This is a genomic window from Sinosporangium siamense (genome assembly GCF_016863435.1).
GTDB classification, from domain to species: Bacteria; Actinomycetota; Actinomycetes; order Streptosporangiales; family Streptosporangiaceae; genus Sinosporangium; species Sinosporangium siamense.
Window position 1 is genome coordinate 1 of sequence record NZ_BOOW01000043.1, and the last position, 57,004, is coordinate 57,004.

At 68.0% G+C, this 57,004-nt stretch carries 49 protein-coding genes and 1 riboswitch (1 of these 50 cut by a window edge); of the genes, 28 read left to right on the forward strand and 21 right to left on the reverse strand.

The features are described from left to right. Positions 1-713: 713 nt before the first annotated feature. Positions 714-1,667, reverse strand: a complete 954-nt coding sequence (locus Ssi02_RS31610) for a cytochrome d ubiquinol oxidase subunit II (protein WP_204031241.1) — start codon at positions 1,665-1,667, stop codon at positions 714-716. 16 nt (positions 1,668-1,683) lie between these two features. Next, a complete protein-coding gene (locus Ssi02_RS31615) occupies positions 1,684-2,937 on the reverse strand; it encodes a cytochrome ubiquinol oxidase subunit I (RefSeq protein ID WP_204031242.1) in 1,254 nt (417 codons plus the stop codon). Between the two features lie 334 nt (positions 2,938-3,271). On the opposite strand from Ssi02_RS31615, the gene Ssi02_RS31620 reads away from it, so the two are divergent. Beyond that, positions 3,272-5,311 carry a S9 family peptidase gene (locus Ssi02_RS31620; RefSeq protein WP_239130182.1) on the forward strand — a complete coding sequence of 680 codons (2,040 nt, stop codon included), beginning with the start codon at positions 3,272-3,274 and terminating at the stop codon, positions 5,309-5,311. 108 nt (positions 5,312-5,419) lie between these two features. On the opposite strand, the gene Ssi02_RS31625 is transcribed toward Ssi02_RS31620, so the two are convergent. Then, positions 5,420-7,828 (reverse strand): lysylphosphatidylglycerol synthase transmembrane domain-containing protein, encoded by a 2,409-nt coding sequence (locus Ssi02_RS31625; RefSeq protein WP_239130152.1) that lies wholly within the window; start codon positions 7,826-7,828, stop codon positions 5,420-5,422. A 1,019-nt stretch (positions 7,829-8,847) separates the two neighbouring features. Here Ssi02_RS31625 and Ssi02_RS31630 point away from each other — a divergent pair. Together Ssi02_RS31630 and Ssi02_RS31635 are read left to right on the forward strand one after the other, a co-directional pair. Beyond that, positions 8,848-10,008 (forward strand): M28 family metallopeptidase, encoded by a 1,161-nt coding sequence (locus tag Ssi02_RS31630; RefSeq protein ID WP_204031244.1) that lies wholly within the window; start codon positions 8,848-8,850, stop codon positions 10,006-10,008. Positions 10,009-10,068: 60 nt separating this feature from the next. Beyond that, positions 10,069-12,114: a molybdopterin-containing oxidoreductase family protein gene (locus Ssi02_RS31635; protein WP_204031245.1), complete on the forward strand. Its 2,046-nt coding sequence runs from the start codon at positions 10,069-10,071 to the stop codon at positions 12,112-12,114. 111 nt (positions 12,115-12,225) lie between these two features. Here the strand turns inward: Ssi02_RS31635 and Ssi02_RS31640 are convergent, their stop codons facing one another. Further along, a complete protein-coding gene (locus Ssi02_RS31640; protein WP_204031246.1) occupies positions 12,226-12,741 on the reverse strand; it encodes a lytic polysaccharide monooxygenase auxiliary activity family 9 protein in 516 nt (171 codons plus the stop codon). 262 nt (positions 12,742-13,003) lie between these two features. On the opposite strand from Ssi02_RS31640, the gene Ssi02_RS31645 reads away from it, so the two are divergent. Next, positions 13,004-13,450 (forward strand): hypothetical protein, encoded by a 447-nt coding sequence (locus tag Ssi02_RS31645; RefSeq protein ID WP_204031247.1) that lies wholly within the window; start codon positions 13,004-13,006, stop codon positions 13,448-13,450. Between the two features lie 39 nt (positions 13,451-13,489). On the opposite strand, the gene Ssi02_RS31650 is transcribed toward Ssi02_RS31645, so the two are convergent. The 3 genes from Ssi02_RS31650 to Ssi02_RS31660 all read right to left on the reverse strand — a co-directional run bounded on the left by Ssi02_RS31650 (position 13,490) and on the right by Ssi02_RS31660 (position 15,215). After that, on the reverse strand, positions 13,490-13,885 hold the full coding sequence (locus Ssi02_RS31650; RefSeq protein WP_204031248.1) for a VOC family protein: 396 nt from the start codon (positions 13,883-13,885) through the stop codon (positions 13,490-13,492). Positions 13,886-13,950: 65 nt separating this feature from the next. Further along, positions 13,951-14,286, reverse strand: coding sequence for a DMT family transporter (locus Ssi02_RS31655; RefSeq protein WP_373870224.1), 336 nt, complete (start codon positions 14,284-14,286; stop codon positions 13,951-13,953). 22 nt (positions 14,287-14,308) lie between these two features. After that, positions 14,309-14,372: riboswitch (guanidine-III (ykkC-III) riboswitch) on the reverse strand. A 36-nt stretch (positions 14,373-14,408) separates the two neighbouring features. After that, a complete protein-coding gene (locus Ssi02_RS31660; protein ID WP_239130154.1) occupies positions 14,409-15,215 on the reverse strand; it encodes a class I SAM-dependent methyltransferase in 807 nt (268 codons plus the stop codon). A 158-nt stretch (positions 15,216-15,373) separates the two neighbouring features. On the opposite strand from Ssi02_RS31660, the gene Ssi02_RS31665 reads away from it, so the two are divergent. After that, positions 15,374-17,197: an acyl-CoA dehydrogenase gene (locus Ssi02_RS31665; protein WP_204031249.1), complete on the forward strand. Its 1,824-nt coding sequence runs from the start codon at positions 15,374-15,376 to the stop codon at positions 17,195-17,197. A gap of 55 nt (positions 17,198-17,252) precedes the next feature. Here Ssi02_RS31665 and Ssi02_RS31670 read toward each other — a convergent pair whose 3' ends face one another. The 4 genes from Ssi02_RS31670 to pdhA form a co-directional block, all read right to left on the reverse strand. Continuing rightward, complete coding sequence (locus tag Ssi02_RS31670) at positions 17,253-17,552, reverse strand: Dabb family protein (protein ID WP_204031250.1); 300 nt, start codon at positions 17,550-17,552, stop codon at positions 17,253-17,255. Between the two features lie 109 nt (positions 17,553-17,661). Continuing rightward, a complete protein-coding gene (locus tag Ssi02_RS31675) occupies positions 17,662-19,053 on the reverse strand; it encodes a dihydrolipoamide acetyltransferase family protein (RefSeq protein WP_204031251.1) in 1,392 nt (463 codons plus the stop codon). Positions 19,054-19,067: 14 nt separating this feature from the next. Then, entirely contained in the window at positions 19,068-20,048 is a 981-nt protein-coding gene (locus Ssi02_RS31680) for an alpha-ketoacid dehydrogenase subunit beta (RefSeq protein ID WP_204031252.1), read from the reverse strand. Further along, positions 20,045-21,145, reverse strand: coding sequence for a pyruvate dehydrogenase (acetyl-transferring) E1 component subunit alpha (gene pdhA / locus Ssi02_RS31685; RefSeq protein ID WP_204031253.1), 1,101 nt, complete (start codon positions 21,143-21,145; stop codon positions 20,045-20,047). The genes Ssi02_RS31680 and pdhA overlap by 4 nt, the downstream gene beginning before the upstream one ends. 479 nt (positions 21,146-21,624) lie before the next feature. Between pdhA and purS the strand changes: the two genes are divergently transcribed. The 6 genes from purS (at position 21,625) to purL (ending at position 26,242) form a co-directional block, all read left to right on the forward strand. Beyond that, positions 21,625-21,870, forward strand: coding sequence for a phosphoribosylformylglycinamidine synthase subunit PurS (purS, locus tag Ssi02_RS31690; RefSeq protein ID WP_204031254.1), 246 nt, complete (start codon positions 21,625-21,627; stop codon positions 21,868-21,870). Between the two features lie 225 nt (positions 21,871-22,095). Beyond that, positions 22,096-22,491 carry an ATP-binding protein gene (locus Ssi02_RS31695; RefSeq protein ID WP_204031333.1) on the forward strand — a complete coding sequence of 132 codons (396 nt, stop codon included), beginning with the start codon at positions 22,096-22,098 and terminating at the stop codon, positions 22,489-22,491. Between the two features lie 59 nt (positions 22,492-22,550). Beyond that, on the forward strand, positions 22,551-22,787 hold the full coding sequence (locus Ssi02_RS31700) for a hypothetical protein (protein ID WP_204031255.1): 237 nt from the start codon (positions 22,551-22,553) through the stop codon (positions 22,785-22,787). After that, positions 22,784-23,191, forward strand: a complete 408-nt coding sequence (locus Ssi02_RS31705; protein ID WP_204031256.1) for a type II toxin-antitoxin system VapC family toxin — start codon at positions 22,784-22,786, stop codon at positions 23,189-23,191. The genes Ssi02_RS31700 and Ssi02_RS31705 overlap by 4 nt, the downstream gene beginning before the upstream one ends. A 118-nt stretch (positions 23,192-23,309) precedes the next feature. After that, entirely contained in the window at positions 23,310-23,990 is a 681-nt protein-coding gene (gene purQ, locus Ssi02_RS31710; protein WP_204031257.1) for a phosphoribosylformylglycinamidine synthase subunit PurQ, read from the forward strand. Beyond that, on the forward strand, positions 23,987-26,242 hold the full coding sequence (purL, locus tag Ssi02_RS31715) for a phosphoribosylformylglycinamidine synthase subunit PurL (protein ID WP_204031258.1): 2,256 nt from the start codon (positions 23,987-23,989) through the stop codon (positions 26,240-26,242). The genes purQ and purL overlap by 4 nt, the downstream gene beginning before the upstream one ends. Before the next feature lie 426 nt (positions 26,243-26,668). Here the strand turns inward: purL and Ssi02_RS31720 are convergent, their stop codons facing one another. Further along, the gene (locus Ssi02_RS31720) at positions 26,669-27,844 is read right to left on the reverse strand and encodes a collagen-like domain-containing protein (RefSeq protein ID WP_204031259.1); all 1,176 of its coding nucleotides are present in this window, start codon (positions 27,842-27,844) and stop codon (positions 26,669-26,671) included. A 346-nt stretch (positions 27,845-28,190) separates the two neighbouring features. Here Ssi02_RS31720 and Ssi02_RS31725 point away from each other — a divergent pair, with 346 nt between their 5' ends. From Ssi02_RS31725 to Ssi02_RS31745, 5 genes are all read left to right on the forward strand, one after another. Then, entirely contained in the window at positions 28,191-30,269 is a 2,079-nt protein-coding gene (locus Ssi02_RS31725; RefSeq protein ID WP_239130158.1) for an adenylate/guanylate cyclase domain-containing protein, read from the forward strand. After that, complete coding sequence (locus Ssi02_RS31730; protein WP_204031260.1) at positions 30,266-30,964, forward strand: Crp/Fnr family transcriptional regulator; 699 nt, start codon at positions 30,266-30,268, stop codon at positions 30,962-30,964. The genes Ssi02_RS31725 and Ssi02_RS31730 overlap by 4 nt, the downstream gene beginning before the upstream one ends. A gap of 645 nt (positions 30,965-31,609) precedes the next feature. Continuing rightward, positions 31,610-32,056 carry a sterol carrier family protein gene (locus tag Ssi02_RS31735; protein ID WP_204031261.1) on the forward strand — a complete coding sequence of 149 codons (447 nt, stop codon included), beginning with the start codon at positions 31,610-31,612 and terminating at the stop codon, positions 32,054-32,056. 237 nt (positions 32,057-32,293) lie between these two features. After that, the gene (locus Ssi02_RS31740; protein ID WP_204031262.1) at positions 32,294-32,938 is read left to right on the forward strand and encodes an RNA polymerase sigma factor; all 645 of its coding nucleotides are present in this window, start codon (positions 32,294-32,296) and stop codon (positions 32,936-32,938) included. Beyond that, on the forward strand, positions 32,931-34,223 hold the full coding sequence (locus Ssi02_RS31745; RefSeq protein ID WP_204031263.1) for a CU044_5270 family protein: 1,293 nt from the start codon (positions 32,931-32,933) through the stop codon (positions 34,221-34,223). Before Ssi02_RS31740 ends, Ssi02_RS31745 begins: the two co-directional genes overlap by 8 nt. Before the next feature lie 66 nt (positions 34,224-34,289). On the opposite strand, the gene Ssi02_RS31750 is transcribed toward Ssi02_RS31745, so the two are convergent. After that, on the reverse strand, positions 34,290-35,507 hold the full coding sequence (locus tag Ssi02_RS31750; protein WP_204031264.1) for a DUF4190 domain-containing protein: 1,218 nt from the start codon (positions 35,505-35,507) through the stop codon (positions 34,290-34,292). A gap of 309 nt (positions 35,508-35,816) precedes the next feature. Between Ssi02_RS31750 and purF the strand changes: the two genes are divergently transcribed. Continuing rightward, positions 35,817-37,253 (forward strand): amidophosphoribosyltransferase, encoded by a 1,437-nt coding sequence (gene purF, locus Ssi02_RS31755; protein WP_204031265.1) that lies wholly within the window; start codon positions 35,817-35,819, stop codon positions 37,251-37,253. Beyond that, positions 37,250-38,275, forward strand: coding sequence for a phosphoribosylformylglycinamidine cyclo-ligase (gene purM, locus Ssi02_RS31760; protein WP_204031266.1), 1,026 nt, complete (start codon positions 37,250-37,252; stop codon positions 38,273-38,275). Before purF ends, purM begins: the two co-directional genes overlap by 4 nt. 643 nt (positions 38,276-38,918) lie before the next feature. Here the strand turns inward: purM and Ssi02_RS31765 are convergent. Both Ssi02_RS31765 and Ssi02_RS31770 read right to left on the reverse strand, forming a co-directional pair. After that, positions 38,919-39,143 (reverse strand): DUF3073 domain-containing protein, encoded by a 225-nt coding sequence (locus Ssi02_RS31765; RefSeq protein ID WP_204031267.1) that lies wholly within the window; start codon positions 39,141-39,143, stop codon positions 38,919-38,921. A gap of 152 nt (positions 39,144-39,295) precedes the next feature. Then, on the reverse strand, positions 39,296-40,399 hold the full coding sequence (locus Ssi02_RS31770; protein ID WP_239130160.1) for a Leu/Phe/Val dehydrogenase: 1,104 nt from the start codon (positions 40,397-40,399) through the stop codon (positions 39,296-39,298). Between the two features lie 117 nt (positions 40,400-40,516). On the opposite strand from Ssi02_RS31770, the gene Ssi02_RS31775 reads away from it, so the two are divergent. The 3 genes from Ssi02_RS31775 to Ssi02_RS31785 all read left to right on the forward strand — a co-directional run bounded on the left by Ssi02_RS31775 (position 40,517) and on the right by Ssi02_RS31785 (position 43,845). Continuing rightward, positions 40,517-41,389, forward strand: a complete 873-nt coding sequence (locus Ssi02_RS31775) for a DUF8083 family protein (RefSeq protein ID WP_204031269.1) — start codon at positions 40,517-40,519, stop codon at positions 41,387-41,389. Between the two features lie 323 nt (positions 41,390-41,712). After that, positions 41,713-41,916, forward strand: coding sequence for a developmental transcriptional regulator BldC (gene bldC, locus Ssi02_RS31780; protein WP_013133571.1), 204 nt, complete (start codon positions 41,713-41,715; stop codon positions 41,914-41,916). 819 nt (positions 41,917-42,735) lie between these two features. Then, positions 42,736-43,845 carry a LacI family DNA-binding transcriptional regulator gene (locus tag Ssi02_RS31785; protein WP_204031270.1) on the forward strand — a complete coding sequence of 370 codons (1,110 nt, stop codon included), beginning with the start codon at positions 42,736-42,738 and terminating at the stop codon, positions 43,843-43,845. Between the two features lie 104 nt (positions 43,846-43,949). On the opposite strand, the gene Ssi02_RS31790 is transcribed toward Ssi02_RS31785, so the two are convergent. Beyond that, positions 43,950-44,426, reverse strand: coding sequence for a hypothetical protein (locus Ssi02_RS31790; protein ID WP_204031271.1), 477 nt, complete (start codon positions 44,424-44,426; stop codon positions 43,950-43,952). 136 nt (positions 44,427-44,562) lie between these two features. Between Ssi02_RS31790 and Ssi02_RS31795 the strand changes: the two genes are divergently transcribed. The 3 genes from Ssi02_RS31795 to Ssi02_RS31805 all read left to right on the forward strand — a co-directional run bounded on the left by Ssi02_RS31795 (position 44,563) and on the right by Ssi02_RS31805 (position 49,558). Next, positions 44,563-45,408, forward strand: coding sequence for an N-acetylmuramoyl-L-alanine amidase (locus Ssi02_RS31795; protein ID WP_204031272.1), 846 nt, complete (start codon positions 44,563-44,565; stop codon positions 45,406-45,408). A 183-nt stretch (positions 45,409-45,591) separates the two neighbouring features. Next, a complete protein-coding gene (locus Ssi02_RS31800; RefSeq protein WP_204031273.1) occupies positions 45,592-47,214 on the forward strand; it encodes a beta-N-acetylhexosaminidase in 1,623 nt (540 codons plus the stop codon). 367 nt (positions 47,215-47,581) lie between these two features. Then, entirely contained in the window at positions 47,582-49,558 is a 1,977-nt protein-coding gene (locus tag Ssi02_RS31805) for a glycosyl hydrolase family 18 protein (RefSeq protein ID WP_204031274.1), read from the forward strand. 153 nt (positions 49,559-49,711) lie between these two features. Here Ssi02_RS31805 and Ssi02_RS31810 read toward each other — a convergent pair whose 3' ends face one another. The 3 genes from Ssi02_RS31810 to Ssi02_RS31820 all read right to left on the reverse strand — a co-directional run bounded on the left by Ssi02_RS31810 (position 49,712) and on the right by Ssi02_RS31820 (position 51,940). Then, positions 49,712-49,915, reverse strand: coding sequence for a heavy-metal-associated domain-containing protein (locus Ssi02_RS31810; protein WP_204031275.1), 204 nt, complete (start codon positions 49,913-49,915; stop codon positions 49,712-49,714). A 23-nt stretch (positions 49,916-49,938) separates the two neighbouring features. Continuing rightward, a complete protein-coding gene (locus Ssi02_RS31815; protein WP_204031276.1) occupies positions 49,939-51,027 on the reverse strand; it encodes a quinone-dependent dihydroorotate dehydrogenase in 1,089 nt (362 codons plus the stop codon). Between the two features lie 205 nt (positions 51,028-51,232). Continuing rightward, the gene (locus tag Ssi02_RS31820) at positions 51,233-51,940 is read right to left on the reverse strand and encodes a choice-of-anchor protein CoaP (protein ID WP_204031277.1); all 708 of its coding nucleotides are present in this window, start codon (positions 51,938-51,940) and stop codon (positions 51,233-51,235) included. Positions 51,941-52,280: 340 nt separating this feature from the next. Here Ssi02_RS31820 and Ssi02_RS31825 point away from each other — a divergent pair, with 340 nt between their 5' ends. From Ssi02_RS31825 to Ssi02_RS31835, 3 genes are all read left to right on the forward strand, one after another. Further along, positions 52,281-52,982 carry a LuxR C-terminal-related transcriptional regulator gene (locus Ssi02_RS31825; protein ID WP_204031278.1) on the forward strand — a complete coding sequence of 234 codons (702 nt, stop codon included), beginning with the start codon at positions 52,281-52,283 and terminating at the stop codon, positions 52,980-52,982. Positions 52,983-53,067: 85 nt separating this feature from the next. Beyond that, positions 53,068-54,201: a non-hydrolyzing UDP-N-acetylglucosamine 2-epimerase gene (gene wecB, locus Ssi02_RS31830; RefSeq protein ID WP_204031279.1), complete on the forward strand. Its 1,134-nt coding sequence runs from the start codon at positions 53,068-53,070 to the stop codon at positions 54,199-54,201. 79 nt (positions 54,202-54,280) lie between these two features. Then, positions 54,281-54,523, forward strand: coding sequence for a hypothetical protein (locus tag Ssi02_RS31835; protein ID WP_204031280.1), 243 nt, complete (start codon positions 54,281-54,283; stop codon positions 54,521-54,523). A gap of 76 nt (positions 54,524-54,599) precedes the next feature. Here the strand turns inward: Ssi02_RS31835 and Ssi02_RS31840 are convergent, their stop codons facing one another. Next, on the reverse strand, positions 54,600-55,979 hold the full coding sequence (locus tag Ssi02_RS31840; RefSeq protein WP_239130162.1) for an XrtP-associated glycosyltransferase: 1,380 nt from the start codon (positions 55,977-55,979) through the stop codon (positions 54,600-54,602). Further along, positions 55,976-56,608, reverse strand: a complete 633-nt coding sequence (locus Ssi02_RS31845; RefSeq protein WP_204031281.1) for a hypothetical protein — start codon at positions 56,606-56,608, stop codon at positions 55,976-55,978. Before Ssi02_RS31845 ends, Ssi02_RS31840 begins: the two co-directional genes overlap by 4 nt. Before the next feature lie 187 nt (positions 56,609-56,795). On the opposite strand from Ssi02_RS31845, the gene Ssi02_RS31850 reads away from it, so the two are divergent. After that, a protein-coding gene (locus Ssi02_RS31850) for a septum formation family protein (RefSeq protein WP_204031282.1) crosses the window boundary here: on the forward strand, positions 56,796-57,004 show its start. Its footprint extends 610 nt past the window's final position; 209 of the gene's 819 nt are visible here — the first part of the coding sequence; its start codon is at positions 56,796-56,798; its stop codon lies off the right edge, out of view.

Genomic DNA, 57,004 nt, shown 5'->3' on the forward strand with positions numbered 1-57,004 from the left:
TTCACCGTTTCCCCGATCCTAGAGGATCCGTTCTCCGGGGCGTTCCCTTCGTTCTGCTGTTGTGTCTCTATTCTTTCCGCTTTCCGCTCCGGCGTCAAATCCGCTCGTTTCCGGCGGTTTTCCACTCTCGGAGGAGAATTTGGAAGGAATTTCGACTGCCCTGTCTCCAGAGCAACCCCTTCAACCTATCAGCCCCCCGCACCGCTTGCGAACCGATGCTGAAGAGCGAGAAGCCAAAAGGATTACCAACTATGGGGCAGCACAAACCGCACTTAAGTCACCTTAGTGATGGGAGTGGGGTTTGCCGCACCTCGTCGGCTCGACAAGGTTAGCAGCCCCCCCGACCGACTGTGACACGTTCAATGTACGCACACGCTGCCCCTTCCCTACCCACGCGTCGGCGGGAACCGGCATGTCACCACAAGAGCGGATGGCCTCTCCTCTCGTCGCCACGAGCGCACACTGGGCGGACGAGGCACGCAACCCCCGGAAGGCAGGCCGAGGTCCCGTCTCGTGCCGAAAGACCTCTCCCCCGCAGTAGGCGAAATCAGCCCCACGCTTTGATCGTCTGCCGGAATGCCCACCGCCCCCGCAGCCGCGGCGGTGCGACAGGCCATGCCGGCCAACGACGCGAGCCGATAGGCGGGCCGGTCCACTGTGGCGGGCACTCCCGACCTTTGGAGAAGGCCCGGCCGTACACCCATGTGCACCGTTCAGAAGAAGACCACCGAGCGGTCGTTCATGCGGCGCATGAAGAACCACCACAGCGCCCCCTGAGCGAGCAGGACTGCGGGCAGGGCGAAGGTGAGCATGTCCTGCACGAGCGTCAACGAGTTCTCCCCCGCGAGGCTCGCCTGCGCCAACGGTGAGAGCCTGAGGCCGGTCAGCAGCACGAGGCCGGTCAGCGGCACCCCTGTCAGCAGCAGCGCCGCCCGGGGCCGCCGCCCGACCACCGCTTGCGCCATGAGCAGGGCCGACATACCCGCGAACTGGAGGGCGATCGACCATATGGCCATGCCGTCCGTGCGCATCGGAGCCTGGGTGGCCACGCCGAGCAGAACGACCGACACATATGCCGCCGCCGCCGGCCCGGCCCACCGCCGTACCAGCTCCATCGGCCTTCCGGCGAGGTCGAGCGGCAGGCGGGCGGCCTGGAAGGCCGCTCCGTGCAGAGCGGTCAGCAGCACCACCGCGAACGCCCACGGCACCGCATACCAGGCGAGGTACGGCTGAGCCACGCTGTGGTCCGCCTGGCCGGTCAGCAGGTTGCCGAACAGGAGTCCGGTCGCGGCGGCGAGTCCCGCCCCGGAGAGCATCAGCGTCCTGTCCCACCAGCGTCGCCACCATGCCGCCTCGATTCGGCTGCGCAGCCAGATCGCGCCGTCTCTGGCCAGCCACGCCGCGACGAGCACGACCAGAATGGGGAACTGGCTTTTGAAGATCGAGCTCTCCATCGGCGGGAAGACGGCGAGCAGCGCCGCCGCCGTGACCACGAGCCAGACCTCGCCGGCGAGGAAGAACGGCCCGAACGAGGTCATGGTCGCGCGCCTGGCGCGTTCTCCCGGGCCGAGGCGCCCATGGAGGAGAGCGGAGCCGGTGACGAACCCGTCCAGCGCCATATAGGCGGCCGGGAAGAGCGCGGTGATCATGTACCACTGGGCGGCCATCGTTCACCCCTTCCTGTCACAGGCTCGTGGGGGCCGGGGCCGGGGTGGGCAGCGGCGTCCCGAAGGTGTTGTCCTCGGGACCGCGCCGGGCATATCTGGCCAGGAGCCACCAGTCCAGCAGCGCCAGCGTGACCAGCAGGGTGGTGAACGCCGTGAAGGAGGTCGCCACCGTCAAGGGCGGCATATCGGAGACCGCCTTGGAAGTGAGGAGTTGCCCGTACACCGTCCATGGCTGGCGGCCGACCTCCCTGATAAGCCAGCCCACCACAACCATGGCGAACGGCACGGGGATCGCGGCTACCAGGAGATACAGCGGCAGACGCAACCGGATCACCCAGCCTTTGATAAGCAGGACCAGCCCGGCCGTGGACACCAGTACAAGGGCGAAACCCACGCCCTGCATCGCCTGGAAGAGCGACGCCAGCCAGTCGGGGGCCATGTAGTCCGCAGGGCCGAGCTGTGCGGAGAGTCGTTCGCGGATCGCCGCCGCCCGGGGGAGATCGCCGGCGAGCAGAGCCAGTTTGAGGGGCTGGGTCTCCTCGATCACGACGATCTGCATCATGCCGAAGTGAACCGTCGAGAACGCGCCCACGGGGAGCACGGCGAGTGCGAGCCGCAACGATTTGCCGAACAGTTCGGTCTCGGTGGTGCGTTTGATGAAGTGGTAGGCGCTGATGCCGGCCACGAAGACGGCGCCGAGGGTTATCGCGGCCGAGACGACGTGAGCGACGGGGTCCCACAGGTGGGGGTTGCTCAGCAGCAGGCCGAAGTCCGTGAGATGTGCTCTGCCGCCGCGCATTTCGAACCCGACGGGGTTCTGCAGGAAGGCGTTGGCCACGAGGACCCACAGCACCGAGGCGTACGCCGTCAGCGCGACCAGCCAGATCAAGGTCAGATGCGTCTTCTTACCGAGCGTGCCCCAGCCGAAGATCCACATACCGAGCAGCGTGACCTCCAGCACGAAGGCGACAAGTGTTTCCAGCGCGAGTGCCGGTCCGAACAGGTCGCCGAATCGGGTGGTGAGTCCGCTCCAGTTCAGTCCGAACTGGAACTCCATGACGATGCCCGTGATCAGTCCCAGGCCGTAGTTCACGACATAAAGGCGGCCCCAGAATTTCACCGCGCGTTCGTAGACGCTCTTTCCTGTGACCGTCCACGCCGTCTGCGCGACGGCCAGGAAGAGGACAAGGCCCAGCGTCAGCGACACGAAGAGAAAATGAACGGACGCCGTCACCGAAAACTGAAGCCGAGCGAAAAAGACTGCGTCCACGATTTCCTCGATGCGATTTGCGGAACGGATATGGTGCTCCGAATCCTGATGCCTCGCCGAGCCGGTGTCGTCAAACGAGGAGTGTGGTCGCGCCTACCGCAGTTGCCGTACCGGCATACGCCGTCCGGGCCATCGGGTCGCACCGGCACACCCCCGGCAACCCGTCGTCCCCCACACCCCCGGGCCGCGCTCCCGCACGTGGGTTCCGCCCAAAGCCCGGGAATTGCAGGTATGCGGTATCGCCTGCCGGCTGCCCTCTCCCGGTGCACGCGGGTTTCACACACCAAAGGGGCCAGGTCAAGTCAGGTCATAGACTCGGCTGGTGAGCAGCGATATGCCACCCGTGGCCAAGAAGGTTGTCAGCGAGCGGACCCACCACGGCGACACCGTGGTCGACGACTACGCCTGGCTGACGAACAAAGACGATCCCGAGACGATCGTCTATCTGGAGGCGGAGAACGCCTACACCGAGAAAGCGACGGCCCATCTCGCCGAGCTCCGCGAAGCGGTGTTTCAGGAGATCAAAGGACGGACCCTGGAGACGGATCTGTCGGTGCCGACCCGTAAGGGCGCGTGGTGGTACTACTCGCGCACCGAGGAGGGCAAGCAGTACGGGATCCAGTGCCGTGTCCCCGCGGCAGGCGAGGACCCGCCCCTGATCAAAGAAGGTACGCCCCCGGCGGACGAGCGGGTGATTCTGGACGGGAACGAGCTGGCCGGGGACAGCGAGTTCTTCTCGATGGGCACGAGCGCGATCAGCCCCGACGGGCGCCGCCTGGCCTACTCCACGGACTTAAAGGGCGACGAGCGTTTCACGCTGCGTTTCAAGGATCTGGAGTCCGGCGAGACGCTCGCGGACGAGATCCCCGGGGTGTTCTACGGCGGGACGTGGTCGGCCGACGGGTCGGTGTTCTTCTATACGGTCGTCGACGAGACGTGGCGGCCGTACCGCCTTTTCCGGCATGAGATCGGCACGTCCGCCGAGCAGGATGTGCTGGTCTTCGAGGAGAACGACGAGCGGTTCTGGGTCGGGATCGGCCTGACGCGCAGTGAGCGTTTCCTGGTGTTGTCGGCGGGCAGCAAGATCACGAGTGAGGTGCGGCTGCTCGACGCGGCCGACCCCCGGGGCGAGTTCAAGATCGTGCGGCCTCGCCGTACGGGCGTGGAATACGACGTGGACCACACCGGCGACCGGTTGCTCGTGCTCCACAACGACGGGGCGGAGAACTTCGAGCTGGCGAGCGCGCCGATCGACGATCCCGGCACGTGGACGCCGCTGATCGCGCACCGGGAGGACACCCGGCTGGTCGACGCGAGCGCGTTCGAGAGCCATTTCGTGGTGGCGTTCCGCAGGGAGGGCCTGACCGGGATCCGGGTGGTGCCGAACGAGGGCGAGGCTTATGAGATCGCCTTCCCCGAGCCCATCTACACGGCGTTTCCCGCGGGCAATCCGGAGTTCCGCACCAAGCGCCTGCGGCTGAGCTACACCTCGATGGTGACGCCGCCGTCGGTCTACGACTACGAGCTGGCGACGCACGAGTTGATCCTGCTGAAGCGCCGCCCGGTGCTCGGCGGTTATGAGCCTTCCGACTATGAGCAGTTCCGCGAGTGGGCGACGGCGGAGGACGGCACCCGGGTGCCGATCTCGATCGTGCGGAAGAAGGGTACGGCGAAGCCGGCGCCGACTCTTCTCTACGGTTACGGAAGTTACGAGTCGGCGATCGACCCGGGCTTCTCGGTGGCGCGGTTGTCGTTGCTGGACCGTGGGTTTGTGTTCGCGGTCGCGCATGTCAGGGGCGGCGGGGAGATGGGCCGCCGCTGGTACGACGAGGGCAAGCTGCTCAAGAAGAAGAACACGTTCACCGATTTCGTGGCGTGCGCCCGGCATCTGCGGGAGGCGGGGTGGTCCGCAGAGATCGTGGCGCGGGGCGGCTCGGCCGGTGGCCTGCTGATGGGCGCGGTGGCGAATCTCGCGCCGGAGATGTTCACGGGAATCGTGGCCGAAGTGCCGTTCGTGGACGCGCTCAACACGATTCTCGACCCTTCGTTGCCTCTGACGGTGATCGAGTGGGACGAGTGGGGCAATCCGCTGGAGCACAAGGACGCCTACGACTACATCAAGTCCTACACGCCCTATGAGAACGTGGACGGCCGGCACTATCCCCCGACTCTCGCCCTCAGCAGCTTGAACGACACTCGGGTGCTCTACCACGAGCCCACCAAGTGGATCGCACGGCTGCGGGACACCGCGAAGGGCGGCCCCTTCCTCCTCAAGACCGAGATGGGTGCCGGTCACGGCGGGCGGAGCGGCCGTTACGACGCCTGGCACGAGGAGGCGTTCACCCTTTCGTGGATCATCGACCAGGTTCGGTGACCCATCGGCGCTCGAAGGCTCGTGGCCCCCGGAGTTTCCGGGGGCCACGAGCCATCAGAGGGCTACTAGAGGGCTCGTGTCGAGGGCCTCTTGCTAATAGGAGTGCCGCTAAAGGGCCTCGTGCCGCTGCAGGTAGGTGAACGCCGCCCAGCCGGGCAGGACGGGCAGCCAGAAGGTGAGAAGCCGGAACAGCAGCACCGCGGACGTGGCGACCTCGCTGGGCAACCCTGAGAGGGTGAGGCCGAGGATCAGCGACGCCTCCACCGCGCCCAGACCGCCGGGGGTGGGGGCGGCGGAGCCGATGGCGTTGCCGGCGAGGAAGACGACGGCGACCGCCGCGTAGTTGAGCTCGCCGCCGAAGGCACGCACGGAGGCGTCGAGGCAGGCGACGAAGGCCAGAGTCAGCAGCAGCGTGCCGGACGACGCCTGAAGGATCTTGCGCGGCGACTGGAGCACGTCCAGAAGCCGGGGCACGACACCGGAGAACAGCGAGCGTGTGCGTTTGACGACGATGCGGCGGATCGGGGCGATGCCGAGGACCGCGAGCACGAGCAGCGCCAGACCCAGCAGGGCGACGAGAAGCCCGCGTGAAGGGGTGAAGGAGGGCGCGGTGCTGGATCCGGTGACATAGGCGAAGAACAGCAGCAGCAGGACGTGGAAGACGAGCCCGATGAGCTGGGACGCGCCGACGCTGGCGACGGCCTGGCCGGGCGGGATGCCGCGCTTCTGGAGAAAGCGGGTGTTGATCGCAACGCCGCCCACCACAGCGGGGGCCACCAGCTTTACGAAGGATCCGGCGAACTGGGCGAGCACCGTACGGCCCAGTGGCAGTTTCTCCGGCACGAAGCCCATGAGCATGAGGGCGGCCGCGAGGTAGGTGGTGGCGGCGGCGGCCAGGGCGGCGCCGGTCCAGCCCCAGTGGGCCTTGGCGACGATGTCGGCGGGGTTGACCCGGCCGAGCCCGGTGAGCAGGAAGTAGGCGGCGAGAGCGCCGCCGATGATGGCGAAGAGGGCGCTTGGCCGGAATCGTTCCAGCTGTACTTCCTCGACCTCGACCTCAGGCTCCAGCCTGACGATCTGGTCGCGGATGGCCGACAGCAGGTCCTTGTGCTTGGCCAGGGCTGAGCGGGTCTCCCGGGTGAGCGCGATGCGCTGGAGGAGCGGGAGGGCGGCGGCGAGGGCGTTGGGCCCGAGGACTTCCGCGGCGGCGCGCACCGAACGTTCGGCTCCTACGCGGAGTGCCAGATAGGTCAGGAGCTGGGCGAGGTCGAGCCGGAGGAGGAGGTCTCCGGCGGCGATCTCGCCGCTGCGCGCGTCCATGAGCACGACCTGACGGGAGGCGTCGAGGTGGATGCTGTCGCCGGTCAGGCGTCGGTGGGCGAGCCGCTTGGCCTGGAGCAGCTGGATCTGGCGCCAGATGCGGGACAGCAGTTCGTCGTCGATCTCCTCGTCCGGCACGTCCTCAAGGGCTGTGGTCGGAATGTGCTCGTAGGCGAGGAGAGCGGCGTCGGTGCCGATCTCGCTGGTGCCGATGAGGGACGGAGTGCTGACGCCGGCGGCCTGGGCGGCATAGGCCATCAGCGCTTCACGTTCGAGTTCGGCGCGAAGCGAGCGGATAGCGCGTCTGCGGGTCTCGGTGTGGAGCCGCAGCCGACGCCATAAACGGTAAAGCAGCCCGGCCACCTGTCGATCGCGATCGAGCACGGTGACGTCGAGGCGGTGTCCGTCGGCGAGGCCGACGGCGTAGCGGCGGCTGCCCTGGGCGTCGTCTTCGATGCGGCGGGCCTTGACGGGCGATTGGCCGAGGCGGCGCAGGGCGGCGACCACGGCGCTGCCGGGAGGCCGGGTGTTGGGGCTGCCGACGCTGTAGAGCGTGGCGTAGCCGACCGCCATGCCGAGCAGGATGGTGACGACGGCCCCGGGCAGGGTGATCGAGGTGCCGGTGTAGAGCGCGAAGATGTTGAGCGCGACAGCCGTCCACATGACGGCCCGCCACGTGGGTCTTCGCGAGATGCGCACGGCTGTGACGTAGGCGATGACGGAGGTCAGCAGGGCGCTGACCGGTTCGACGTCGTGCCGGCCGCCGGTGAGCAGCTGTCTTATGTCCTCGGGGCCGGTGCTGATCAGCCATTCGCTGAGGAAGAACGAGACGACCATGCCCATGATCGCCGCTATTAGCCCCTCGGCGACCCGCAGGCCGTCGCGGTGCAGGACACGTTCCACCGCGAAGGCGACGGGGATCGCGAGCACCAGCGCGCCACCGAGGAAGGTGGAGACGGTGATCAGGAGGTCGGGCGCCCGTTTGGCCCCTTCCTCGACGTCGGCTTCGAGACCGTTGAGGGTCTGCTTGGCGACGAGCGCCAGCAGCACCACCGCGATCAGGCCGAGCAGGGTCGCGAGGAACCGGAGCGCGTCCGAGGGGCGGCGGAGGCGCTGCGGCAGCAGCGGCTCGACCACCAGGACCACGGCGTCCGGTGACGCTCCCGCGGGGGACACGGCAGGCGCGGGCGCCCCCAACTGGGACGCCCTTGAGGTCGGTTTTTCCGGAGGTGTCGCGGAAGCCGCTGACTTTTCAGGCGATTCGGGCGTTTCCGAGGTTCCCGGCACATCGGCCCCGCCAGGCGAATCGGCGTTGCCGGAAGCATCGGCCCCACCAGGCGACTCCGGCGTTTCCGGGGTTCCCGGCACATCGGACGCGCTGGACGCATCGGAACCGCCGGGCGCGGCGTCAGACCCACCAGACGGGCCGGACTCACGAGGCACATCAGACCCACCAGGCGAATCAGACCCACCAGACGAGCCGGACTCACGAGGCACATCAGACCCACCAGGCGAATCAGACCCACCGGACGGGGTGTCAGACCCGCCAGGCGCATCAGATCCGTGCTGAGGGTGCCCGTGCTGAGGGTGTGCGGCATCGCCGGAGGACCCTCCCCCAGAGAGATCCCCCGTTGGCCCCCCAGCCCCGTCTCGTTCCCTTATGTCCGTCACCGCCAGCGATTCTGCACCCTTCCGAAGGATTTCGCCGCTCGGAATCGCGCACCTCCCCTACCGGTATCCCCCCATCGCACCTGCCGTGATCTTTCCCAAAGCGACCACAAACCCTGCCACGTACGGATCACCGGCGCATGACAGTCTTCCCGGCTCGCCGCGGAATGCACACGAGGAGGTGATGAACCTCTCATGGCACGCCGCAAACATTGCCGGGCGGGCGGGACGGAGCCACGACTGACAAGCTGATCACGTCTACGGGGGGAAGTCCGATGCGCTGTCACTTGATCGCCCGCCTGTTCGCCGCTGCCGTCGCGGTGACTCCACTCTGCCCAACCACGCCCGCGATCGCGGGTGATCCAATGCATATTTTGGAACAGGCCGTATCGGGCGCGGCCGTGTCCACTCATCTCTCGGCGCTTCAGACCATCGCCGATGCCCATGGAGGCAATCGTGCGGCCGGCCTGCCCGGTTATGGCGCTTCAGTTGACTATGTCGCTGGATTGTTGAGTAAAGCCGGATACAAGATCACTATCCAGCCCTTCATGTTCAACTTTTACCGTGAGCTGGCGAAGCCAACCCTCGAACGCGTCGGCGGCACGCCGTACTCCCCGGCGGATATCACCACGATCGAGCGCTCAGGGTCGGGAGACGTGACCGCCCGGGTGCAGGCGGTGGATGTGAAGATCCCGCCGGGTGACCGCCCCAACACCTCTACCAGCGGGTGCGAAGTGGCGGATTTCCGGGGATTTGTCCCAGGCAATGTGGCGCTTATGCAGCGCGGCACCTGCCAGTTCACCACCAAGGTCGCCAACGCGACCGCCGCCGGGGCGGCCGCGGTGATCATCTTTAACGAGGGGCAACCCGGCAGGACGGCACCACTTCTCGGCGAGATCGAAAACCCGGTCCGAATCCCGGTCATCGCCACGTCATCCGCCATAGGCGAGAATCTGGCCACAAATCCGGTCACCGTACGCGTCACGACACGGGTGGAAAGCGAACCCCGCCTCACGCACAACCTCTTCGCCCAGACCCCGCACGGCTCGACCGACGACGTGGTGATGATCGGCGCCCACCTGGACTCGGTGCAGGCGGGCCCCGGCATCAACGACAACGGTTCCGGAGTCGGCGCTCTGCTGGAGATCGCGCTCGCGATGATAGACAAACAACCTCGCCGCGCGGTGCGTTTTGCCTGGTGGGGAGCTGAAGAAGAGGGCCTGATCGGTTCGAAGCACTATGTGCGCAACCTGTCCCACGCCGAGCGCGAGAAGATCGCCCTGTATCTCAACTTCGACATGGTGGCCTCGCCCAACCACGTCTACGGCATCTACGACGGCGACGACTCCGACGGCGTCGGCGCCGGCCCCGGTCCTGCGGGGTCGGCGGCGATCGAGCGGGAGTTCCAGCGGTTCTACGAGAGGCGTGGCCTGCCGTACACCGGGATGGATTTCACCGGCAGGTCCGACTACGGCCCGTTCATCGACCACGGGATCCCGGCAGGGGGTTTGTTCACCGGGGCTGAGGCGCCCAAGACGGCCCTGGAGGCGGCGAGGTTCGGGGGTACGGCAGGGCAGGCGCTGGACCGGTGTTATCACCGGGTGTGTGATGACCTGGCCAATGTCGGCGCCACAGCGCTCGACGTCAACACCGACGCCATCGCCTCGGTGACCGCCGCCTTGGCCTGGCAGGTCTCCCGCGACGACTGATTCGTGGCGATATGAACATGATTCGTGGCGATATGCACGGATTAACGTAATCTTGGCGCCATGTCGGATGAACTACGGGTACTCGGGGCCTGTCCTCTGGATTGTCCGGACACGTGTTCGTGGGTGGTGACCGTCCGGGACGGCAGCGCGGTGAAGCTGCGCGGCAACCCCGAGCACCCGTTCACGCGTGGCGCCCTTTGTGTGAAGGTGAACCGCTATCTGGAGCATGCGGCAGCCGGCGATCGCATCCTGCATCCGCTCCGCCGTACAGGCCGGAAGGGTGAGGGGCGGTTTGAGCGGATCTCGTGGGACGAGGCGCTCGACGAGATCGCCGGCAGGTTGGCCGACATCGTCGCGACCCACGGCGGCGAGGCGATCTGGCCCTATCAGGGCACCGGGACCCTGGGATTCATCCAGGGCGAGGAGGGCAGGGCCGGTCGCCGCTTCTGGAACGTTCTAGGGGCCTCCGAGCACGACCTGAACATCTGCTCGCGGGCCGGCAACATCGGGTTGCGCTATACGCAGGGTTCGCCGGGCGGCATGGACACCGAGGACTTCGCGTTGTCGAAGTTGATCCTGCTCTGGGGCACGAACACGCTGACCAGCGGCCACCACCTGTGGAAGTTCATCCAGGAGGGCCGGGCCAACGGCGCCTATGTGGTGGCGATCGACCCGATTCGCACGCGTACGGCGGACCAGGCCGACGAGCACCTGCCGATCCGGCCGGGCACCGACGCGGCCCTCGCCCTCGGCCTGCTGCACGTGGTCGTGTCGGAGGGCGCGGAGGACCGGGAGTTCCTGGCGAATCACACGCTGGGCTGGGATGAGTTCCGCGCCGAGATCATGAAATATCCCCCGGCGACGGTGGCGGAGATCACTGGTCTGTCCGAAGAGTCCATCGTGGCGCTCGGCCGCCGCCTCGCCCACACCCGCCCCACCGCGATCCGCGCGACCATGGGCATCCAGCGCCACGCCGGTGGCGGCACCGCTATGCGCACGATCTCCTGCATTCCCGGCGTCACCGGCGACTGGCGCCATCCCGGCGGAGGGGTCTCCTACTCCACCAGCGCCCACTACGGCCTGCGCCCGGACACCCGCGACGACCTCCTGCCGCACCCGGTCAGATCGCTCACCATGACCCGGCTCGCCGAAGGGCTCGAAGACATCGAGAACCCGGTCAAATGCCTATGGGTCTACGCGGCCAACCCGATGGGCAGCACATCCGACCAGAACCGCATCCGCCGCGGCCTGCTCCGCGACGACCTGTTCACCGTGGTGATGGAGCAGTTCCCCACCGACACCGTGGATTACGCCGACATCGTGCTGCCCGCCACCATGCAGATCGAACACGCCGACCTGCACATCGGATACGGCCATATGTACCTCGTGTGGAACGAACCGGCGGTCGCCCCGCCCGGCGAGTGCCTGTCCACCACCGAGACCTTCCGCCGCATCGCCCGCCATATGGGCCTGACCGAGCCGTCGCTCTACGACTCCGACCTGGAGCTCGCCGAGCAGCTCCTGTCCTCCGGACATCCCGCGCTGGAGGGCATCACCCTCGACCGGCTCCGCAAGGAGGGCTGGGTCCGGCTCAACTACCCCAAACCCTTCCTCCCGTACGCCGAAGGCTTCCCGACCCCGAGCGGCAAGTTGGAGTTCGTCTCGGAAAGGGCCGTCGCCGATGGCCTCGACCGGGTCGCCGGCTATGTGCCCTCCCGCACGGCACGTCAAAAGCGGCGCAAGCCGTACCCGCTTACCTTGATCACCCCCGCCTCGCACACCTTCCTCAACACCGTGTTCGGCAACAACCCCGAACTTCTGCGCCGCGCCAAGAACCCCCGTGTGCTCATCAGCGCCGAGGACGCCGAACGGCGGGAGCTCGTCGACGGCGCACGGGTGCGCGTCTTCAACGAACACGGCGAGTTCCACGCCGAGGTGGAGATCAGCGACCGGGTGCGGCGCGGCGTCGTGGCCTGTGAGAAGGGCCGGTGGCTCAAGCACACCATCGGCGGGGCGAACCCGAACGCGGTGGTCGAGGAGGGCGACGCGGACATGGGGCGCGGTCCTCTCTATCACGACAACCACGTGGAGATCGCCGCCGTCTAGAGAGTCACGCCCGCGTCCCGGTCTGGCAGAGGCGGGACGCGGGCGCGCTCACTGCCCATGACTCAGGCTGCCCATGACTGAGGCCGCCTATGTCTCAGGCTGCCTGCGAGGTCATCCGACTTCGACGTCGACGCAGTTGTAGAAGGCGTTCGCGGTGTCCGCGATGTTCCACACGGCGAGGATCTTGTGGCGTCCGCCGGGCAGACCGCTGAGCTGGTGGGAGATGTTCGACGGAGGCTGGCTGTTGTTCTGGCTGAAGGTCCTGAACAACTCACCGTCGACGTAGTACTCCCAGGTGCTGGTGCGGTGCGGCGCGGTCAGGCGCCACTGGAAGGTGACGTCGCTGGAGACCGAGTTCACCGGCCAGTTCTTGCTGTCGTTGTCCAACACGCGGAAGCCACCGCCACCGCTGCATAGGTGTGAACCCTTCGGGGCCTCGACGCTCTGCGGCTCGTACTCGACTCCGCCGCAGCCGCCGACCAGCCGCTTGGCGCACATGTCCTGACGGCTGGGGGGTGAGGTGATCCAGCCGTGTGCACTGGCCGGGCTCGCCGGGCTGAGAACCACGGCGAGGGGGGCGGCCAGTGAGAGGGTGACGATGCCTCGCACCCATGTCTTGAAACTCATTCGGGCTCCTTTCGGCCAACGTGCCTGGGGGGTGGCACATGGTGACTGGCACCAGGCATGTGGGGAGGTACCGGACAGCGCGCCAGCCCGGACGCGCCATTACCAGAGTAAAGGACAGCCCATCTATCCGTTAAGGTTCTTGTCAGATGAACCTGAAACTTTTTCGCGACCGCATACGCGGGAGCCTCCTGACGACAGGTGGGGGAACAATCAGGGTTCATCCCCGATAGCCGCAAGGGCCGCGGAGACGCATGCTGGAGTCATGAAAGAACTGACCCGACGTGACGAGTTCTCTCTCGCAGGCGCGGCGCTGCGGGGTGCTCCTTGGAAGACCGCCGCCATCTCCGGCATGGCTGGCGCCGCGGCGAGCTACGGCCTCGGCGTGATCCTGCCCGGCCCTGCCAACCTCGATTGGGCGCTCACCCTCGGAGTCGCGCTGTTCACCCTCGTCGCCACCGTCGGCGCCGTCGCCCGGCCCAACGTGAGCGACCGCGTCACCCGGCAGGCCCGGCTCTGGTCCCTGCGGCACCCGTGGCGATTCGCCCTCTACCCCGGCATCGGGGCCGCCGTCCTAATGTATCCCGTCAATCTGATCGTCGACCGCGACGGCATGTTCGCCTCGGCGTTCGACTCCCTGTGGAGCGGCGCGATCGTCTATGTGATCGCCGGCCTGCTGACCACGATGATGCGCGGCAAGGCGCGGCAGTAGGCGGGTCGGCCGCCGGCAGGGATCGGCGGCCGACATATGTCAGCCGGTGACCGCCCGCTCGGCCTCGTTGCTGCATATGCAGAACTCGTTCCCCTCCGGGTCGAGCAAGGTCATCCACCCCTTCCCGCCCTCCGCCGCACGGTGATCTTCGTACGGCACAGCTCCGAGCTTCACCAGCCGCTCCACCTCGGCGTCCCGGCTGCCACCCGGAGCGGCCTCCACGTCGAAGTGGAGACGATTTTTGACCGACTTCCCCTCAGGCACACGGAGAAACAAGACGTCGGGCTGCCCTGGGGCACCCGGCGCCTGGAGCATCACCTGGTCGTCACCCGCCTGTGCCCCCTCCTCCACCGCCCAGCCCGTAGCGCCGGCCCACCAGTGAGCAAGCTCATACGGATCGGCGGCGTCGACGGTCACACATGCGAACCGAATCATGCCGCCAGCCAATCCGGCACCGGCAAAAGCGTCAAGCAGGCCGGCGTCAAGCAGCGCCACGCAGGTCAGTGGCCGCCGCCCGCGAGGTTGAGGCCCACCACACCCGCGAGGATGGCGAGGATCGAAATGACCTTCATGGTCGACACGCTGTCGCCGAGTAGCAGAATGCCCACGGTCGCCGTGCCCACCGCGCCGATGCCGGTCCAGACGGCATATGCCGTGCCGACCTCCAGGGACTTCAGCGCGAACGCCAGCAGGCCGAAGCTGAGCACGGCGAACACCAAGAAGCTGAGGCTCCACCACAGATCCGAGAAACCATCGCTCATCTTGAGCGAGTAGGCCATCGCCACCTCGAACAGGCCGGCGAGCACAAGAATCACCCACGCCATGTCGTCCCCCACGAGACATCGACTTCTTCACCGAAGTGCGTCGTCTTCGCTTTCCGGGTACGGCGCGTCTCGTCCGGGGGAGACCAGTAGGCCTCTCCTGTCAACGGAGGCTAACACACACGCCCTCACCCGACTTACCGGGTCACATCCCACCAAAGGGTGACAATGCTTCGCCGTACCGAAGGGTCGACGCCGAGGTTCCGGGCGATCTCGGCCACCTCTCCGGCCATGGAGGGCGGCAGGCAGAGGCGGCGGCAGGCGCTTGCCGCCAGCTCCTCATAAGACGAGTACATGGGTTCCGCCATCACGTCGGGTTCCACGTGCACGTCGTGGCCCAGGGCAGCGATCACCTCCGCCACGTCCCTATAGGTGGGCGTCGTAGGCCTGGACAGGCCGTGGAAGTGTTCCCACAGTGGGCTGAGCCAGCTCAGGGGGTGTCGTTCCGGGACCTCCACGACAACCCGCCGCCGGGCGTGCGTATGCAAAGCGGTCAGGAACGGCACCAGGTCCGGCACGTTGAACACGACGTGGGAGCAGATCACCACATCCGCGGCAGGCGCACCGGGGGCGACGTCGGGCCAGCGACCCTCCAGCACGCGGGCGGAGGGGCAGCGCGCGCTGAGTTCGGCGAGCATCGCGGGGGATTCGTCGACCGCTGTGAGGCGGGCGTCCGCGGCGGGGAGCAGGGGGAGGCTCGCGGCGCCGGTGCCGGCGCCGACGTCGAGCACGGTCCCGCCGGCGGGGAGGGCTTCCGCGGCGCGGCGGTGCGTGTGGCCGGGGATGGGGGTGCGCAGGAGGGTGTCGGTGCGGCCGGCGAAGCGGGCGGGGGTGTGGGTCCAGGGATTGGCAGGGGCTTGGGCCGTGATGTGAGGGGGTATGGCCCAGGCTTCCAGGGCTTGACGCCAGCGTTGAGCGAGTTCCGCGATCGTGTCGATGCCCACTTCTGACCCCCTCGGCGCTTCCTTAACTTCCGTGAGCGTACGACCCCCTATGTGTGGGCGACAGCATGCATGGAGTGGTTACTAGCGGGTAGCATTCCTAGTAGAGTTACTGGCCAGTACGTATCTCGAAGTACCCCCGGTTCAAGGAGCGGACAGCCATGGGCCACTACAAGAGCAATGTGCGCGACCTGGAGTTCAACCTCTTCGAGGTGCTCGGACGACAGGAAATTCTGGGCACCGGGCCGTTCGCCGATCTGGACGAGGATACGGCGAGGAGCATCCTCCACGAGGTGAACCGCCTAGCGACGGGCGTGCTCGCCGAATCCTTCGAGGAGGGGGACCGCACTCCCCCCGTCTACGACCCGGCGGCCCGCACCGTGACGATGCCGGAAGGCGTCAAGCGTTCCTTCCGCGCGCTGGTCGACAACGGCTGGTCCCACCTCGACCTGCCGGCCGACCTGGGCGGCGCGGGAGTGCCGAGGAGCATGGCGTGGGCGGTCGCGGAGATGGTGCTCGGCGCCAACCCCGGTGTCTACATGTACTCCGGAGGCCCGAACTTCGCCTACACGATGTGGAAGATCGGCACGCCCGAGCAGAAGCGCTTCGCCGAGCTCGCCATCGAGCGCAGCTGGGGCGCGACGATGGTGCTGACCGAGCCGGACGCGGGCTCGGACGTGGGCGCCGGCCGCGCGAAGGCGGTGGAGCAGCCCGACGGAAGCTGGCACATCGAGGGTGTGAAGCGCTTCATCACGAGCGCCGAGCACGATATGACGGAGAACATCTTCCACCTGGTGCTGGCCCGCCCTGAGGGCGCGGGTGTGGGCACCAAGGGCCTGTCGATGTTCCTCGTGCCGAAATACCACGTCGACCTCGAGAGCGGCGAGCTGGGCGCGCGCAACGGCGTCTACGTCACCAACGTCGAGAAGAAGATGGGCCTCAAGGTCTCCACGACCTGTGAGCTGACCTTCGGCGACGGCGAGCCGGCGGTCGGGTGGCTCATCGGCGGGGTGCACGAGGGCATCAAGCAGATGTTCATGATCATCGAGCACGCCCGGATGATGGTCGGCACCAAGGCCATCGCGACACTGTCGACGGGCTACTTGAACGCCCTCGAATACGCCAAGTCGCGTGTCCAGGGCGCGGACCTGACCCAGATGATGGACAAGTCCGCCCCGCGGGTGACCATCACCCACCACCCGGACGTGCGCCGCGAGCTCATGCTCCAGAAGGCGTACGCCGAAGGCATGCGGGCGCTGGTCCTCTACACGGCGAGCTTCCAGGACGCGGTGCTGGTCGCCGAGAGCGAGGGCCGCCGGGACCACGACGCCGAGGCGCTCAACGACCTGCTGCTGCCGCTCGTCAAGGGCGTCGGCTCGGAGCGGTCTTATGAGCTGCTGTCGCGCTCCCTGCAGACGCTCGGCGGTTCGGGATACCTGCAGGACTACCCGATCGAGCAGTACATCCGGGACGCGAAGATCGACTCTCTCTACGAGGGCACGACCGCGATCCAGGGCCTCGACCTGTTCTTCAGGAAGATCCTCCGCAACCAGGGCGCCGCGATCGGCGCGCTGCTGGCCGAGATCAAGGCATTCGCCGCCTCCGACGCCGGCAACGGCCGCCTGAAGGAGGAGCGGGTGCTCCTCAACGAGGCGGCCGACGACATCAGGGCCATGGGCGACACCATGGCCGGATGGGCGCTCGGGTCCCTGGAGAACCCGAAGGAGGTCTACAAGGTCGGGCTGAACACGACCAGGCTGCTCCTCGGCCTCGGCGACCTCGTGATCGGCTGGCTGCTGCTGCGCCAGGCCGAGGTGGCGCTGACCGCTTTGAGCGAGTCCGAGGAGGACCGCGCCTTCTACACGGGCAAGGTGGCCGGTGCGTCGTTCTTCGCCAAGACGGTGCTCCCCCGCCTCGCCGCCGAGCGGCGGATCCTGGCCTCCACCGGCCTGGAGCTGATGGAGCTGCCGGAGGAGTCCTTCTAAGGCGAACGACCGCCCGTCACCCTGCCGCGAGCGGGGGGGACGGGCGGTCGTGTGTTCAGCCCTGCCAGGTGTATTGAATGGCGGACCGGCCCGCGAGGATCGGGTTGATGTGCTCGGTGATCACCGCTTGGTGCGCAGGGTGGTTGCGGTAGGTGAGAAAGTCCTCCGCCGAGTCGAAGTCCGCCACGAGCGCGAAGTCCACCGTGCCCGGGCTGACCCCCGCGTCCTTCCCCATCACATAACTCTTGATCTGCGGAATGATCCCCGGCAGCTCGCCGAGTTTCGCCGCGACGGTTGCCCGCTGCTCCTCCGTGGCGTCCTCGGACCAGGTGAACAGCACGACGTGGCGCAACATCTCTCCCCTTCCCTTGGGCCGGACGGCCCCGCCACGAGAGTACGGCGTCGGCCTCGCGCGACACGGCCGGGACCGGCCAAGCCGGCCCCAGCCGTACCCCACCGGAGGATCAGCTCCAGGCGAGCATGCGGAGGGGGTCCTCCAGCATCGCCCCGACGTCGCGGAGCATCTTGGAGCCGAGCTCGCCGTCGACGATCCTGTGGTCGAAGGAGAGCGCGAGGGTGCACACCTTGCGCGGCACGATCTGCCCGTCCACGACCCACGGCAGGTCGCGGATCTGGCCGAAGGCCAGGATCGCCGACTCACCGGGGTTGAGGATCGGGGTGCCCGCGTCGACGCCGAAAACGCCGACGTTGGTGATGGTGATCGTGCCGCCCGCCATCTCGGCCGGCTGGGTGCGGCCCGACCGCGCGGTGTCCACGAGCCCGCCGAGGGCGGCGGCGAGCTCGGGGAGGGGCAGGGCGTGCGCGTTCTTGACGTTCGGCACGATCAGCCCGCGCGGGGTCGCGGCGGCGATGCCCAGGTTCACGTAGTGCTTGACGACGATCTCCTGGTTCGCCTCGTCCCAGGCGGAGTTGACCATTGGGTAGCGCCGTGCCGCGATAAGCACCGCCTTGGCCACGAGCAGCAGCGGCGACACCTTGACGCCGGCGAAGTCGGGCAGCGTGCGCAGCCGCTTGACCGCCTCCATCGTCTCGGTGACGTCGACCTGCAGGAACTCGGTGACGTGCGGCGCGGTGAAGGCCGAGGCCACCATGGCCTGCGCCGTCGCCCTGCGCACACCCTTGACCGGGACGCGCTCCTCGCCACCGGACGGTACGGCTGCCGCCCGCGTGACCTCCGCGGGCACGGCCGCCGTCTCGGCGACGGCGTGCACGTCGTCCCGCGTGATCGAGCCGTGCGGGCCGGTGCCGGGGACGGTGGCGAGGTCGACGCCGAGGTCCTTGGCGAGCTTGCGCACGGGTGGCTTGGCGAGCACCGCGACCGAGGTGGGGACCTGCCGTACGGCGGGAGCCGGAGCAGGAGCCTGGGCCGGGGCGGCATTGGGCGCCGGAGCCGGAGCCGGGGCGCTCTTGAGTGCGGGGGCCGGGCCGCCCTTGCGCGGGCGGCGCTTGGACGACGACGGCATGACGCCGTAGCCGACGAGGACGGGGGTGCGCTTCTCCTCCGCCGGGGGCTCGGGGATCGACGGCACCATGTCCTCGGCGAGGGCCTGGCCGGCTTCCGCCGTACCGCCCGCCGACAGAGCAGGCTCGCCCGGCTCGTCGGTGTCGACGGCGATGATCGGCACGCCCACGTCCATGGTGCGGCCCTCTTCGCCCATCAGCTCGGCCACGACCCCCTCGAAGGGGCTCGGCAGCTCGACCACGGCCTTGGCGGTCTCGATCTCCACGATCGTCTGGTTGATCTTGACCGTGTCGCCGACCTTGACGTGCCAGCGGACGATCTCGGCCTCGGTCAGGCCCTCACCGACGTCGGGGAGCTTGAACTCGCGTCGCATCGAGAACCCCTCTCTCAGTAACCGAAGGCGCGGTCGACGGCGTCGAGCACACGGTCGAGGTCGGGGAGGTAGTGCTCCTCCAGCCGCGAGGGCGGGTAGGGCGTAGAGAAGCCGCCGACGCGCAGCACCGGGGCCTCCAGGTGGTAGAAGCACTGCTCGGTGATGCGGGCGGCGAGCTCGCCGCCGAGGCCGCTGTAGACGGGGGCCTCGTGCACGATGACGCAGCGCCCGGTGCGCCGCACCGACTCGATCACCAGCGGCAGGTCGACGGGGTTGAGGGAACGCAGGTCGATCACCTCGACGTCGCGGCCCTCCTCCGCCGCGGCGCCCGCGGCCAAGAGGGCGGTCTTCACCATGGGCCCCCAGGCGAGCATGGTGAGGTCGGCGCCGGGTTTGGCGATCCTCGCCGCGTCGAACGGGTGCCAGGTGGCGGCCGGGGAGGTGTCGACGTCGGCCTTGTCCCAGTAGCGGCGCTTCGGCTCGAAGAAGATGACCGGGTCGTCGCTCCGGACGGCCTGCTGGATCATGGTGTAGGCGTCGACGGGGTTGGAGCAGGCGACGACGCGCAGACCGGCGGTGTGGGTGAAGTATGCCTCGGGGGACTCGCTGTGGTGCTCCACGGCGCCGATGCCGCCGCCGCAGGGGATGCGCACGACGACGGGGAGTTTCAGTTTGCCGAGGGAACGCAGCGGCATCTTGGCGAGCTGGGTGATGATCTGGTCGGCGGCGGGGAAGACGAACCCGTCGAACTGGATCTCGCACACCGGCCGGTAACCCCTGATGGCCAGGCCGATCGCGGTGCCGATGATGCCGGACTCCGCGAGCGGGGTGTCGATGACGCGGTCCTCGCCGAAGTCCTTCTGCAAGCCGTCGGTCACCCGGAACACGCCGCCGAGTTTGCCGATGTCCTCGCCCATGATGAGGACCTTGGGGTCGTCCTCCATGGCCTTGCGCAGCCCCATGTTGAGGGCCTTGGCCAGCGTCAGCGTCGTCATCGCGCACCCTCCTCAAAGGAGTTGAGGTAGGCGGCGAACTGCTCGCGCTCCTCGGCCAGCAGAGCGTGAGGCTCGTTGTAGACGTGGTCGAAAATGGCCAGCGGCTGTGGATCGGGCATCGCGAGACAACGCCGCCGCAGGTCGCGGCCCAGCTCGTCGGCCTCGGCGTCGATCTCCGCGAAGTATGCCTGGTCGGCGATGCCGTTCTTGGAGAGATAGGCCTTGACCCGCTCGATCGGGTCCTTCAGCTTCCAGGATTCCAGCTCGTCGGCCACGCGGTAGCGGGTGGGATCGTCGGAGGTGGTGTGGGCGCCCATCCGGTAGGTGAACGCCTCGATCATCGACGGCCCCTGCCCGGAACGCGCGTCGGCCAGGGCTTTGCGGGTCACCGCGAGACAGGCCAGCACGTCGTTTCCGTCGACGCGCACCCCGGGAAAACCGAAGCCCGCGGCGCGGCGGTAAAGCGGAATGCGGGTCTGCTTCTCAAGCGGTTCCGAGATGGCCCACTGGTTGTTCTGGCAGAAGAAAACGACGGGGGCGTTGAAAACGCTGGCCCAGATGAACGCCTCGTTGACGTCGCCCTGCGAGGTCGCGCCGTCACCGAAATAGGCGATCGCGGCGGACTCGGCGCCGTCGCGCTGAATGCCCATCGCATAGCCGACGGCGTGCAGGGTCTGGCTGCCGATGACAATGGTGTAGAGGTGGAAATTGTGCTCGACCGGGTCCCAGCCGCCGTGATTCACTCCGCGGAACATCCCGAGTAGTTGCACCGGGTCGACTTTCCTGCACCAGGCGACCCCGTGCTCGCGGTAGGTCGGGAACGCCATGTCGGCGTCGGTCAGAGCGCGTCCGGACCCGACCTGGGCGGCCTCCTGGCCGAGCAGGGAGGCCCAGAGGCCGAGCTCGCCCTGGCGCTGGAGCGCCACGGCCTCGAGGTCGACGCGCCGCACGAGGACGAGGTCCCGGTAGAGACCCTTCAGCTCCTCATCCGACAGGTCGATGTCGTAATCGGGATGCTCGACCCTTTCCCCTTCGGGGGTGAGCAACTGGACGAGCTCCGGCGGGGATTGATCCCCAAGAGAGACGTCGGCTGTCACGTGCCACTCCTGTGCTTTCCGGGCCACGGCGGTGGGATCGCCACTGCACGTCGGCCTGCTTTGACGCGCCTAGCCCCGGTTTGTAGTGGAGCCAGGCGCTTTGCGACCCATCGTGGCAGACGCCACGCCACTGGGCGCAAGCCCCATTCGCTTGTGCTCCGCACTCCCGGTCTGGCGCGTCACCTGCCAGGACGTCGTTGCCGACGCCGCTGCGGCCACTGCCCGGCCGGCCCCGACGACTGTGGTCGACCCCTGTTTTCCAGTCCTATCAGGCCCTCCGTTCGCATAGGTCGTCAGGCGGGACAACGGTCCGGCCAGATCTTCGTCACGTCCGACAATGGACTTTCCTGCCCCGTGGATCACGACGAGACACCCATGGACCGCGACAAACCACCCCGTGGCCCGGCGGAGGGCACGCGGCCAGGGCCGTTAGGCTGTACGCGCCCCGACCACCCCCGCCACACACAGGAGGACGACCCATGGCGCGCGTCATCGTGGACGTCATGCTCAAGCCCGAGATCCTCGACCCGCAGGGCCAGGCCATCGCCCGCGCGCTGCCTCGTCTGGGCTTCGCCGGCGTCACTGCCGTACGGCAGGGCAAACGTTTTGAAGTCGACCTCGAAGGCCCCGCCGACGAGGCCGCGCTCGCCGAGGTGCGCAAGATGGCCGAGACCCTGCTCGCCAACCCGGTGATCGAGGACTTCACGCTTCGCGTAGCCGAATAGGCAAGGGTCCAACCCGTGGGGAAAACCTCGGCATATAGGCGTAAAGCCAGCTCAGAGCGTGTCACAATGCCACGGGTCGGCCAACAGTGAATAACAACAACGTGATTTCGCGGTTAGCCCTGATTCCACGGGGAAACCTTCCGACGAAGATGTTCAACGCCGGGGAGGGGTCCGGTGGACTTTGAGTTCTCGTTGGCACTACCACGGGATGCGGTGGGCATTCCGATGGTTCGCCGGGTCTTGAGCGACGCATTGCGTTCACTCGGCGTGACCGAGGACTGCATTGCCGACATCCTCCTCGCCGTCTCCGAAGCCTGCGCCAACGCCGTCCGCCACGGCGGCCCCGCCTCCCGTTACGAGGTCGTCGCCGCGATCGGCCACGGCCGCTGCGACGTGCGGGTCATCGACGGCGGCGCCGGGCTGATCCGCATGCCCGAGCACTATCCGCCGTGCGACACCGAAAACGGCAGGGGCCTGCTGATCATGCAGTCGGTCGTCGACGACATCTCCTTCGACATCGCCCCGGGCCTCGGCACCACGGTCCGGCTCCTCAAACACCTCGACTGGTCCGACAAGGCCGCCCACCTCCACTCCCGGAGCCGCGTCCTCGCCTCGGTCTGACCGGACGCTCCACTCGAATGTCCTCGCGCCACCGACCAGCGCGCATGTAAAATGCATGCATGGTTGCGCTGCAGATCAGAGACGTCCCCGAGGAGGTTCGCGACGTCCTCGCCGCACAGGCGAAGGCTTGCGGGAAATCTCTTCAAGGGTTCCTTCTCGAACTCATCACCGAGGAGGCTCGCAGAGTGCGCAATGCAGATGTGCTCGCGCGCTTCGCCAGGCGAAACGACGGGGCACGGGGGAGCGACATCACTGCGGATCTCGCTGAGGCTCGTGCGGAACGAGAGCTCCAGTGATCGCTATCGACGCATCCGCACTCGCCGCCGCACTCACAGACGATCTTGAGGTAGGAGACTCCGCACGTCAGAGATTGGAAGAGCACACTCACTGGGTAGCCCCTTCACTCCTGTTCGTAGAGGTGTTGTCCGTCATCCGTGGGCGACTTCTCGCCGGAAAGATCGGCGCCCGGCGGGCTGCGGATAGTGTTCAAGCTCTTCGCGAACTGGTCATCGACCGGATTGACGATGCGGCGATCATCAACAGGATCTGGGAGCTTCGCAGCAACCTAACCGCCTATGACGCCAGCTACGTGGCAACGGCTGAAGCGCTCCACTGTCCCCTCCTCACTGCCGACGCCAAGCTTGCACGGGCTTCCGGCCCGCGCTGCGAGTTCCTTCTGCTCGGTGAGACGTGCCTGTGAAGTGTCTGGCAGGCGTCGGATAGCCTGAGGCGTACCGCCGCAGACCTTTGCCCGTTGAGTGAGGCATGGGCGCGGCGCGCGCATGTGGAGGGAAAGCTCTCGTGTGGAGGCAACAAGCATGAGTGGTGCACGTGTGGGCGTGGTCACTTTTCCCGGAACTCTCGACGATCAGGACGCGGCCCGGGCCGTGAGGTTCGCGGGGGGTGAGGCGGTGCCGCTGTGGCACGCCGACCACGACCTCAAGGGGGTGGACGCGGTCTTTCTGCCTGGAGGGTTCTCCTACGGCGACTATCTGCGCTGCGGAGCCATCTCCCGGTTCGCGCCGCTGATGGACGAGCTGATCCCGGCGGCCCGCGCGGGCCTGCCCGTGCTCGGCACCTGCAACGGATTCCAGATCCTCTGCGAGGCCCACCTGCTTCCGGGTGCTTTGACCCGCAACGCGAGCCTCCACTACGTCTGCCGCGATCAGCGGCTGCGGATCGAGAACACCACGACGCCCTGGACGTCCGACTACAGCGTCGGCCAGGAGGTGGTCATCCCGGTGAAGCACGGCGAGGGCCGCTATGTCGCGGACGAGGCGACGATCGCCGAGCTTGAGGCGAACGACCAGGTCGTGATCCGTTACCTCGGCAACCCCAACGGGTCGATCAACGACATCGCGGGCATCCGCAACCGGGAGGGCAACATCGTCGGCTTGATGCCGCATCCCGAACACGCCGTGGAGGAGCTCACGGGCGCGCCGAGCACCGATGGTCTTGGTTTCTTCACGTCGATCCTGAAAGCGCTGGTGAACGCATGACCCTGGACACCGTCCACCGTGCGGGGCAGACGCCCGGCGAGCGCCAGCCGTACACCGAGCTGGGCATGAAGGACGACGAATACGCGAGGGTCCGCGAGATCCTGGGGCGCCGGCCGACCTCGTCGGAGCTGGCGATCTACAGCGTGATGTGGAGCGAGCACTGCTCCTACAAGTCCTCCAAGGTGCATCTGCGGCAGTTCAGCACCAAGGCCCCCAAGTCTGAGGCGCTGCTCGTCGGCATGGGCGAGAACGCCGGTGTCGTCGACATCGGCGACGGCTGGGCCGCCACCTTCAAGATCGAGTCCCACAACCACCCCTCGTACGTCGAGCCCCACCAGGGCGCGGCCACAGGCGTGGGCGGCATCGTGCGCGACATCATGTCGATGGGAGCACGCCCGATCGCGGTCATGGACTCCCTGCGCTTCGGCGCCGCCGACGCGCCCGACACGCGGCGTGTGCTGCCCGGCGCGGTGGAAGGCATCAGTTCGTACGGCAACTGCCTGGGCTTGCCGAACATCGGGGGAGAAGTCGCCTTCGACCCCTGCTACATCGGCAACCCGCTCGTCAACGCCCTCTGCGTCGGGCTCCTGCGCAAGGACCAGATCAAGCTGGCCACCGCGCCGGGCCCCGGCAACAAGGTGGTGCTGTTCGGCGCGCTGACCGGCCCTGACGGCATCGGCGGGGCGTCGGTGCTCGCCAGCGCGACGTTCGAGGACGAGTCGCAGGCGAAGCGGCCGAGCGTGCAGGTCGGCGACCCGTTCATGGAGAAGCTCCTGATCGAGTGCTGCCTGGAGCTCTTCGCGGCCGATGTGGTGGTCGGCATCCAGGACCTCGGCGCGGCCGGGGTCTCGTGCGCGACCACCGAGCTCGCCGCCAAGGGCACAGGTGGCATGGACGTCAAGCTCGACCTCGTTCCGCTGCGTGACCCCACGCTGCGGCCCGAGGAGATCCTGATGAGCGAGTCCCAGGAACGCATGATGGCGGTCGTCACGCCCGAAGACATCCCGGCGTTCACCGCTATCTGCAACAAGTGGGACATCCCGGTGACCGTGATCGGTGAGGTCACCGACACCGGCCGCCTCGTCATGACCTGGCACGGCGAGACGATCGTCGACATCCCGCCCGGCACGGCCGCCGACGAGGGCCCCGTCTACGAGCGGCCCTACCACGAGCCAACCGGTCAGGCTGCGCTCAACGCGGCCGGCCCCGACGGACTCCCCCGCCCCACCGACCTGCGGGCCACCCTGCTCACGCTGCTGGGGGCGCCCAACGTCGCCTCCAAGGAGTGGGTCACCTCGCAATACGACCGCTACGTGCGCGGCAACACCGTGCTCGCCCAGCCGGCCGACGCGGGTGTGCTGCGCATCGACGAGGTCATGGACGGCGCTACCCCCACCAACCGGGGCATCGCCCTCGCCACCGACGGCAACGGGCGCTACGCCAAACTCGACCCCTACGCCGGCGCGCAACTCGCCCTCGCCGAGGCATACCGCAACGTCGCGATGAGCGGCGCCGTGCCGCTCGCCGTCACCAACTGCCTTAACTTCGGCTCCCCCGAGGACCCCGAGGTCATGTGGCAGTTCGCCGAGGCCACCCGCGGCCTCGCCGACGCCTGCCGCACCCTCGGCGTGCCCGTGACCGGCGGCAACGTGTCCTTCTACAACCAGACCGGCTCGGCCGCCATCCACCCGACCCCCGTCGTCGGTGTGCTCGGCGTCCTGGCCGATGTGCGCCGGCGCGTGCGCCACGGCTTCCCCGAAGCCGGTGCCCGCGTCGTCCTGCTCGGCGAGACCCACGCCGAGTTCGGCGGCTCCACCTGGGCCGACGTCGTCCACGGCCACCTCGGCGGCCTCCCGCCCGCGGCCGACCTCGCCGCCGAGCGCGCCCTGGCCGCCGTCATGGCCGAAGCCGCCGAACGCGGCTACCTCTCCGGCGCCCACGACCTGTCCGACGGCGGCCTCGCCGTCGCCCTCGCCGAGGCGTGCCTCGCCTCCGGCGTCGGCTGCACGGTCTCGCTGCCGGGCGAGGACGCGTTCACCGACCTGTTCAGCGAGTCGTCCGCCCGCGCGGTCGTCGCGGTCAAGCCCGAGCACTTCGACGACTTCGCCGACCTGTGCGCGAGGCGCGAGGTGCCCTGCTACGGCCTCGGCGTAACGGGCGGCGACAGCCTGGTTGTGGAGGAGACCTTGGAGATCCCGATCGAGGAGCTCCGCCACACCCACCAGGCGACGCTTCCGGGCATCTTCGGCTGATCCCGATTCCGGCGGGAGCGGCTTCCTTCGGGGAACGCTTTCCCGTGCCGGGCACAGCCTCTCCGCCGGGCACAGCTTTTCAGTAAGCACAGCTTTTCAGTAGGCACAGCTTTTCAGTAGGCACAGCCTCCCCGCCGCATACGGCTCCCACCCGGTACGGCAGAAGCCCCGGATCACAACGTGATCCGGGGCTTTCACATGTGCTGCACCGCTTCCCACCCGCACGACCTGCTTCCAAGCCACACGGCCCGCCTGGTGCGCCTTCAGCCCAGGCGGCTTGGAGGCTTGGCCTTCATCCCGCAGCCCGGCCTCACCTGTCCGGTGACTCGGGCCGTTGGATTTTCGGCTTATGTGGGTTGGTGGGGGCCGGCGATCGCCTGCCCGGGGGCTTGGCCCCCACCATGTGAAGCGGGTGTCGGCTTAACCTCAGCGGCCAGGGGTTCCCGAGGGCTGTGGGGTGGCGGGAGCCTTGTCCTTGTAGGAGCCGCCGTCATCCTCACCCTGGTCGTCCTCGCCGGGCTGCTCCGCCCCGCCGCTGAAGCCTGTCGAGCTGCTGGACCCGCCGCCGGCGGCACCCGACACACAGATCACGTAGACGGTTCCGGTGATGGAGTTACTGCCGCCGCCGTTGACCAGGGCGGAGAAGGTCCATCCCGTGCCAGCCGCCGTAGGCATGCTGCCGGTGATCCTTGATAGGCCTTGGCTGCTGGTGAGCTGGAAACCACCGCCGGTGGCCACCATTCCCCTGTCGCAATTCACCGTGGCCGACCTGGTGGAGCTGTTGATGGTGAAGCTCTCGTCCTCCACCTTCACCGACGCGATGCCGGAGTCACCCTTATCGCCCTTGTCACCCTTGTCACCCTTTGGGCCGCGCAGCCCTTGCTCACCGGCAGCGCCCTTTTCGCCTTGGTCACCCTTCGCGCCCGCAGCACCATCGGTACCGCGATCACCCTGGGTACCCTGGGCGCCTTGGTCGCCCTTGTCGCCCTTCGCACCCGCAGCACCATCGGCGCCACGGTCACCCTGGGAACCCTGAGCGCCCTGGGCACCTTGATCGCCCTGGTCGCCCTTGTCGCCCTTCGCGCCTGCAGCGCCGTCGGCACCGCGATCGCCCTGAGCTCCGGTCTCACCCTGAGCGCCCTGAGCGCCCTGAGCGCCCGCCTCACCCTGAGCACCCTGGGCTCCGGCCTCACCCTGAGGCCCCTGAGCTCCCGCCTCGCCCTGGGCGCCCTGAGCGCCGGCCTCGCCCTTCGCGCCGCGGGAGCCGGTGGCCCCGGTGGCACCGGCGGCGCCGGTGGCTCCGGTCTCGCCCTTGTCTCCCTGGGCGCCACGCTCGCCGGCCTCGCCCTGCTGGCCTTCCTCATTCCACGAGACGCGGGTCTCACCCGTCCGGCACTTGGTCTTCGCCGCGATGATCCGTACCAACTGCGTCTTCTTATTCACACAGGCGTAGATCTTGCTCTGGTCCGAAGTCGACGAACTCGCCAGCACCACACCACCGGCGGTCATCCCCCCACCGACGACTACGGCTGCCGCGATAATCGCGGCGAGTTGTAGGCCTTTGCCACCAATCCGCACGCGTCCGCGTGTTCCTGCACCCATGATGGGCCCCTCCTTGCCTCGTCTCCGAGGCCAAATGGAGTGCCGCCCCACCCGTCCCGTAGGCACGGGCGCGAGACCGGCATCCGAACAGGCGGAAGATCGGTCTCAGTCCGTTGGCAGCCTACGGCGGCTCTGACCAGCACTCATCTCTCATGCGCGCGGGGAAATCTATCTAGACATCTCTCAACGAACTAGCCCAAACCCATAGCAATGCGATCACGTTTCACTTTTGTCATAAAAACCAACTGATCGGTGTATGGACCGCTCCAAACACAGACGTATGTCGCGTTGCACTGGATAATCAGGAAGTTCGGGGCCGATCGGTGAAGTAACGCGGAGGAGGAGCGTGACGAGATCCGGCACGGTCGACGAGGCTTCAGGGCGGGAACCATATCTTCCCCCCGCGACCCACCCGGTCAGGGTGTTCGTATGGCTGATCCACCTCGCCGCCCCGATGTTGGGGTTGTGGCTGCTCTTGGCATATCCCACCCAGCTCAACATCAAGTGGGAGCACAACCACGGACACTTCTGGCTGATCCTCCTCATAGCCGCAGTCAACGTGGTGCTCGGTCTCATGATCAGCCAGGCGGCGGCGTCCCGCGGAGACGCGCGCCTGCTACTTGTCTCCCTGCTCTTCTTGAGCAGCGCGGGATTCTTTGTGCTCCATGCCCTCTCAACCCCGAAGATCATTCTTCCGGGGGGAAACGTAGGGTTCGATCTGGCCCAGCCGGTCGGCATGACAATCGCGTCGGTCTTCGCCTTCATCTCGGCGCTGCCGCTGCGGGCACGGGCGGCCAGGCTGGTGCTCAAGCTCCAGATGCCGCTGCGCGCCGGGCTCGTCCTCGTGCTCGTCGGCTGGGGAGTGGCGTCGCTCGTGCCGGGACTCACCCCGCTCAGCGCCAAACCGACCGAGGCCGGAGCCGGCCTCGGGGTCTATTCACTGGGCGCCGTCGTGTTGTTCGCCGGCGCCTCGCTTCTCATGTACCTGCTCTATCGCAGGCGCCCCTCGACGATGCTGATCAGCCTCGTCACCGCCTACGCCCTGCTGGCCGAGGCGATGATCGCCGGGATGTCCCAACGTAATTGGGCGCTGTCCTGGTGGGAGTGGCACCTGCTTTTGCTGTTCGCCTTCATGTTCGTGGCGTACAGCGCGCATATCCAGTTCAGGCGGGAGGGCGGCAGCTCCGGTCTCTTCGACTCGGTCGCGCTCTCGGAAACCGTGCGCCGCATCCAGGCGGAATACGGAAGAGTCCTCGAGGAACTGGTCGACCACATCCGGCAGCGGAGCACCACCGACGGGCTGCCCACGGCGTTGCGGCTGGCCGGCAAGTTCGGCTTGACCGAGGGGCAGGCCGCGGTGCTCGATCGCGCGGGGCTGGCGCTCGCCAACGAGCGCGAGCTCTCCGACCGGCTCAGCGCTCTCGTGGCGGTCGGCCGGGACTCGCGGGTTGGACTCCCGGAGTCCGACCTGATTAACGCGACTTTGGACAGAGTGCGCAAAGCGTACGGCGATGTCCGAATCGGGCTGATGGTCGATGGCGCGATAGTTCCTGGACCTTTCGGGCTGCGTATGCCTTATGAGCTGGACAACTTGCCCCTTTATCTGGATGGTGTAGTGGTGCACCCACTGACGGTGAAGGACCGGCTTGCCGGTGTACTTGAAGTTCCCGTCGGACGCACACCCCACGATGAGGCGCTGGCCGAGACGCTGGCCGGGCAGGTTTCCATCTCTCTGGAGAACGGCAGGCTTTACCAGGAGCTTGGGACGCTTTTCCGGCAGTACATGTCACCGGATGTCGCCGCGTCACTGCTCGCAGATCCGGCCCAAGCCGCGCTCGGCGGTTCACTCGTCGAACTCACCGCGCTGTTCGCCGATCTGAAAGGTTTCACCACGTTCTCCGAGCGGGTCCCGCCCGAGGAGATCGTGGAAATGCTCAATCGCTATCACACAGCAGCCGTCCCTTGCATTCTGGACAATGGGGGAACCATCGTGCAGTTCATAGGCGACGCACTACTAGCCCTCTTCAACGCACCCGCACGGCAGCCCCACCACGCCGAAGCCGCAGCTCGCGCCGCACTCGCGATGCAGGCGGCGGCCAAGCGCGTAGCAGCCGAAGTGGCCGCCGAACAACGAGCGGGTCTGATGCGCCGGGTCGAATGGCCGCGCTGGCGCGTTGGCATTAACACCGGCCCTGCCCTGGTGGGCAATATCGGCAGTCCTGAACTACGCGGCTTCAACGCCATGGGCGACTGCGTCAATGTCGCCGCCCGTCTGCAAACCCTGGCCGAGCCCGGCACAGTCGTCATAGGCGCCGACACACGCAACATGATCGGCCCCGGAGCGACCGTCTGGTCACTCGGCGACCTTCATCTCAAAGGCAAAAAGCATCCCGTTCACGCCTATGTCCTTACGAGGCTGGCATGACTCCACATACACAGAGAACCAATCTCGCAAACCAGCCCTTCGAATCCGATGTCTTTCTAGACCTCCTGACATCCGATGAAGTCGCCCAACTCCAGGAGGGCGGCCGTCCGCGCAGCTGGGAGCGAGGAGCCACCCTTTTCACCGAAGGGGAGACCTCCGACTGGGTGCTCGTCTTGACGTCGGGACGGGTGAAGGTCTCCTCCCATACGACCGCGGGCACCGAGGTGGTGCTCGCGATCCGCGGGCCCGGCGCCCTCATCGGTGAGATGTCGGCGATCGACGGCCTGCCACGCTCGGCCACCGTCTCCGCGCTCGAACGAGTGGAAGGCATCGCCGTCCACGACTTCTCCGCCTATCTGCGGGCCAACGGCCGGGTCGCGGTGCTGCTGATGCGCCTCGTCACCGCCAAACTCCGCGACGCCGACCGCAAGCGCATCGAATACGGCGCCTACGACACCACCGGACGGGTGGCCACCCGCCTGGTCGAACTGGCCGAGCGCTACGGCGAACCCACAGCTCACGGCTTACGTGTAACGCTCCCGTTGTCCCAGGACGAACTGGCCGGCTGGACGGGCTCGTCCCGCGAGGCCGTCAGCAAGGCACTCCGCCTCCTGCGCGACCGCGGCCTCATCGAAACCGGCCGCCGCCGGGTCGTCATCCACGACCTCGACGGCCTACGCCGCCGCGCACGATGACCCGGCGGCGCCCCGGCGAGCCCGCCGCGGCCACCGATACGGCTTCCGCCGCACAAGCCGGTACGGCAAAGCCGCCATGTACGGCGAAGCCGACGCGGATGCCCGCCCGGCAACGCCGCCGCACCCGGTGACCGCCCGGCGACCTGGCCACCGGCACGGCTTCCGCCGTACAGGCCGGTACGGCAAAGCCGCCACGAACACGTACGGCAGCCCCGCAACGCCGCCGCACCCGGTGACCGCCCGGTGACCCGGCCACCGGCACGGCTTCCGCCGTACAGGCCGGTACGGCAAAGCCGGCCGCCTCCAGGAGCGGCCCGCCCCCGGCGGCCCCCGCCGGGAGGTTGCAGGGCCCCGGCGGCCCTGCGCCCGGAGGAGGCCCTCCAGGCGCCCTTGGAGGGCCGTACGGCGGAGACCCGGGGGGCGGTCCCGGTGGCTACGCGGCTACGGGAACGTGCCAGGGGGGCAACCACCCGGCTACCCGCCCCCGCCGGGACCGCCGCCCGGACCTCCGCCCCGGCCCGCCGGGCGGTGGGACGTCGTTGTGAATCACCACGGCTTCGCCGCCGGGGTCATCGACCGTGACAGGGCCGCACGCACAGGGCCGGCCCGGCGGATCGGGCATGCCGACCCGGCAAGATAGGGGGCGTGCCACCTCGTAAACCCGACCCGCACACCGTGCGCGCCGCGCTTGACGCACAACTGATCGCGGCCGGCGAACCGCCCTATGACGGACCCGAGCGGCTTGAGCACCTTCTGGGGGCGCTTGTCGCCGCGGTGCTCCGTGCCTATGACGCGGATCGCGGTATGGAGCGCGATGCCGTACGGCTCGCCGTGCGGCATCTGCTCGACCGGCTCGCCGCCCAGGCGCCGGGGCGGTCGGTGGAGGTGCGGGTTCCGCCATATGCCGCCGTGCAGTGCGTGGAGGGCCCACGACATACGCGCGGCACGCCGCCCAACGTGATCGAGCTGGCGCCGAGGACCTGGCTGGATCTTGCCGCAGGCCGCATGACCTGGGCCGACGCACTCATGCTGCCCACGACGAGCGCTAGCGGCCCCCGCGCCGATCTCTCGCCCTACCTCCCACTGACGTGAAAGTCGCTCCCTAGGGGCGCGTGCCCACAACCCCGCAGGTCACCACAGCTAGGGGCCGTCCGCCGGTTTTCCCGCCCCTGGGACACGACCGGCGGCCGGGCCGGACTTCCCCCGGGCGTTCGCCGTCCACACCCCCTGAGCACGCACCGGCGCCCGTGAAGAAGAATCCGGGGTCCAGCGGAGTCATGGCGTGAATCAGAGTGGACACACCTCCTTAGCGGACCGTCGGGAGGGCGCATGACGGTCCGGCCGCAGGTCTCCCACCTCACGCGAGAGGTCGACGACCAGGAGATTGACGACCAAGAGGTTGACGACGCCGCCCTCGTCGAGCAGTCCCACCATTCCCCCGAGCGGTTCGCGGTTCTCTACGACCGCTACTTCCCTGAGATCTACCGCTATGTGGCCGGTCGGCTGGGGACGCAGGTCGCCGACGATCTCGCCGCCGAGACGTTCCTCGTGGCGTTCCGCAAGAGGGAGAGCTTCGACGCGGCACGCGGCCAGGTGCGGGCCTGGCTCTACGGGATCGCGACCAACCTCGTCGCGCAGCACCGCAGAAGCGAGGCCCGCCGCCTCCAGGCCCTCCAGCGGACGGCGGGCGAGCGTGTGACGGACTCCGGCCACGAGGATCTCGTGGCCCAGCGCCTGACCGCCGCCGCCGTGCAGGGCCGGCTCGCGTCCGCGCTGGCGGCGCTTTCCGCGGCCGACCGTGACGTGCTGGTCCTCACGGCCCTGGCCGGGCTCGGCTACGAGGAGATCGCCCAGGCCCTCGGCATCTCCCCCGGCACCGTCGGGTCGCGGCTCTTTCGCGCCCGCAGGAAGCTTCGTGATGCTCTGGGCGGCGTCAACCCGATGCGCAAGGACTTTGGAGACGCAGATGGATGACTTGAACACCGTGCGGGACCTGCTCTCCGCGCCCTCGCCCTCCCCGCAGGTGACCATGGAGGGCCGTGCCCGGCTCCTCGCCTCCCTCGGCGTCCGGACAACCGCCCCGAACGCCGGGGAGAACTTTCCCCCGGCCACAGCGACCCGCTCCCGCTCCCGCCGGTCCGCCGCCGAGGCGGCGCGCCGCGACGGCGCGCCGCGCACGGCCAGGTGGACGGCGCTCGGGACGGGACTGCTCGCCACGGCGGCCGCCGTCACCGTGGTGATCGCATCGGGTTCGGCCCCGGACAGCCCGGACTCCATCACGCTCGCCCAGCCGTCCTCCGCGAGCGCGTCCCCCGGCTTGTCCACGCGGCCCGGCGCGGCACCGTCGGCCCGGCAGATCCTGCTCGCAGCCGCGACGTCGGTCGCGAAGACCTCCGCGGACGGCGACTACTGGGTGAAGCATGTCGTCGTCGGCGGCACCGAGCCCGCCCCCAACGGGAAGTACCGGCTGAGGCGGACCTGGTCGCAAGAACTGTGGGCGTCCCCGGCGGCGGGCGAACCCACCTGGCGAATCTCCCAGTTCCTGGGGGCCAAGCCCGCCGGACCGGAGGACGAGAAGGCGTGGCGCGCCGACGGCTCGCCGAAGACCTGGACGTATCCGGCGAAGCAGATCACGACCGACGGTAAGTCCACCGTGGTACCGGGCCGGACGGTAACCAGCGCCCCGGGCGCACGCGAAGCCCAGCGGGAGGACGCGGGCGGGTCACTGGGCACGCTGGCCGGCGGCGAACCGATGACCCCAGACCGGCTGGACAGGCTGCCCGCCACCCCTGAAGGGCTCCGGGACTATTTGGAGAAGGTCGTCGAGAAGACCGTCGCGCGCGGCGGCATGCCGCCGCTGGGCAAAGGCGAGAACACCGACCAGCGGCTCTACGACCTCGGCGTGACCGTCATCATGCACTTCCCGGTGTCCCCGCAGGTGCGGGCCGCCGCATACCGGATGCTCGCGTCCCTGCCCACCGTGACGGCGCTCGGCGAGGTCACCGACGCGCTCGGCCGCCGCGGCCGGGCCGTCGGCATCCCGCGCACAGCCGCCCTGGGCGCGTCGGAGGGCGCGGAGCGGCTCGTGGTGGACACGGAAACCGGGCTGCCGCTGGCACTGGAGTACACCGATGCGCCGGACTGGTCGAGGCAAGGGGCGGCGGTCCTGTTCTACGAGGCGCTCAAGGAGAGCCGTTGGACCGATGAGAAGCCCGACCTGCCGGCGAAGACGTCTGGCCCCAAGGACGCGGCAGGCTGATCTCAGGCCTCGCCCTCGCCCCTGCCCGAGCGGTCTACGGCGGAGCCGGCGGGATCCCCATCGGACCTAGGGGGCCGCCGGGCTTGTCACGCCGAGCTTGCGCTCCAGGCAGCGCTGGACCAGGTCCTGGGTGGGCAGGTTGAGGCATTCGCCGAACCTGTTCGCGAACCAGACCATCGCGATGATCGCCAGCACGATGGCGATGAGGCTGAGGACGATCCCGGCGATCGCCCGTCCGCGCCCAACCCCTTTGACGGTGGCGACGATGCCGAGGATCAGGCCGAGGATCGCGATCGGCAGCCCGATCCCGAAGATCGGCAGAAGCAGGATGCCCGCGATGCCGAGGACGAGGGCGGTGGTGGCGAGCCCGCCGCCGGCGGGCCGGGGCGGGGGCCATCCTCCGGGCGGCGGTCCCGGCGGGGGCGGGTAGCCGGGTGGTTGCCCCCCTGGCACGTTCCCGTAGCCGCCGGGGCCGCCCCCAGGGCCTCCGCCGTACGGCCCTCCAGGGGCGCCTGGAGCGCCTCCTCCGGGCGCGGGGCCGCCGGGGCCCTGCCGTCCTCCCGGCGGGGGGCCGCCGGGTGTGGGCCGCTCCTCAGGCGGCCGGCCGGGGGCCGGGCCATCAGGGCGTTCGGGGTGATCGGGTGTCTCGGGGCCAGACGCGGTTACGGTGGGCGGCACGGGGGTGACCCGGGGCGAGCCGGGAATATCCCAGTACGGCATGGGCGTGGTCGGCGGGTCATATCGCGACGCCGTGTTCACCGCCGCCGTGGGCTGCGTGGTGCGCAGCGCCTCATCCACGTCACCGGGGACGAGCACGTTGAGGGGCAGCGTCTCAGCGGCCCCCTGCCAGCCGGGATAGGCCGCTGGGGGCGATCCTGGAACGGTGCAGGCGTCCTGGCTGTCCTGCGGCGAGACGGCTCGATCCGCCGCGGCGAGGTCGAGCTCGAACTCGATCGTCCGCTCCCCCTCGCTCTCCTGCAGCGCGTCCCACCAGGCCTCCGCGTCCTCGGCGTCGACGTCGACATGCATGCCGCGCAGCTCGTCGGCGTCCTCCGTACGGTGACCCGCGACCTTGACGTCGCCGGTCATCTGATGGCACGCGGGTTGCCGCCCGGTGGGGAAGGCCCAGGGCGCGTCCCCCGAGTCACGTTCGGCGATCGCGGCCCATCCGTCACCCGGCTCACGGTCGGCTCCTTCGTCCCAGGCGTCCCAAGCGGCACCGGTGTCCTGGCCGGAGTCGTGGCCTTTCGGACCCTTCTGCGGCGGTTCCCCTGGTGCTGTCACGTCTAAGCCTCCCGACCTGTCGGCGCGGCAACCACGGCGGCCGAGATCCGATCCGCGCCCTCAGGTGGCCGTCCGTGGCCACAATCGCCTCTGACCAGCTAGAAGGGCGTCGAAGGAACTCAGAACACCGTTTCGCGGCAAGGGATGAAAGATCCTCAACTCACGATCCCCCGAACCCGATCCGGCGACTCGCGAGACACGGCAAAACCGCGGCGAGGGTTGCACCACAGTGTGACAAGGCGTGACGGTTGACCTCAGTCGTGTACCCGGAGGTGCGAGCACGAAAGAGTCCGACCTAAACTGAAGTACGTGCTTAAGGGCGACGGCCGACTGGGCCATGACCTGGACCTTGACGACCGCGCACCGAAGGACGCCTGCGGCGTCTTCGGGGTGTGGGCTCCTGGCGAGGAAGTTTCCAAACTCACCTACTACGGACTGTACGCGCTCCAGCACCGCGGGCAGGAGTCCGCGGGCATCGCGGTCAGCGAGGGTTCCCGCATTTTGATTTACAAGGACATGGGTCTTGTCGCCCAGGTCTTTGATGAGTCTGTGCTGGGCACACTGCGCGGCCACATCGCGATCGGTCACTGCCGGTATTCGACCACCGGTTCAAGTGTCTGGGAGAACGCCCAGCCGACTCTGAGTTCCACCGATGTGGGCGGGCTCGCGCTCGCGCACAACGGCAACCTCATCAACACCCCCGAGCTCGCGGCGCGTCTCGCGCCCGGTTCGACCCGGGCGACCACCGACACCGAGGTGCTGACCGCACTGCTCGCCCGCGATATGGGGCAGACCGTCGAGCAGACGGCTGCCGAGCTCCTGCCGCAGGTCAGGGGCGCCTACTCGCTGGTGTTCATGAACGAGAAGACGCTTTTCGCGGCTCGCGACCCGCAGGGTGTCAGGCCGCTGGTGCTCGGCCGCCTGGAGCGTGGCTGGGTGGTGGCGTCCGAGACGGCGGCGCTCGACATCGTCGGCGCCACGTTCGTGCGTGAGATCGAGCCGGGCGAGCTGATCACCATCGACGAGCGCGGTGTGATCTCGCGCCGGTTCGCGCTGGCCGAGCCGAAGGGCTGCCTGTTCGAGTATGTCTACCTGGCCCGTCCCGACACCACGATCGCGGGCCGCGGCGTGCAGGTGACCAGGGTCGAGGTGGGCCGCAGGCTCGCCCGCGAGCACCCGGTCGAGGCCGACCTCGTGATCCCGACCCCAGAGTCGGGTACGCCGGCGGCGATCGGCTACGCCGAGGAGAGCGGCATCCCCTACGGCCAGGGCCTGGTCAAGAACTCCTACGTGGGCCGCACGTTCATCCAGCCCTCCCAGACGATCCGCCAGCTCGGCATCCGGCTCAAGCTCAACCCGCTGCGCGAGGTCATCGCGGGCAAACGCCTGGTGGTCGTGGACGACTCGATCGTGCGCGGCAACACCCAGCGGGCCATCGTGCGCATGCTGCGCGAGGCGGGAGCGCTCGAAGTCCACGTGCGGATCTCCTCCCCGCCGGTGTCCTGGCCGTGCTTCTACGGCATCGACTTCGCCACCAGGGCGGAGCTGATCGCGGGTTCGCTGAGCGTCGAGGAGATCAGGGCCTCCCTCGGCGCCGACTCGCTCGGCTACATCTCCCTTGAGGGGCTCACCGAGGCCACCACGATCCCTGAGGACCGGTTGTGCCGGGCCTGCTTCAACGGTTCCTACCCGATCCCCATCGATCAGGACAACGTGGGCAAATACGTTCTGGAGGCCAAGGTATGACCAGCTACGCCGCCGCCGGTGTGGACATCGAGGCGGGTGAGCGTGCTGTCGAGTTGATGAAGGAGAAGGTGGCGCGGGCCACCAGGCCCGAGGTGGTCACCGAGGCCAGCGGCTTCGCCGGCCTGTTCGACGCCTCGGCCCTCCTTCGCTACAAGCGCCCCCTGCTCGCGAGCTCCACCGACGGGGTGGGCACCAAGGTCATGCTCGCCCAGATGCTGGGCAAACACGACACGATCGGCCGCGACCTGGTCGGCATGGTGGTGGACGACCTGGTCGTGTGCGGCGCCGAACCGCTGTTCATGACCGACTACATCGCCTGCGGCAAGGTCGTGCCCGAGCGTGTCGCCGAGATCGTGGGCGGTGTCGCCGAAGGTTGCCGCCTGGCCGGCTGCGCGCTGGTCGGCGGCGAGACCGCCGAGCACCCCGGGGCGATGGGCCCCGACGAATACGACCTGGCAGGCGCCGCCACCGGGGTCGTCGAGGGCGACGACCTGCTCGGCCCCCACCGCGTGCGCGAGGGCGACGTGGTGCTCGGGCTGGCCTCCTCCGGCGTGCACTCCAACGGCTATTCGCTGGTACGGCACATCGTGCGTACGGCGGGCCTCGACCTTCTGGCCGAGGTCCCGGAGCTCGGGCGCACCCTCGGCGAGGAGCTGCTGGAGCCGACCAGGATCTACTCCCTGGACTGCCTCGCTCTCGCCAAGGCCGCCGACGTGCATGCGTATGCGCACATCACCGGTGGAGGCATCGAGAGCAACCTGGCCCGCTCCCTGCCCTCGCACTTGGACGCCGTGCTCGACCGCTCGTCGTGGACACCACCGGCGATCTTCGAAGTACTCGCGGGCCACGGCCGGGTGGAACAGGCCGACATGGACAAGACCTTCAACCTCGGCGTGGGCTTCTGCGCGATCGTCGCCCCCGGCACGGTCGACACCGCCCTCGCCACCCTGGCCACACGCGACCTCCCCGCCTGGGTGATGGGCGAGATCGTCCCCGGCCACGGCCAGGCAAACTACCGCTGACCCCCACCCGCCCACCGGCCGGCCGCTCCCGGCCGATCCAGGCACGGCCACGCGGGTTCTCCCTCCGGGCGGGCAACCCATCCGGGTAGGCGATCGCCCTTCCATCGGGCGGCAACCCGCGGGGCCGGTCCGGCAAGGGCGACCCGGCCTACCGGCCGGTCGGCCTTGACACCGCCGACCAGGCGAAAACACCGGTCCACCGGGCCTGCCCTGGCATGGCCCGGCAAACACCCCAGAACACCCGAGTCGGCCCGAGGGTGGTGCGGACTTGTAGACATCACCTCAGACCCGACCGGTCCAGAAAAACGGCAATCCGGGCCTGCTCGGCGCGCACCGGACGGTCTGCCGTGGCCCTGCCGGTACAAGCCGTGAAGCTTGTCGGCCGCAGCCGCCCGAGGTGACGAGGCAACCGGTGCGGTTCAGGTTCTGCACGGCAAAGTCATGGCCGACGGCCGCGGCTTGTTGTCTGTACAAGACTTTGTCCGGCCATGTCTCTGACATGGCCGGACATGCATATTGACGTTTAGCCGTGTGGCAGGCCGGAGGGCACGGAGGTCCTCCTGTGCCGGCCACGAAGCGATGACGGAGAAGACACCCGGTGGCCGAGGCCGCCGGGTGCCTGCTCTGTCAAGGATGAAGATCCTTAATGCCGGCCCGGATGCCGGTCGTCCCGGTCATCCTCGTCGCCGCCATCGTCGGCGTAATCGGCATAACGCTCGGCGAGCTCGTTGTAAGCGTCGTCGTCGTGGGTGGAGTCATGGCTGACTCCGAGCTCCTCACGCAGACGTTCGAGATCGGTGCCGCCGCTGTTGTATTTCAACCGGCGGGCAACCTTCACCTGCTTGGCCTTGGCTCGGCCGCGCCCCATCGGCTCGACCCCCTCATGCGGGGTCGTAGCTCGACCCCTCGTCGCTGACGCATCACACACTGGCGCCGCCTGACTTCAGGCGCCAGCTTCTCGTTCGCCTATTACCGTACCTGTTTTGCGCTCAGCTCGGTACGCCGTATGGGCGTGGTGGGTCACCGGCCCAGCCAAATGCTCCCAACTCGCCCGACATCCGACATTCTGCGCTCTGCCAGCCTATCGGCTGCCACCGCGGGAGCCACACCGTCCTCATCCGCGATGGCGAAAATCTTGAGTGTCGTGTCGTAGATCTGAGTGGCCCTCGATCTCGCCCGCTTCATCGAGAAGCCGTGGAGCTCGTCGGCGACCTGGATCACGCCGCCGGAGTTGACCACGTAGTCGGGAGCGTAGAGGACGCCGCGCTCGCTGAGCTGCTTCTCCACGCCGAGGTGGGCGAGCTGGTTGTTCGCGCCCCCGCAGACGATCTTGGCGGTCATCCGGGCCACGGTGTCGTCGTCCAGCGCGCCGCCGAGGGCGCAGGGAGCGTAGACATCGATCTCGGCTCCGATGAGGGCCTCTTTGCCGTCGACGACCTCGACCCCGGGGTGGCGGGCCTTGACCGTCTCCACGGCACGCTCGTTGACGTCGCAGATCACGACCTCCGCGCCGTCCTCGATCAGGTGCTCGACCAGGCGGTGGCCGACCTTGCCGACACCCTCGACACCGACCCTGCGGCCGTGGAGGGTGGGCGCGCCGTAAAGGTGCTCGGCAGCCGCGCGCATGCCTTGGAACACGCCATATGCGGTGAGGACCGATGAGTCGCCGGCGCCGCCGTTGGCCACCGTACGACCGGTGACGAAGCGGCTTTCGCGCGCCATGACGTCCATGTCCTCGCTGTAGGTGCCGACGTCACATGCGGTGATGTATCGGCCGCCGAGTGATTCGACGAATCTGCCGTAAGCCCGCAGGAGGGCCTCGCTCTTGTCCTGGCCGGGGTCGCCGAGGATCACGGCCTTGCCGCCGCCGTGATCGAGCCCGGCAAGCGCGTTTTTGTAGGCCATGGCGCGTGAGAGATTGAGCACATCGGCCAGGGCCGCCTGCTCGCTCTCGTAGGGGTAGAACCTCGTGCCGCCGAGCGCGGGGCCGAGGAGGGTGTTGTAGATCGCGATGATTGCCCGCAAACCACTCCGCTCGTCAGAGCAGAAAACCACCTGTTCATGGCCGGTCTGGCCGGAGTATGAGCTGACGTCCTTGTGAGACAGCCCGAAGACGTTGGTCACTGTGGTGACTCCCGGTCCGGTCCGCCGCCTCTTTGCGGCGGGAGATCGCCTCCAGGGTAGCGACATGCTGACTTGTGATGCCGGACAGCATGGGCTTCTTCATGACACGATGCGTTGGTGCTGCCCTATGCCGCGTACCTCCGCGTCTATGAGCCGCTGAGCGCGTTTCCCGAAGCCCAGAGACACGTGTGGTCGGCCTACGCCGACTCCACCGATCGGCCGAGGCGCGCGGGAGCACTGCGCGTCGAGCACGGCGAGGCCGTGCGGCGGTTACTGAGCCTGCCTCCGATGCCGGCTCCGCATGAGGAGAGCGAGAACGCGTATCTGCGGCGTGTGGACAACATCCTCTACGTCTGCCCCTGGCAGAGCAGGCTGCGTTCGTGGCTCGCTTTCGCGAAACTGCGCGGAAGCACGCCGGTCAGGCTGATGAACCGCCTGGTGCCGCAGGCCGTGGCCGATCAGACGGCCGATGATTTCGACATGTTCAAGCGCCGGTCGGGTGCCAATGCCTTGCGCACGCACATCCGGACGGCCACCTGGCACGTGCCATCCTCGTGGTTCACGCCGTTCGACGGCGCCGAGCGCTGGCTGGTGCTCGGTGAGCCGGTCGAGCACCAGCAGGACGGCGCCACCACCATGACCCCGACCCGCAATCTCATCTATGTCACCTCGATGTCGCAGGCCAGGCGCAGGGTGGCCCGTTCGCTCCAGGTGATCCGCCGGCATGCGGGCGAGGCCACGACCGCGGCCGAGGTGGAGGATGTGGCACGGTGGCTGGAGGAATTCCACCCACATTCGCTGGTCGAGCTGGATTACGGCGGCCTGGTCAACCTGATGGACGACGAGACGCTGCGCGCGGACCAGTCGGTAGCCGAGCTGAGTGCCGCTCTCACAGGTTTGGACACTGGTCAGGAAGAACTTGCCTACGCCATGTATCAGAGGGTGATCCTCCGGTGGAGGTCGATCCAGATCCTGGAATCAGCCAACTGAGCACCAAAGAAGCAGTCTGACCTGCATCGCCAGGTCAGGCGATGACACATCGCGCATCTGCGAACTGAGTAGTTTGCCGTTTTCACTGCGATACCACGAAACGTGTCGCTAGAATCACCGAGCGTGACGACGCCGCGCAGGCAGGGAGTTGAGCCCAAGAAGGGTCTCGCCAATCGCTCTGCGTGGCTGTATGGTCACATCGGGTGATGCCGCATATGGTCCAGAAAAGCCGCACGCAGAGGGCCATAGGGGGACATCCGTGACAAGCGCAATGGTAGTCGCAGGATCGCTTTCGCGGTCCACACGGAGGAGAGGCCGCACAAATGTCAGCTCGTACACCCGAGGCCGAGCCACTGCTCACACCGGCTGAGGTCGCCACCATGTTCCGCGTCGACCCCAAGACCGTTACACGGTGGGCCAAGGCGGGCAAGTTGACGTCCATCCGCACCCTCGGCGGTCACCGACGTTATCGGGAGACCGAGGTGCGTGCTCTGCTCGCGGGCATTCCGCAGCAGCGCTCGGAGTGAGCACGGGGTCGTCACGAGCCTAGGGGGGTTTAGGTGGACTCGGGGGCGGCGGTGTTAGCCGGCCGTACGCCCCATGGTCCGCCCACGTGACGACAGACCGCATCACACCGCAACCCACGGGGAGTTGGCGCCGCCCGCCCGGCGCCATCCTTCCCCGAACGACGACAACCCCGACGCACGACCCATCCCCCTCTTCAAGGCCGACCGGCTGACCGGTCCACCCCTCGTCTCCTCCCGACTCCCCGGCTCCACCCGCGCGACACCACTTGACCGCACTCCCGGTCACCCCGTCACCTCGCGCGAGCCCAACCCTCGCGCGCCCCCACCACGCGCGTGTTCCCCGCCTTACACGTTCCCGGCCTCCACGTTCCCCGCCGTGCTCGCGCATCTCACTCTGTGTGACGTGTTCGCATCCCTCCGCACGGCCCTCGTGACTGAGTCCGCCCACTATGCGGTCAACCCGTTCTGTCTGAGTTGTGGAATACGCCACTGTCTGGCACCGCCGTACCCCTCGTCCAGTACATGATCTCTGTGCATCTCGCCACACAACGTGAGACGACCTCACTCTTCGATTCCGTCCGTGTCACCGCACGCCCGCGAGCCACTCATGTTCCTTCGCGGAGACATTTGCCTAGTCAAAGCGGTGCCGGCGGTCTCCGGCGGTGCTCCGCGCACGCCCGCCGCCGCCCCTCGGAACGCCTCTGGAGAGCCCCCTGGGGACACCGGAAAACGCGGCTTCTCTTACGGCGAGCCGTACCCTGCGCGGAACTCGATCGTTTGGTGTGACAGGTGCCCATCCACACATCGCGGGGGAGACACATGTCAGGACCGCCAGTCAACACCACAGCACCGCGCGCCCGAGATGAGCAAGAACGTGCCACAACCGTCGCCTCTGACGGTTTCGGCCCTCGGCCCCGGCCCACCATCCGCAACGTGGCCGAACGGGCCGGCGTCTCCAAATCGCTGGTCTCCTTGGTCTTGCGCGGTTCACCGCACGTCAGCGAGCATCGCCGCCAGGCGGTGCTGACGGCGGCGCGAGAACTCGGTTATCGCCCCAACGCCGTGGCGCGCAGCCTCGTCGAAGGGCGCACGCACCTGGTCGGCGCACTCGTGGCCGACCTGCACAATCCGTTCTACGCGGAGTTCCTGGACGGGCTGCAGGAGAGCCTTCACGGCGACGGGCTCCGCCTGCTGATCGGCAACAGCCAGTGGGATCCCGCCTTCGAGGACGAGGCCGTCGAGGCGTTCCTCGAACTGCGGGTCGACGGCCTCGTGTTATTGGGGATCGCCCCCACCAGCGAGACTCTGATCGAGGCCACGTCCTACACCCCCACGGTCGTCGTGGGAGAACGTGACATCGAGCTGGACAGCGTCGACATCGTGGTCGACGACGACCAGCTGGGCGCACGTTTAGCCGTCGACCACCTCGTCGAGCACGGCCACAGGCGCATCGCCCACATCGAGGGCGCACGGTCGTCGGCCGCGCGGTTCCGGTGCGAGGGTTACCTCGTGGCCATGCGCCGGCACGCGCTCGCGCCGTACATCATGGTCGAGCACGGCGACTTCAGCGAGGAGGGCGGACGGCGAGCGGCGCACGCTCTGCTGTCGCGCGACCCCCGCCCCACCGCGATCTTCGCGGCGAACGACGTGGTCGCGCTGGGCGTGCTCACCGCGGCCACGGAGATGGGCCTGTCGGTGCCCGAGGACCTCTCGGTCGTCGGCTATGACAACACCCACCTCTCCTCAGTGCACCACATCTCGCTCACCACGGTGGATCAACCGCGCCGCGCCATGGGCCGGTCCGCCGCCGCGCTGCTCAGCGACCGCATCGGCGACCCGGCCAAGGTCGCCAGGCTGCGTCAGGTGACTCCGCAACTCGTCGTACGGCGGAGCACAGGTCCCGTTCCGCAAGGAGCGGACAACGTGTGAGCACAGCTCACGATCGGCACGCCAAGACCCCGGCGTGCCAAGACCTGGCCAAGGCTAGGTCAAGCTCGGAAAGACCCGTCTCAGGCTGGTGTTGACTCGGGCCGTCATGACCTGAGACGGGAGCAACAGCCATGCGCGATCCAGAACTCTCCTCCTGCGCCCAGCGTGCCGCTGCCGAGCTCGAACGCGGGTGGGCACATTGGAGTGCCGCCCGCGGCAGGAGTGGTGAGGACGGCGCGCAGTCCGTGGCCGGCTACGTCGCCCACTCGGTCGACCACCCGTGGGGCCGCCCCCGGGTGGTGCTCGGCCTCGACGCCGAGGACGCCAGAGAGCTCGCCGCACTGCTCCAGCGGCAGGAGTTCCAGCACCACGAGGTCCTGCATCCCGACCTCCAGCACCACGATCTTCAGCAGCACGATCTTCAGCAGCACGATCTTCAGCAGCAGGATGTTCATCAGCGCGACCTTCAGCAGCACGATCCGCAGCATCGTGATCTTCAGCACCGTGAACTTCAGCACCACAGCGGCCCGCACCAGGAAGTGCCACGTCACGAGGCTCAGCGCCAGGAGGTCGGCGAGCACGTGTGGTGAGTCCCATCGCCCTGGCGGCCACCCGGGCGGGAGGACTTCCGTAAGGTGGGATCTATGCCTCTCATCCCAATTTGATCATTTGGCGTTGGGAAGGACCCGAGGGGCTCGTCGACATAGGGGGATTCACGTGATCGGCCGAGCACTCGCGACAAGCGTCCTGGTTCTGACCGGACTGGGCATCACCGCCTGCGGCGGCGCGCAGGCCGGATCCGAGCAGGCCGCCGGGGGCGAGGTGGCCCTCCGCACCGCGGCACAGGCGACCGTGACCGAGGCTCCCCCGGCCTCCGCGGGGGCCGCGCGCGCGACCGCACGACCGCCGCTTCAGGGCAAGGTCGTGCTGATCGACCCGGGCCACAACGGGGCCAACTACAAGCACCCGGAGATCATCAACCGCCAGGTCGACGTGCTGACCGGCAAGAAGGCGTGCGACACCACCGGCACCCAGACCGCGAACGGCTACACCGAGGCGGCCTTCAACTTCGACGTGTCCCAGCGGCTGGCCAAGCTCCTCAGCGCCAGGGGGGCGAAGGTCAAGGTCACGCGCACCAACAACACCGGGGTCGGCCCCTGCATCACCAAGCGTGCCGAGATGGGCAACGCCGCCAAGGCCGACGCGGCGCTCTCGGTCCACGCCGACGGGGCGGCGCCCAGCGCCAAGGGGTTCCATGTGATCCTGCCGAAGAAGATCAACGGCCCGGTCGACCCCGTGGTGGCCGACTCCAAGCGGCTCGGCATCGACATCCGCGACGCCGTCAAGGCGGGCACCGGCCTGCCCTACTCCACCTACATCGGCACAAATGCGCTCAACTTCCGCAACGACATCGGCGGGCTCAACCTGTCGACGGTGCCCAAGGTGCTCTTCGAGGCGGGCAACATGAAGAACCCCAGTGAGGCGGCGAAGTTCCAGACCCCCGCCTTCCGCCAGAGGCTCGCGGAGGCGCTGGCAACAGGGCTTCAGAACTATCTCAAGTAGCGGACACTCTCTTCTCACCAGTCGGACCGACAACAGTCGCCTCCGTGGACGCTCCCGCCGGGAGCCGACGAGGACATTTGTGCTGGTCAGCATAGTTTCGTGCCTCAAAGCGCTGTTAAGGCATGATGATTACTTGATCCACAAGCCTGGGGGAACTAAGGGTTGTTTGGCATGATTCCCCTCATGACTGATCTGCTGCCGCGTCCGCGTGTGGTGAACTCCGCGGAAGGGACCTTCGAGCTCCCCCTCCGCCCTCCGGTGTCGGGCCCATCCGAACTGGTGGGTGCGATCCGGGTCGCACTCGCCGCACTCGACCCGAAGCCTGGCGAGTCTGGAACGATCGACGTGACCCTGGTCCCAGAGCTCGGCCCCGAGGCCTACACCCTCGCGGTCGACGCCGACGGCATCCGCATCGCGGCGGGCGACCGGGCTGGAGCGTTCTACGCCGGCCAGACGCTGCGCCAACTGCTGCCGCCCGCGGCATATCGGACCGTCGCCATCCCGGGCACGCAGTGGACCGTCCCCTTCGTCCAGATCGAGGACTCCCCCAGGTTCACCTGGCGCGGCGTACACCTCGACGTGTCCCGTCATTTCCAGCCGAAGCGTGAAGTGCTCCGCATGATCGACATCATGGCGGCGCACAAGCTCAACCGGCTGCACCTGCACCTCGTCGACGACCAGGGCTGGCGCATCGAGAGCCGTGCATACCCCTTGCTCCACGAGGTCGGCTCGCACCGGCCGCGCACGGCGAGCAGCCACTACGGCGAGGAGCTGACCTACGACGAGGTGCCCCACGGCGGCTACTACACGCTCGACGACCTCTCCGAGATCAGCGCCTACGCGCGGGCGCGCGAGGTCACCGTCGTGCCGGAGATCGACGTGCCCGGCCACGCATCGGCGATTCTGGCGGCCTATCCGGCCTTCGGCCCGCGGGGCGAGCAGTTCGCCGTGCTCGACCGGTGGGGCATCTCGCCAGCGATCCTCTCCCCTCTCCCCGGCACGATCGACTTCCTCACCACGATCATCGATGAGCTGCTCGCGGCTCTCGGGCCCACGCCGTACGTCCATATCGGCGGGGACGAGTGTGTGCTCGACGACTGGGCCGCCTCCGAGGAGATCATGGCGTTCAGCCGGAGTCTCGGCCTCAGCGAGCTCGGCGACCTGCATGCGTGGTTCCTGCGCCAGCTCGCCGACGTGCTCGCCGAGCGGGGCAGCCGCGCGGTGGTGTGGGACGAGGCGTTCGTGAGCGGCATGCTCAGGGACGACACGGTCGTGATGCCCTGGCGCGGGACCGGTGTCTCGCGGCGCGCCGCCGCGGCGGGGCACGACGTGGTGCAGACGCCGGTGTTCCCGCTCTACTTCGACTACATCGAGGCGGCGTCCGAAGAGGAGCCGCTCGGCATCGGCGAGACGACCACGGTGGCCGACGTCGCCGCCTTCGACCCCGCGCCGGAGAGCTGGGACCCGAAGGATGCCGCCGGCGTTGTCGGCGCGCAGTTCCAGCTGTGGACCGAGCGGATCCCGGACGCGCGCACGCTCGACTACCGGGCGTGGCCGCGTGGCGCGGTGCTCGCCGAGATCACCTGGTCGGGCGGGCAGCCGGATCTCACCGAGCGCCTGCCGAGGCATCTCGCCCGGCTCGACGCGATGGGTGTGGAATACCGCCCACTGGAGGGGCCGCGACCGTGGCAGCGCGGCGGCACCGGCAGGCGCCGGCACCGGCCGGGGGTCATCAACGTGGAGGAGGTCATGTCGAAGCTGGAGACGATGACGCTGCACGCCGACTCCACCCGGCCGAGCCTGTGAGGCATATGCGGGTGTGACATATGCGCTGCGTGTGGCTCATGTGAATTGAGAGATCCGTGTACGGCGGGGCCTGGTTGCCGGGCCCCGCCGTACGCATGTTCGGACAAATACTGATCAAGGGTGCAGGAAGCTTAAGAGCACCTCAAACTTTCTTAGGACAACCGCCGCGAGTCCTTAGCAAAGCCGCATCTCACGCGTCTCTCGGGCGGTTCCGTCACCGAGCACCGGCTTGCGGGGTGCGCGTATCGTCATTGACGACTGCGCTGGCAGGGGTTAAGTTCTCCTCGAAATTAACAGGAAACCTTCCTAATAGTTTGAGCTCCTACCCCCCCATCCCATCCCCCCAAACCGGATGTCGGAGCAATACATGAATCGCAGAACTCTAAGCAAGTTCGTAGCGGCCACGGCGGTGGTGGCCATGCCCCTCACCGCAGCCGCTCTGACCCCGGCAGTCGCCGCCGCCGCGCCCGCCGCCGCTCCCGCGGCCGCGAAGACCGCAGCGGCCCCCGCGTGGGCGCCGAACACGGCGTACGCCAAGGGCGCCATCGTGTCCTACAACGGCGTCGACTACGAGTGCGTTCAGCCCCACACCTCGCTGACCGGCTGGGAGCCCCCGAACGTTCCGGCGCTGTGGAAGCCCTCGACCGGCAACCCGCCCGTGGACCCCGAGGCCCCCTCCAAGCCCGGCAACCTGCGTTCCACCGCGAAGACCGCGACGAGCATCACGCTCGCCTGGAACGCCTCGACCGACAACGTCGGCGTCACGAGCTACGAGGTCCTGCGCGGCGCCAACGTCGTCGGCACGGTCACCACGGGCACGACCTACACCGACGAGAACCTGACCGCGAACACCGAGTACACCTACACCGTCAGGGCCAAGGACCGCGCCGGCAACACCTCTGTCGCCAGCGACCCGGCCACTGTGCGGACGGACACCACCGGCGGCGGCGACCCCGAGGCGCCCTCCAAGCCGGGCAACCTGCGTTCCACCGGTAAGAGCGCGACCACGGTCTCGCTGGACTGGAACGCCTCGACCGACAACGTCGGCGTCACGGGCTACGACGTCCTGCGCGGCACCACAGTCGTCGACACGGTCACCACGGGCACGAGCTTCACCGACCGCGGCCTCACGCCGAACACCGAGTACACCTACACGGTCAAGGCCAAGGACCGCGCCGGCAACGCCTCCGTTCCCAGTGACCCGGTCACCGTGAAGACCGACCCCGGCACGGTCAACCCCGGCGACAAGCTCATGGGCTACTTCGTCCAGTGGGGCGTCTACGCTCGGAACTACCACGTCAAGAACATCGACACGAGTGGTTCCGCGGCCAAGCTGACCCACATCAACTACGCCTTCGCCAAGTCCCAGGGCGGCGTCTGCTCCATCGGCGACAGCTACGCCGACTACGAGAAGGCCTACACCGCGGACCAGAGCGTCGACGGCGTGGCCGACACGTGGGACCAGCCGCTGCGCGGCAACTTCAACCAGCTCCGCAAGCTCAAGGCGAAGCACCCCCACCTGAAGATCCTCTTCTCCGTGGGTGGTTGGACCTGGTCCGACGGCTTCGGGCAGGCTGCGGCCAACCCGGCGGCCTTCGCCGAGTCCTGCTACCGCCTGGTTGAGGACCCCCGCTGGGCCGATGTCTTCGACGGCATCGACATCGACTGGGAATACCCCAACGCCTGTGGTCTCACCTGTGACACCAGCGGCCCGGCGGCCCTGAAGAACGTGGCCCAGGCCCTGCGCCAGCGGTTCGGTCCGAACTACCTGATCACCGCTGCCATCACCGCCGACGGCACCAACGGTGGCAAGATCGACAAGGCTGACTACGCGGGCGCGGCGCAGTACTTCGACTGGTACAACGTCATGACCTACGACTTCTTCGGCGCCTGGGCCGCCCAGGGTCCGACGGCCCCGCACTCGCCGCTGCGCGGCTACCCGGGCATGCCGACCGCGGGCTTCGACAGCGACACCGCCATCCAGAAGCTGAAGAGCAAGGGCATCCCCGCCAACAAGCTGCTCCTCGGCATCGGCTTCTACGGCCGCGGCTGGTCCGGCGTCACCCAGGCCACGCCGGGCGGCACCGCCACCGGTCCGGCTCCGGGCATCGAGCCGGGTAACGAGGACTACAAGGTCCTCAAGCAGCGCTGCCCCTCGACCGGCACCATCGCCGGCACCGCCTACGCCAAGTGCAACGACCAGTGGTGGAGCTACGACACCCCGGCCACCATCAGCGGCAAGATGGGCTACGCCAAGGGCGAGGGCCTCGGCGGCTCCTTCTTCTGGGAGCTGAGTGGTGACACCACCAACGGTGAGCTCATCACCGCGATGAAGAACGGCTAACACCGACGGGTAAAGCGTTCACCCGCTTGACCGCCACATGAGTGGGCCGGTCCCGGATTCCGGGACCGGCCCACTTCCTTTTGCATTTGTCCGTCACATCGGGCCGTACGGCATAAGCCTGCGGAACCGCCCGACGCCCATCTGGCCGGGGCTTCAAACGACCTTGTAGCCGGCTTCCTCAACGGCGGCATGGATGAGGGAGTCCTCGACCGGGCCGTCAGTGGTGACGTCGACACGCCCGGTGGCCAGGTCGATCTTGACGTCGGTGACGCCGGGAACCTCGCTGACCTCCTCCGTGACCGAGCTCACACAATGACCGCACGTCATGCCGGTAACCGTATATGTCGCCACACTCATGGACATCTCCCTGAAATCCGGAACTACCCTCCCAGGGTATCTGCGGAGCCCGCCGTACGCCCCACAACCTCACGAACCGATGTAATGCCCCGCAATCTCAGCCGACGCGACAACTGCCGATGGATGCGGGACGCCCACAGCGGACCGCCGTAGATCATGCCGGTGTAACCCTGCACAAGCGTGGCCCCCGCGAGCAGCCGCTCCCAGACGTCGTCAGCGTTCTCGACCCCGCCCGCCGACACCAGCGTGATGCGGTCGCCCACCCGGGCGCGCAACCGGCGCAGCACCTCAAGCGAGCGCGCCTTGAGCGGACGCCCCGACAGGCCGCCGGTCTCCCTGCTCGACACCCCCGCCCGGCTGATCGTGGTGTTGGTGGCGATGATGCCGTCGAGCCCGAGGTCGAGAGCGAGGTCGGCCACCGCGTCGACGTCCTCGTCGGAGAGGTCCGGCGCGATCTTCACGAGCAGCGGCGTGCGCCGGGGCGTGCCGTCGGCCACCTGCTTGACCGCTACGAGCAGCGGCCGCAGCAACTCGACCGCCTGAAGGTCGCGCAGCCCCGGCGTGTTGGGCGAGCTCACGTTGACCACCAGATAGTCGGCGAGCGGCGCGAGTTCCTTGGCGCTCGTCACATAGTCGTCGACCGCCGCGGACTCGGGCACCACCTTGGTCTTGCCGATGTTGACGCCCACCACCACGGGCACGCCGCGCGGCCGGGACAACCGTCTGGCGGCGGCGTGGGCGCCGCCGTTGTTGAAGCCCATGCGGTTGATGAGGGCCCGCTCGCGCGGCAGCCGGAACAGCCGGGGCCGGGCATTGCCCGGCTGGGCGTGGGCGGTGATCGTGCCCACCTCGACGTGGCCGAAGCCGAAGGCCGCGAGCCCCTCGGCGCAGGCGGCGTCCTTGTCGAACCCGGCGGCGAGGCCCAGCGGACCGGGGAAGTGCACGCCGAAGGCCTCGACGCGCAGCGCCGGGTCGCGGGGCGCGAGGCGGCGGTGGAGCACCTTCTTGACCACCGGCGCTCTGGACAGCAGTGCGAGGGCCCCGACCGTCGCATGGTGCACCTGCTCGGCATCGAGGCGGCTGAGGAGCAGCGAGAACACGAATTTGTACATCGACGCAAAGGCTACCGGAGCCCCTGCCAGGGCCTCCGCTCTCGTACGCGAACGACACCGAACGGCATAGGCCTGTCCGACGGCGAGGCGTCACGGTGACGGACACGAGAGGAGCCCTGCGGTGATCCGCAGGGCTCCTCTGTGATGCCGCTCCGGGGGCTTGGAGAGCAGGCTAGGTCAGATCGCCATGGTCAAGTCACCGCGGTCAGATCGCCGCAGTGCCGACGTTGCGCCGGCGCATCCGGACGAGGCCGTAACCCGCGGCGGCGGCGAGGCCGAGACCCAGGTAGAGGCCGGCTCCGGAGGCGAGCGGGATCACCGGGCTGGCGTCCGGCGGACCACACTGGGCCTGGCTGACGATGATGTCGGTCCCGGGCACGATCGTGGTGATGTGGACGGCGTTGACGGTCAGACTGCCGTTCGCGTTGGGGATCTGCTGGTTGAAGACGACGGTCAGCACCGGAAGGCCCGCTGGAATGTTGAACGTGGTGTTGGCAGCGGGGTTGGACCCGACCGAGATACCCGGGATGTTGACGTTGGCCAGCGTGGTCGAACCCGTGTTGCCGGCGGCGCTGGCGTTGCAGGTTGCCTCGGCCGCGCCGATGGCGAGGGCGATCCCCGCCACGGTGGCGCCGAATCCGGCCGTCTGCGCGGTCGCCGACTCGGTGCCGGCCGCGGGGGTCTGGGTCACCGACACGGTGACGACCCCTGTGGTCACCGGTGGAATGTTGACGCTCGCGACAGACGCGTGGGGATTGTTGACGTTGGCCAGCGGAGTTCCTGGCGACCCTCCGACGGATATGCCATACGCGTGAAGCGTCGTGTTGTTCTTGGCCGCCTCACTGGACGTAACCGCCGTCAACAAACTCAATCCGGTCATCGCGGCGACCGCGAGCCCCCGCTTGATAGACACCGTCAAGCACCCCCTGCTTACTTTCCATCTCAATGACGCCTGGCGCCACACTAAGAAGACCTGACCAGCAGAAACGCCATTCGAGCCGCAGGTTCACTCCATAGGGTGAGTGAATGGAGTTAAACCACCCTGGCCGGAAAACACCGATATTTGCCTTTTAGGCGTGACTAAGGATGGCGTTTAACGGACGCAGCGCGTGTTCCCCACCGCCGCTTCACGCCGATGAGGTGAGTCAAGGGGGGTTAATCACCCCAGGGGGTGAGTGTGTCGCGGAACCTCACGGTTGCGCACGACTACATTGATCATCGAATTGCTCGCCCACGAGCCGGAAAGGGGGGTCATGGCCGAGAACTCACTCGGTTCCGGAACGTCTACCGCTGATGTGCGGAACGCGGAATGCCGGATCGTCATCGTCGACGAGGCCAAGCTGATTCACCTGGCTCTGCGGGTGGTGTTCACCCGCACTCCGAGGTTCTCCCTCGTCGGGTCCGCGTCGGCGGTGCCCGAGGCGCGCAGCATCATCCTGCAACTGAAGCCCGACATCCTGCTGTGCGAGGTCGACATCGCCGGCAACAACGGGCTGGAACTCTGCGACTGGACCCGCTCGGCGAGTCCGCGCACGTCACCCGTCATCCTCACCTCCCGCGACGACCCGCTGCTCGCGCGGTCCGCGCTCGACTCGGGCGCCCTCGGCTATCTGCTCAAGACGTCACCGCCGGAAGACCTCGTCTTCCACCTGCAAAGTGTGCGGGCGGGGCGAAGGGTGCTGGACGACAGGATCGGGCGTTGCCGTACCACCTCCTGGGAGAACCACCAGAACCGCTTCGGGCTCAGCCCCCGCGAGTGTGAGGTGCTGGAGGAGGTCGTGCTGGGGCTGGACAATCGCACCATCGCCGGACGGTTGTGCATCGCCCACGACACCGTGAAGAGCCACATCAAGGCGATCCTCCGCAAAATCGGCGCCCGGGACCGCGCACACGCCATCGCCCTGGTGCTCAGCGCGCGGCCCAGCGAGGTGCCCGGTCCCCGGCGCCCGCAATAACACCTCTCCCCGGGGTTGAGGGGTCCTGTCCCGGCCGGACCCGCCGCAACCCGCGACCCCATATGCGCCGGGGGTGGGAGTGCTCATGCGGAAACAGGTGGTCGCGGTCGTCATCGGCACGCGACCTGAGGCGATCAAACTGGGACCGGTCATCGCCGGCCTGACCGGCAGCGGATGGGCTGAGGCGTTCGTCGTCACCACCGGGCAGCATGGACGGGTCGTGGATGACATGCTCGCGTTGTACGGCACGGCGCCGGCCTGCCGCCTGCCGCTCGACCGGCGTGGCGAGGACCTCGCCCAACTCGCGTCCGCGCTGGTCGCGAGGCTCGGCGACACCTTCGTGCGTGCCGCGCCCGACCTGGTGGTGGTGCAGGGCGACACCACGTCGGCGTTGGCGGGGGCGCTGGTGGGGCACCTGCTACAGGTGCCGGTGGCCCATGTCGAGGCGGGGTTGCGCAGCTACGAGCCGCTGCCGTTCCCCGAAGAGATCAACCGCAGGCTCATCGGCCCGCTCGCGGACCTGCATCTGGCCCCCACGCCCGCCGCCCGCGACAACCTGCGTTCCGAGCGTGTCGCCGGCGCGCGCATCGTGGTGACCGGCAACACGGTGATCGACGCCCTCGCCCACGTGGCGGGGCTCGCGGGCGGCACACCGGGGGAACGCCCGCTGGTGCTGGTCACCGCGCACCGCAGGGAGTCGTGGGGCGAGCCCATGCACCGGATCGCGCGGGTGGTGCGCCACCTCGGGGCGCTCTATCCCACGGTGGACTTCTTTGTCGCGACCCACATGAACCCCGCGGTGCGGTCGGTCTTCGAGACGGAGATCTCCGGGCTGGACAACGTGGTGTGCGCGGGACCGCTGGGTTATCGGGAGTTCGTGGAGAAGCTGATCCACTGCGAACTGGTGATCACCGACTCCGGCGGCGTCCAGGAGGAGGCCGCCTCCCTCGCACTGCCCGCGCTGGTCATGCGGGAGCAGACCGAGCGTATGGAGGGCCTGATGGCCGGGCTGGCGCACCTCGTGGGCACCGACGAGGAGCTGATCGTCAAGACCGCGGCCGGCTTTCTGGACCACGCCGGGCCGCCGCGTCGCCGTACGGCACGGGCCTGCGCATATGGGGACGGAAAAGCGGCCGAGCGCACCGTGCGAGCCTGCGGCTGGCTGCTGGGACTGGACGAGCGGCCGTCCGATTTTTCCTTCTCTCACCCCCTGGGGTGATGTCACGTGCGTCGCCGGACCGGTGGAGAAACGCCGTGTGACGGTGGATGCGAGCTCAATTTGACTATGTGAGGTGCGAATGTACGGCCATGGAGAAGGTGGTGGCATCGCCGCCGGTGCTGCCGGAGCCGCCGGCCTCATCAGCGAGAGGGTGGATAAGAAGGTCGTCGCCGTCACCGATGGAGGGACAAACGTCGGAACCTGGGGTGCCGAACTTCCCTTCACCGGATTTCCGGTGATGTTCAGCATGGCGCTTAGCGTCGCACTCATCCTGGGTGGCCTACTGATCATCCGGAGCGTGAGGCTACGACGGGCCTCCTGAGGAAGGTTCTCTCAGCAAGGCAAGGGGAAGGCCCGGACAGCCGGTCCGGGCCTTCCCCTTGTTGTGCGGCGTATGGTCATCTCTCATGGGCCACGGGCCGCCCCCGGGTGTGCACCTCGCTGTTGCGGCGGGTCTTGGCCCAGCCGTCCCTGCGGCGTATCACGCGGATGAAGGCGCGCCAGGAGGTGATGTAGAAGTTGTAGATATAGAGCGCGTATGCCACGCCGTAGGCCAGGCTGCGCCAGAAGCCGACACCGGGTTCACACTTCCACCAATAGATCGGCCCCCACACGAGGAACGGCAGGATGCCGAAGGACGCGTAGATCGCGAAGAGGATCCAGCCTCCTTCCGCGAGCCACCCGGCCATGCCGACGGGGTCGTTCGCGACTCTGACGCACAACAGCAGCAGCGGAATCGGATAGATCAGGGTGCCGAGGAGCTGCAACCACGGTTGCGCCAGGTAGTAGAGCACCTCAAGCGCCCCGAGGCCGCTGAAGTGCCGCGACCTCCACACGTCCTGGAGATACTTCGCGCACTGCATGGTGCCCTGTCCCCAGCGGGTGCGCTGGGTGATGAGACGGCGCAGGGACCAGAGCCCCTCCTGCTCGACCCAGGTGTCGGGGGTGTACTCGTTGCGTTCGCCCGCCAGCAGCAGTTGGATGCCGAGTTCGAAGTCCTCCAGCAGGGAGCCGCCCCACGGCATGCGCCCCTCGCCGGCGATCTTGTCGAGGGCTGAGAGCCGGGAGAGCTGGCCGTTGCCCCCCATCGCCACCGTGCCGCTCTTGCGGCGGCTGAGCTGGATCGCGGAGATGGCCCCGCGGAACTCCAGGTCCTGCATTTTGATCAGCGTGCGGCCGAAGAGGTTGCGCAGCCGTCCGCCGTTCAGACTGGGACGCCGATCGTGCCGGTTGATCATCCACACGTCGATCTGCACGGCGCCGATGGTCTCGTCGCCGAACAACCGGGGCCCTGCGCAGACGCGCAACATGTTGGCCGCGGGCCGCCCGTCCGCGTCGAGCACGCACACGATGTGCCGGCGGCGGTCCGCATCGGGGCCGAGCCAGTCGTCGAGCATACGGTAGGCGGCGTTCAGCGCCTCACCTTTGCCGACCCTGGCCTCGGGGCGCTTCCGCTGTACCAGATGCACGAAGGAGTCGCGGCCGGCCAGCTCGTCCACGATGCGAGCGGTGCCGTCGTCGGAGTCGTCGTCCACGACCCACAGGTGCGCGGCCGGGAAGGTGGCGCGCAGATAGCGCACCGTGCCGCCGATGACCGCCTCCTCGTCGCGGCAGGGGATGAACAGGTGCCAGTTGTATTGATCGGCGTCGCCCACCGGGTCGGGCTGCTGTTTGAGGTATGGGCGCAGGATGGTCATGACGTAGACCAGGAAGGTGACACTGAGGAACAGCGCGAACGCCTGCGTCAGCCCCAGAATGTAGCCGAGTCCCCCCATCATGGCGCGTTCACCGCCTGACGTTCGGCGGTGCGGGCGTCGTTCCTGCGGATGGCGAGCAGCACGTAGGCGACGAGCGCCGTGCCGATGCCGATCACACTGATCACCGAGCCGACCATGGTGTGGCCCCAGTAGTAGCCGGGGTCGAAGCCGAAGCCCTTGATGAGGAGAACGCAGGTCAGAATGCGCACCTGGTTGGTCGTGGCGAGCAGGAGGATCGCGGCCAGCAGCGCCAGCATCGGCCAGAGCGTTACCTTGCGCCGGAGCCACACCAGCAGGGCGGTCACGATGATCAGCGGCACGACGAGGAACGCCGAGGTGCACTCCGGTGTGATCATCAACCCGCCGGCGTTGGCGGTGCCTTCGTCGTAGGAGACGACGGCGCGGGTCAGGCTGTAGTCGCTCTTGGTGCGCGCGCCGAGGGCGACGACGTGGCTGGCGAGATAGGCCTCCCAGCCGCGCAGGCGGTCGTCCACGCCGAGGGCGAAGCCGAGGAGCGCGGCGAGTACGAGGGTGAGCGTGACGCGGTACGGCAGGCCGCTCCTGGCCGTGCCTGGTGGATCACCATTGCGTGGGGTTGTTCGCAGGGTGCCGCCACCGATCGTCGCATCGCTCCGGGCCTGATTGATCATGCATCCCCCAACACATAAGGCCACCGATGACTACGCAAAGTAGCCGTTCCGAGTGGAGCGGTCAGGGACGGACACGCGCCCCCGACACGGCCTCTCACCCCCTGGAGTGAGGGGCCGCGTGGGCAGGGTGGGGACACGCCGACCGGGGATTAACGTTCGGCCTCGTCGTCTACGAGGAGGGGTCGGCGTGTCACGACACTGGAAGGTCACAGCCGTGCTCGCGGGTGTCGCGTTGACGGGAACCTCATGCACTCCGGCCGGCCGGGCGGTGCCGTACACCGAGCCCTATATCCAGGGGCTTGAGGTGCGGCAGGCCGGTGTGGTGACGAGTGCGGCGCTCGGGATCGGGACATGTCACCGCATGGAGCTGCCGGAGGAGCTCTACAACGGCAGCGA

What these genes read in the sequence shown, in the direction of transcription:
- Ssi02_RS31680 (WP_204031252.1), bottom strand. Translation starts at nt 20,048, where the DNA reads ATGACGACGCTGACGCTGGCCAAGGCCCTCAACATGGGGCTGCGCAAG.
- Ssi02_RS31810 (WP_204031275.1), bottom strand. Translation starts at nt 49,915, where the DNA reads ATGAGTGTGGCGACATATACGGTTACCGGCATGACGTGCGGTCATTGT.
- purM (WP_204031266.1), top strand. Translation starts at nt 37,250, where the DNA reads ATGACCAGCTACGCCGCCGCCGGTGTGGACATCGAGGCGGGTGAGCGT.
- Ssi02_RS31745 (WP_204031263.1), top strand. Translation starts at nt 32,931, where the DNA reads ATGGATGACTTGAACACCGTGCGGGACCTGCTCTCCGCGCCCTCGCCC.
- Ssi02_RS31740 (WP_204031262.1), top strand. Translation starts at nt 32,294, where the DNA reads ATGACGGTCCGGCCGCAGGTCTCCCACCTCACGCGAGAGGTCGACGAC.
- Ssi02_RS31610 (WP_204031241.1), bottom strand. Translation starts at nt 1,667, where the DNA reads ATGGCCGCCCAGTGGTACATGATCACCGCGCTCTTCCCGGCCGCCTAT.
- Ssi02_RS31650 (WP_204031248.1), bottom strand. Translation starts at nt 13,885, where the DNA reads ATGATTCGGTTCGCATGTGTGACCGTCGACGCCGCCGATCCGTATGAG.
- Ssi02_RS31665 (WP_204031249.1), top strand. Translation starts at nt 15,374, where the DNA reads ATGGGCCACTACAAGAGCAATGTGCGCGACCTGGAGTTCAACCTCTTC.
- Ssi02_RS31675 (WP_204031251.1), bottom strand. Translation starts at nt 19,053, where the DNA reads ATGCGACGCGAGTTCAAGCTCCCCGACGTCGGTGAGGGCCTGACCGAG.
- Ssi02_RS31720 (WP_204031259.1), bottom strand. Translation starts at nt 27,844, where the DNA reads ATGGGTGCAGGAACACGCGGACGCGTGCGGATTGGTGGCAAAGGCCTA.
- Ssi02_RS31765 (WP_204031267.1), bottom strand. Translation starts at nt 39,143, where the DNA reads ATGGGGCGCGGCCGAGCCAAGGCCAAGCAGGTGAAGGTTGCCCGCCGG.
- Ssi02_RS31825 (WP_204031278.1), top strand. Translation starts at nt 52,281, where the DNA reads ATGGCCGAGAACTCACTCGGTTCCGGAACGTCTACCGCTGATGTGCGG.
- Ssi02_RS31700 (WP_204031255.1), top strand. Translation starts at nt 22,551, where the DNA reads ATGGTTGCGCTGCAGATCAGAGACGTCCCCGAGGAGGTTCGCGACGTC.
- purS (WP_204031254.1), top strand. Translation starts at nt 21,625, where the DNA reads ATGGCGCGCGTCATCGTGGACGTCATGCTCAAGCCCGAGATCCTCGAC.
- Ssi02_RS31805 (WP_204031274.1), top strand. Translation starts at nt 47,582, where the DNA reads ATGAATCGCAGAACTCTAAGCAAGTTCGTAGCGGCCACGGCGGTGGTG.
- Ssi02_RS31815 (WP_204031276.1), bottom strand. Translation starts at nt 51,027, where the DNA reads ATGTACAAATTCGTGTTCTCGCTGCTCCTCAGCCGCCTCGATGCCGAG.
- Ssi02_RS31695 (WP_204031333.1), top strand. Translation starts at nt 22,096, where the DNA reads ATGGTTCGCCGGGTCTTGAGCGACGCATTGCGTTCACTCGGCGTGACC.
- Ssi02_RS31635 (WP_204031245.1), top strand. Translation starts at nt 10,069, where the DNA reads ATGTCGGATGAACTACGGGTACTCGGGGCCTGTCCTCTGGATTGTCCG.
- Ssi02_RS31840 (WP_239130162.1), bottom strand. Translation starts at nt 55,979, where the DNA reads ATGATGGGGGGACTCGGCTACATTCTGGGGCTGACGCAGGCGTTCGCG.
- purL (WP_204031258.1), top strand. Translation starts at nt 23,987, where the DNA reads ATGACCCTGGACACCGTCCACCGTGCGGGGCAGACGCCCGGCGAGCGC.
- wecB (WP_204031279.1), top strand. Translation starts at nt 53,068, where the DNA reads ATGCGGAAACAGGTGGTCGCGGTCGTCATCGGCACGCGACCTGAGGCG.
- Ssi02_RS31800 (WP_204031273.1), top strand. Translation starts at nt 45,592, where the DNA reads ATGACTGATCTGCTGCCGCGTCCGCGTGTGGTGAACTCCGCGGAAGGG.
- Ssi02_RS31645 (WP_204031247.1), top strand. Translation starts at nt 13,004, where the DNA reads ATGAAAGAACTGACCCGACGTGACGAGTTCTCTCTCGCAGGCGCGGCG.
- Ssi02_RS31670 (WP_204031250.1), bottom strand. Translation starts at nt 17,552, where the DNA reads ATGTTGCGCCACGTCGTGCTGTTCACCTGGTCCGAGGACGCCACGGAG.
- Ssi02_RS31785 (WP_204031270.1), top strand. Translation starts at nt 42,736, where the DNA reads ATGTCAGGACCGCCAGTCAACACCACAGCACCGCGCGCCCGAGATGAG.
- Ssi02_RS31845 (WP_204031281.1), bottom strand. Translation starts at nt 56,608, where the DNA reads ATGATCAATCAGGCCCGGAGCGATGCGACGATCGGTGGCGGCACCCTG.
- Ssi02_RS31630 (WP_204031244.1), top strand. Translation starts at nt 8,848, where the DNA reads ATGTTCAACTTTTACCGTGAGCTGGCGAAGCCAACCCTCGAACGCGTC.
- bldC (WP_013133571.1), top strand. Translation starts at nt 41,713, where the DNA reads ATGTCAGCTCGTACACCCGAGGCCGAGCCACTGCTCACACCGGCTGAG.
- Ssi02_RS31640 (WP_204031246.1), bottom strand. Translation starts at nt 12,741, where the DNA reads ATGAGTTTCAAGACATGGGTGCGAGGCATCGTCACCCTCTCACTGGCC.
- purQ (WP_204031257.1), top strand. Translation starts at nt 23,310, where the DNA reads ATGAGTGGTGCACGTGTGGGCGTGGTCACTTTTCCCGGAACTCTCGAC.
- Ssi02_RS31730 (WP_204031260.1), top strand. Translation starts at nt 30,266, where the DNA reads ATGACTCCACATACACAGAGAACCAATCTCGCAAACCAGCCCTTCGAA.
- Ssi02_RS31620 (WP_239130182.1), top strand. Translation starts at nt 3,272, where the DNA reads ATGCCACCCGTGGCCAAGAAGGTTGTCAGCGAGCGGACCCACCACGGC.
- Ssi02_RS31835 (WP_204031280.1), top strand. Translation starts at nt 54,281, where the DNA reads ATGTACGGCCATGGAGAAGGTGGTGGCATCGCCGCCGGTGCTGCCGGA.